Origin of the sequence: Streptomyces sp. MA5143a, from assembly GCF_900290235.1 — a bacterium.
GTDB lineage: Bacteria > Actinomycetota > Actinomycetes > Streptomycetales > Streptomycetaceae > Streptomyces.
In genome coordinates this window covers 55,633-113,303 of record NZ_OLMK01000028.1, presented here as the reverse complement: position 1 = coordinate 113,303, position 57,671 = coordinate 55,633, and the positions used below count along the sequence as shown (strand labels likewise).

At 71.9% G+C, this 57,671-nt stretch carries 47 protein-coding genes (1 of these 47 running past the window's edge); 31 read left to right on the top strand and 16 right to left on the bottom strand.

What is annotated here, in order from left to right:
• Positions 1 to 208 precede the first annotated feature (208 nt).
• From SMA5143A_RS14120 to SMA5143A_RS14110, 3 genes are all read left to right on the top strand, one after another.
• Positions 209 to 850, top strand: coding sequence for a DUF6758 family protein (locus tag SMA5143A_RS14120; RefSeq protein ID WP_107463259.1), 642 nt, complete (start codon positions 209 to 211; stop codon positions 848 to 850).
• 269 nt (positions 851 to 1,119) lie between these two features.
• Positions 1,120 to 1,995 (top strand): PHP domain-containing protein, encoded by an 876-nt coding sequence (locus SMA5143A_RS14115; protein ID WP_107463258.1) that lies wholly within the window; start codon positions 1,120 to 1,122, stop codon positions 1,993 to 1,995.
• A 427-nt stretch (positions 1,996 to 2,422) separates the two neighbouring features.
• Positions 2,423 to 3,028 carry a MarC family protein gene (locus SMA5143A_RS14110; RefSeq protein WP_107463257.1) on the top strand — a complete coding sequence of 202 codons (606 nt, stop codon included), beginning with the start codon at positions 2,423 to 2,425 and terminating at the stop codon, positions 3,026 to 3,028.
• 136 nt (positions 3,029 to 3,164) lie between these two features.
• On the opposite strand, the gene SMA5143A_RS14105 is transcribed toward SMA5143A_RS14110, so the two are convergent.
• Positions 3,165 to 3,317: a hypothetical protein gene (locus SMA5143A_RS14105; RefSeq protein ID WP_099967352.1), complete on the bottom strand. Its 153-nt coding sequence runs from the start codon at positions 3,315 to 3,317 to the stop codon at positions 3,165 to 3,167.
• A 240-nt stretch (positions 3,318 to 3,557) separates the two neighbouring features.
• Between SMA5143A_RS14105 and SMA5143A_RS14100 the strand changes: the two genes are divergently transcribed.
• A complete protein-coding gene (locus SMA5143A_RS14100; protein WP_107424150.1) occupies positions 3,558 to 4,463 on the top strand; it encodes an NYN domain-containing protein in 906 nt (301 codons plus the stop codon).
• Positions 4,464 to 4,483: 20 nt separating this feature from the next.
• On the opposite strand, the gene SMA5143A_RS14095 is transcribed toward SMA5143A_RS14100, so the two are convergent.
• Both SMA5143A_RS14095 and SMA5143A_RS14090 read right to left on the bottom strand, forming a co-directional pair.
• Positions 4,484 to 5,353: an alpha/beta fold hydrolase gene (locus tag SMA5143A_RS14095; RefSeq protein WP_107463256.1), complete on the bottom strand. Its 870-nt coding sequence runs from the start codon at positions 5,351 to 5,353 to the stop codon at positions 4,484 to 4,486.
• A 491-nt stretch (positions 5,354 to 5,844) separates the two neighbouring features.
• On the bottom strand, positions 5,845 to 8,394 hold the full coding sequence (locus SMA5143A_RS14090) for a DEAD/DEAH box helicase (protein ID WP_258193520.1): 2,550 nt from the start codon (positions 8,392 to 8,394) through the stop codon (positions 5,845 to 5,847).
• 497 nt (positions 8,395 to 8,891) lie between these two features.
• On the opposite strand from SMA5143A_RS14090, the gene SMA5143A_RS14085 reads away from it, so the two are divergent.
• A complete protein-coding gene (locus tag SMA5143A_RS14085; RefSeq protein WP_107463254.1) occupies positions 8,892 to 9,662 on the top strand; it encodes a ferritin-like fold-containing protein in 771 nt (256 codons plus the stop codon).
• 205 nt (positions 9,663 to 9,867) lie between these two features.
• Here the strand turns inward: SMA5143A_RS14085 and SMA5143A_RS14080 are convergent, their stop codons facing one another.
• From SMA5143A_RS14080 to SMA5143A_RS14065, 4 genes are all read right to left on the bottom strand, one after another.
• Positions 9,868 to 10,137 (bottom strand): hypothetical protein, encoded by a 270-nt coding sequence (locus tag SMA5143A_RS14080; RefSeq protein WP_107463253.1) that lies wholly within the window; start codon positions 10,135 to 10,137, stop codon positions 9,868 to 9,870.
• 202 nt (positions 10,138 to 10,339) lie between these two features.
• Positions 10,340 to 10,567: a DUF3107 domain-containing protein gene (locus SMA5143A_RS14075; protein ID WP_055514448.1), complete on the bottom strand. Its 228-nt coding sequence runs from the start codon at positions 10,565 to 10,567 to the stop codon at positions 10,340 to 10,342.
• A 179-nt stretch (positions 10,568 to 10,746) separates the two neighbouring features.
• Positions 10,747 to 11,388: a TetR/AcrR family transcriptional regulator gene (locus SMA5143A_RS14070; RefSeq protein WP_107463252.1), complete on the bottom strand. Its 642-nt coding sequence runs from the start codon at positions 11,386 to 11,388 to the stop codon at positions 10,747 to 10,749.
• 277 nt (positions 11,389 to 11,665) lie between these two features.
• Positions 11,666 to 11,890, bottom strand: a complete 225-nt coding sequence (locus tag SMA5143A_RS14065) for a hypothetical protein (protein WP_107463251.1) — start codon at positions 11,888 to 11,890, stop codon at positions 11,666 to 11,668.
• 374 nt (positions 11,891 to 12,264) lie between these two features.
• Between SMA5143A_RS14065 and SMA5143A_RS14060 the strand changes: the two genes are divergently transcribed.
• The 7 genes from SMA5143A_RS14060 to moeZ all read left to right on the top strand — a co-directional run bounded on the left by SMA5143A_RS14060 (position 12,265) and on the right by moeZ (position 21,475).
• Positions 12,265 to 13,425, top strand: a complete 1,161-nt coding sequence (locus SMA5143A_RS14060; RefSeq protein ID WP_258193518.1) for an alpha/beta fold hydrolase — start codon at positions 12,265 to 12,267, stop codon at positions 13,423 to 13,425.
• A gap of 8 nt (positions 13,426 to 13,433) precedes the next feature.
• Positions 13,434 to 14,999, top strand: coding sequence for a DUF3152 domain-containing protein (locus SMA5143A_RS14055; RefSeq protein WP_107463250.1), 1,566 nt, complete (start codon positions 13,434 to 13,436; stop codon positions 14,997 to 14,999).
• Between the two features lie 198 nt (positions 15,000 to 15,197).
• On the top strand, positions 15,198 to 17,072 hold the full coding sequence (locus SMA5143A_RS14050) for a DUF3492 domain-containing protein (RefSeq protein WP_258193516.1): 1,875 nt from the start codon (positions 15,198 to 15,200) through the stop codon (positions 17,070 to 17,072).
• A complete protein-coding gene (locus tag SMA5143A_RS14045; protein ID WP_258193515.1) occupies positions 17,069 to 18,331 on the top strand; it encodes a hypothetical protein in 1,263 nt (420 codons plus the stop codon). The genes SMA5143A_RS14050 and SMA5143A_RS14045 overlap by 4 nt, the downstream gene beginning before the upstream one ends.
• 205 nt (positions 18,332 to 18,536) lie before the next feature.
• A complete protein-coding gene (locus tag SMA5143A_RS14040) occupies positions 18,537 to 19,496 on the top strand; it encodes an NAD-dependent epimerase/dehydratase family protein (RefSeq protein WP_107463248.1) in 960 nt (319 codons plus the stop codon).
• Entirely contained in the window at positions 19,484 to 20,233 is a 750-nt protein-coding gene (locus SMA5143A_RS14035) for a spherulation-specific family 4 protein (RefSeq protein WP_107463247.1), read from the top strand. The genes SMA5143A_RS14040 and SMA5143A_RS14035 overlap by 13 nt, the downstream gene beginning before the upstream one ends.
• Before the next feature lie 63 nt (positions 20,234 to 20,296).
• Positions 20,297 to 21,475: an adenylyltransferase/sulfurtransferase MoeZ gene (gene moeZ, locus SMA5143A_RS14030; RefSeq protein WP_055514434.1), complete on the top strand. Its 1,179-nt coding sequence runs from the start codon at positions 20,297 to 20,299 to the stop codon at positions 21,473 to 21,475.
• 86 nt (positions 21,476 to 21,561) lie between these two features.
• Here the strand turns inward: moeZ and SMA5143A_RS14025 are convergent, their stop codons facing one another.
• The 3 genes from SMA5143A_RS14025 to SMA5143A_RS14015 form a co-directional block, all read right to left on the bottom strand.
• The gene (locus SMA5143A_RS14025; protein WP_107463246.1) at positions 21,562 to 23,082 is read right to left on the bottom strand and encodes an alpha/beta hydrolase; all 1,521 of its coding nucleotides are present in this window, start codon (positions 23,080 to 23,082) and stop codon (positions 21,562 to 21,564) included.
• A gap of 116 nt (positions 23,083 to 23,198) precedes the next feature.
• Positions 23,199 to 24,749 (bottom strand): alpha/beta hydrolase, encoded by a 1,551-nt coding sequence (locus tag SMA5143A_RS14020; RefSeq protein WP_107463245.1) that lies wholly within the window; start codon positions 24,747 to 24,749, stop codon positions 23,199 to 23,201.
• A 105-nt stretch (positions 24,750 to 24,854) separates the two neighbouring features.
• On the bottom strand, positions 24,855 to 27,665 hold the full coding sequence (locus tag SMA5143A_RS14015; protein ID WP_181361843.1) for a lysylphosphatidylglycerol synthase transmembrane domain-containing protein: 2,811 nt from the start codon (positions 27,663 to 27,665) through the stop codon (positions 24,855 to 24,857).
• A gap of 185 nt (positions 27,666 to 27,850) precedes the next feature.
• On the opposite strand from SMA5143A_RS14015, the gene SMA5143A_RS14010 reads away from it, so the two are divergent.
• From SMA5143A_RS14010 to nudC, 5 genes are all read left to right on the top strand, one after another.
• Entirely contained in the window at positions 27,851 to 28,261 is a 411-nt protein-coding gene (locus SMA5143A_RS14010) for an MGMT family protein (protein ID WP_308812033.1), read from the top strand.
• Positions 28,262 to 28,512: 251 nt separating this feature from the next.
• The gene (locus tag SMA5143A_RS14005) at positions 28,513 to 32,058 is read left to right on the top strand and encodes an ATP-dependent DNA helicase (RefSeq protein ID WP_107463242.1); all 3,546 of its coding nucleotides are present in this window, start codon (positions 28,513 to 28,515) and stop codon (positions 32,056 to 32,058) included.
• 100 nt (positions 32,059 to 32,158) lie between these two features.
• Entirely contained in the window at positions 32,159 to 35,713 is a 3,555-nt protein-coding gene (locus SMA5143A_RS14000) for an ATP-dependent DNA helicase (protein ID WP_107463241.1), read from the top strand.
• 10 nt (positions 35,714 to 35,723) lie between these two features.
• Positions 35,724 to 37,127 carry a dipeptidase gene (locus SMA5143A_RS13995; protein ID WP_107463240.1) on the top strand — a complete coding sequence of 468 codons (1,404 nt, stop codon included), beginning with the start codon at positions 35,724 to 35,726 and terminating at the stop codon, positions 37,125 to 37,127.
• A gap of 100 nt (positions 37,128 to 37,227) precedes the next feature.
• Positions 37,228 to 38,175, top strand: coding sequence for an NAD(+) diphosphatase (gene nudC, locus SMA5143A_RS13990; RefSeq protein ID WP_181361842.1), 948 nt, complete (start codon positions 37,228 to 37,230; stop codon positions 38,173 to 38,175).
• A gap of 29 nt (positions 38,176 to 38,204) precedes the next feature.
• On the opposite strand, the gene SMA5143A_RS13985 is transcribed toward nudC, so the two are convergent.
• Positions 38,205 to 38,447, bottom strand: a complete 243-nt coding sequence (locus tag SMA5143A_RS13985) for a mycoredoxin (RefSeq protein ID WP_055519018.1) — start codon at positions 38,445 to 38,447, stop codon at positions 38,205 to 38,207.
• A gap of 245 nt (positions 38,448 to 38,692) precedes the next feature.
• Between SMA5143A_RS13985 and SMA5143A_RS13980 the strand changes: the two genes are divergently transcribed.
• The 5 genes from SMA5143A_RS13980 to SMA5143A_RS13960 all read left to right on the top strand — a co-directional run bounded on the left by SMA5143A_RS13980 (position 38,693) and on the right by SMA5143A_RS13960 (position 42,635).
• Complete coding sequence (locus SMA5143A_RS13980; RefSeq protein WP_107463239.1) at positions 38,693 to 40,918, top strand: ATP-dependent DNA helicase UvrD2; 2,226 nt, start codon at positions 38,693 to 38,695, stop codon at positions 40,916 to 40,918.
• 163 nt (positions 40,919 to 41,081) lie between these two features.
• Positions 41,082 to 41,405: a hypothetical protein gene (locus SMA5143A_RS13975; protein ID WP_079049870.1), complete on the top strand. Its 324-nt coding sequence runs from the start codon at positions 41,082 to 41,084 to the stop codon at positions 41,403 to 41,405.
• Positions 41,406 to 41,580: 175 nt separating this feature from the next.
• Entirely contained in the window at positions 41,581 to 41,949 is a 369-nt protein-coding gene (locus SMA5143A_RS13970) for a WhiB family transcriptional regulator (RefSeq protein WP_055538974.1), read from the top strand.
• Positions 41,946 to 42,269 (top strand): hypothetical protein, encoded by a 324-nt coding sequence (locus SMA5143A_RS13965; protein ID WP_099967375.1) that lies wholly within the window; start codon positions 41,946 to 41,948, stop codon positions 42,267 to 42,269. The genes SMA5143A_RS13970 and SMA5143A_RS13965 overlap by 4 nt, the downstream gene beginning before the upstream one ends.
• Positions 42,270 to 42,425: 156 nt before the next feature.
• Positions 42,426 to 42,635, top strand: a complete 210-nt coding sequence (locus tag SMA5143A_RS13960; protein ID WP_099967376.1) for a hypothetical protein — start codon at positions 42,426 to 42,428, stop codon at positions 42,633 to 42,635.
• Between the two features lie 88 nt (positions 42,636 to 42,723).
• Here SMA5143A_RS13960 and SMA5143A_RS13955 read toward each other — a convergent pair whose 3' ends face one another.
• Together SMA5143A_RS13955 and SMA5143A_RS13950 are read right to left on the bottom strand one after the other, a co-directional pair.
• Entirely contained in the window at positions 42,724 to 44,076 is a 1,353-nt protein-coding gene (locus SMA5143A_RS13955; protein WP_107463238.1) for an ABC1 kinase family protein, read from the bottom strand.
• Positions 44,069 to 45,334, bottom strand: a complete 1,266-nt coding sequence (locus SMA5143A_RS13950; protein WP_107463364.1) for a TOMM precursor leader peptide-binding protein — start codon at positions 45,332 to 45,334, stop codon at positions 44,069 to 44,071. Before SMA5143A_RS13950 ends, SMA5143A_RS13955 begins: the two co-directional genes overlap by 8 nt.
• 218 nt (positions 45,335 to 45,552) lie before the next feature.
• Between SMA5143A_RS13950 and SMA5143A_RS13945 the strand changes: the two genes are divergently transcribed.
• From SMA5143A_RS13945 to SMA5143A_RS13930, 4 genes are all read left to right on the top strand, one after another.
• A complete protein-coding gene (locus tag SMA5143A_RS13945; RefSeq protein ID WP_107463237.1) occupies positions 45,553 to 46,149 on the top strand; it encodes a M48 metallopeptidase family protein in 597 nt (198 codons plus the stop codon).
• Between the two features lie 221 nt (positions 46,150 to 46,370).
• Positions 46,371 to 47,975, top strand: coding sequence for a TerD family protein (locus SMA5143A_RS13940; protein WP_107463236.1), 1,605 nt, complete (start codon positions 46,371 to 46,373; stop codon positions 47,973 to 47,975).
• Positions 47,976 to 47,983: 8 nt separating this feature from the next.
• Positions 47,984 to 48,661, top strand: a complete 678-nt coding sequence (locus SMA5143A_RS13935) for an AIM24 family protein (RefSeq protein ID WP_055539782.1) — start codon at positions 47,984 to 47,986, stop codon at positions 48,659 to 48,661.
• 27 nt (positions 48,662 to 48,688) lie between these two features.
• A complete protein-coding gene (locus SMA5143A_RS13930) occupies positions 48,689 to 49,441 on the top strand; it encodes an AIM24 family protein (RefSeq protein WP_107463235.1) in 753 nt (250 codons plus the stop codon).
• A gap of 94 nt (positions 49,442 to 49,535) precedes the next feature.
• On the opposite strand, the gene SMA5143A_RS13925 is transcribed toward SMA5143A_RS13930, so the two are convergent.
• Entirely contained in the window at positions 49,536 to 50,057 is a 522-nt protein-coding gene (locus tag SMA5143A_RS13925; RefSeq protein WP_107463234.1) for an NUDIX hydrolase, read from the bottom strand.
• Positions 50,054 to 51,508: a zinc-dependent metalloprotease gene (locus tag SMA5143A_RS13920; protein ID WP_107463233.1), complete on the bottom strand. Its 1,455-nt coding sequence runs from the start codon at positions 51,506 to 51,508 to the stop codon at positions 50,054 to 50,056. The genes SMA5143A_RS13925 and SMA5143A_RS13920 overlap by 4 nt, the downstream gene beginning before the upstream one ends.
• 189 nt (positions 51,509 to 51,697) lie before the next feature.
• On the opposite strand from SMA5143A_RS13920, the gene SMA5143A_RS13915 reads away from it, so the two are divergent.
• From SMA5143A_RS13915 to SMA5143A_RS13905, 4 genes are all read left to right on the top strand, one after another.
• A complete protein-coding gene (locus tag SMA5143A_RS13915; RefSeq protein WP_107463232.1) occupies positions 51,698 to 52,810 on the top strand; it encodes an SDR family oxidoreductase in 1,113 nt (370 codons plus the stop codon).
• Between the two features lie 141 nt (positions 52,811 to 52,951).
• Positions 52,952 to 53,413: a molybdenum cofactor biosynthesis protein MoaE gene (locus tag SMA5143A_RS13910; protein ID WP_055539787.1), complete on the top strand. Its 462-nt coding sequence runs from the start codon at positions 52,952 to 52,954 to the stop codon at positions 53,411 to 53,413.
• A 217-nt stretch (positions 53,414 to 53,630) separates the two neighbouring features.
• Positions 53,631 to 53,762, top strand: coding sequence for a hypothetical protein (locus SMA5143A_RS43840; protein ID WP_257234466.1), 132 nt, complete (start codon positions 53,631 to 53,633; stop codon positions 53,760 to 53,762).
• 117 nt (positions 53,763 to 53,879) lie between these two features.
• The gene (locus SMA5143A_RS13905; protein ID WP_107463231.1) at positions 53,880 to 54,977 is read left to right on the top strand and encodes a YlbL family protein; all 1,098 of its coding nucleotides are present in this window, start codon (positions 53,880 to 53,882) and stop codon (positions 54,975 to 54,977) included.
• A gap of 90 nt (positions 54,978 to 55,067) precedes the next feature.
• On the opposite strand, the gene SMA5143A_RS13900 is transcribed toward SMA5143A_RS13905, so the two are convergent.
• Positions 55,068 to 55,610: a PPA1309 family protein gene (locus SMA5143A_RS13900; RefSeq protein WP_055515606.1), complete on the bottom strand. Its 543-nt coding sequence runs from the start codon at positions 55,608 to 55,610 to the stop codon at positions 55,068 to 55,070.
• 164 nt (positions 55,611 to 55,774) lie between these two features.
• Here SMA5143A_RS13900 and SMA5143A_RS13895 point away from each other — a divergent pair, with 164 nt between their 5' ends.
• Positions 55,775 to 57,671: the 5' portion of a UPF0182 family membrane protein gene (locus SMA5143A_RS13895; RefSeq protein WP_107463230.1), read on the top strand. 1,067 nt of this gene lie beyond the right edge of the window; only the first 1,897 of its 2,964 coding nucleotides appear in the window; its start codon is at positions 55,775 to 55,777; its stop codon lies beyond the right edge, outside the window.

The following is a 57,671-nucleotide window of genomic DNA, read 5'->3' as shown; positions in this document are numbered from 1 at the left end:
CAGGTGACCGGCGGGCGCCCGACAGGTGGCCGAAAATCGGCGCTTCCGTCTGTGGCCCGGGTAGTTGATTCCGATGGCGGGTCGTCCGGTCCCCCGGAGGGCCAGCCGCCGTCCGGCGTCCGGCAGCCGTGCGCGGAATGTGACGCGCACACGCCGGACGGGTGATCGTCCTTGACGCGAGGAAGCACGGGGAGGACCGTTGGGCCCTATGAGGGGCGAACCCAGTTGCCCGAAGTGTGGTGGCCGGGTCAGGGCTCCCGGCCTCTTTGCCGACTCCTGGCAGTGCGCTGTACACGGGACGGTGCACCCGCTGCAGCCCGTGATCCCGCCCAGCGTCGAGGCCCTCAGCGTCGTGGTGCACCGCGCCCAGGTGCCGGTGTGGATGCCGTGGCCGCTCCCGGTGGGCTGGCTGTTCACCGGCGCGGCGTTCGCCGGCGACGACCGCAGCGGAGGGCGCGCCACCGCCGTGGCCTGCTCCGGTCCGGGGCCGCTCGGCGGTATGGGCGAGATGGTGCTCATCGCCGAGGAACTCGGCGTGGGCCTCGGCGCCCGGTACGCCGGCATCGACGGACCCGATCCCGGGCCGTACCTCAGCGTCGAGAAACCGCCCCAGGCGAAGGTGCTCGCCGCGGGACGCCCCACGCCCCTCTGGCATGTGTCCGGCACCCCCGACGACCGTGCGGTCTTCGCCGGCGAGGCCCTCGGCCTCTGGCTCTGGGCGGTCGTCTGGCCCGAACAGACGGGCCTGCTCATGTACGACGAACTGGTTCTCACCGACCTGCGGGACGCGGGCGCCGAGGTGGAACTGCTGCCGTGCGGCGCGCTGTCGCCGCGCATCCTGGAGCCGTAGGGCGGCCCTGCCGCAGCGCTTGCCTCACGGGCGGGGGCCTGTTCGCAGCGGCCGGGGACTCGTCTGCATCGGCCGAGGGCTCGTCCGCCACGGCTGGGAGCTCGTGGACTGGGAGCTCGTCCGCAACGGCCGGAGGCTCGTCCGCAACGGCTGGGTGCCCCTCCCGCATGTAGGGGGCGCTACCCGGTTTCGGGTGTGACCGTAGTGCTTCGAAAGGGCGCTATTCTTGAGCGTCCGCTTCCGTTTCGTCTGTGCCTGGAGTCCGCGTCGTGCGCATCGATCTGCACTGCCACTCCACGGCCTCCGACGGTACGGACACCCCCGCCGAGCTGGTCCGCAAGGCCGGCGCCGTGGGCCTGGACGTGGTCGCGCTGACCGACCACGACACCACCCGCGGGTACGCCGAGGCGATCGCCGCGTTGCCGGAGGGGCTCACGCTCGTCACCGGCGCCGAGCTGTCGTGCCGCCTGGACGGCATCAGCATGCACATGCTGGCCTACCTGTTCGACCCGGAGGAGCCCCTGCTGCTCGCCGAGCGCGAACTGGTCCGGGACGACCGGGTGCCGCGGGCCCGCGGCATGGTCGCCAAGCTCAACGAACTGGGTGTGCCGGTCACCTGGGAGCAGGTCGCGCGGATCGCCGGGGACGGCTCCGTGGGCCGGCCGCACGTGGCCACCGCCCTCGTCGAACTCGGCGTCGTACCGAGCGTGAACGAGGCGTTCACCCCGCAGTGGCTCGCCGACGGCGGCCGCGCCCATGTCGCGAAGCACGAGACCGACCCGTTCGAGGCGATCCGGCTGATCAAGGGCGCCGGCGGAGTCGCGGTCTTCGCGCACCCCGCCGCCGTCAAACGCGGCCGCACCGTCCCCGAGTCCGCGATCGCCGACCTCGCCGCCGCCGGGCTCGACGGCATCGAGGTCGACCACATGGACCACGACCCGGCGACCCGGGCGCGACTGCGCGGCCTCGCGAAGGAACTGGGGCTGCTCGCCACCGGATCCTCGGACTACCACGGCAGCCGCAAGACCTGTGAGCTCGGCGAGTACACGACCGACCCCGAGGTGTACGGGGAGATCACACGCCGAGCCACCGGAGCGTTCCCCGTCCCGGGCACCGGCGGGAAGCGGTCGGCTCCCCGGCCGTAGGGCATCCGGCGGTTCGGGGGAGTCGGGGCGGCGGGTCGGCCGGGGGTTGCCTGGCAGGTCGGTCGGCGGCTCTCGGCGGCCGGGTCGGTCCACGGCTTGGTGGTGGATCGGTCGGCGGATCACCGTGTGGGGTCGCACCAGGGATCGCGGGCGGCCCTCGCAGGGGTGACTGGGGTGACCTGTCGGGTCGATCGTTGCCCCGCTGCCCGGCCCGAGTCCCGTCCTCCGTCTCCGTCCTCCGTCTCCGTCCTCTGTCCGCCTCCGCCCTCTGCCCCCTTTTCACTTGCTCGCTCCTCGGCTCTGTCCCCCGTTCGTCCCCACCGGGGTACCGCTCCCGCCCCACCTCGCCCGCACCGCCCTGCTCGGCGATACGGGCCGGCCTCCGCCCCTCTCACTCCCCTTCCGCACACTCTCGCAAGGCACACCCGTGTTTGATCTCGCCGTCTTCGGTTCCCTCTTCCTCACCCTGTTCGTGATCATGGATCCCCCCGGGATCACCCCGATCTTCCTCGGCCTGACTGCCGGGCGGCCCGCCCGGACGCAGAAGCGGATGGCGCTGCAGGCCGTCTGTGTGGCCGGTGGTGTGATCGCCGTCTTCGGTCTGCTGGGGCACCAGATACTCGACTACCTGCATGTCTCCGTACCCGCGCTGATGATCGCGGGCGGACTGCTGCTCCTGCTGATCGCGCTCGATCTGCTCACCGGGAAGACGGACGAGCCCAAGCAGACGAAGGACGTGAACGTCGCCCTGGTGCCGCTGGGTATGCCGCTGCTCGCCGGGCCCGGGGCGATCGTGTCGGTGATCCTCGCGGTGCAGAAGGCGGACGGGGTGGCCGCCCAGGTGTCGGTGTGGGTGGCGATCCTGGCGATCCACGTCGTGCTGTGGTTGACGATGCGGTACTCGCTGCTGATCATCCGACTCATCAAGGACGGCGGTGTGGTGCTGGTGACCCGGCTCGCGGGCATGATGCTGTCCGCCATCGCGGTGCAGCAGATCATCAACGGCGTCACACAGGTGGTCCAGGGCAGCTGACGCCCACCCGCCACGTTCCTCCCGTGCAGGGGCCGGAGGTGAACAGAGCCCCGTACGGCGCACCTCGGTGCGGCCCGTACGGGGCTCTGAAGTCCGCACGCATCCGCCTCCCGTGAGGCGGTCGCGTAGGCCGGTCCTACGAAGCGGTCACGTCGGCGGGGCGGATCCAGAGGCGCTGCCCGATGGCGGCGGCCTGCTGCACGATCCTGTTGACGGAGGCGGCGTCCACGACGGTGCTGTCGACGGGCGTGCCGTTGACGTCGTCGAGTCGCAGAATTTCGAAGCGCATGGCTTCTCCCTTCGTCTGGTCGTCCTCCCCCTGGGGAGAACTACTGGTGGTGCGCGGGTCGTCGGTGCCCGTGTTCCATGAGGATTCAACGGTATGCGTGTTACAAACATTCCCTACGCTAAGGAAATTTTTCGAGAAGCTAATTACTGGCTGGTAAGTGACGTTGTGGGTGTGTCTACCAGGAAGCTGCAAGACTGATTGGGACCGGTTGTGTTCGCAGCGTGACCGCCAGGACAATGGATGCATATGAACGACGACGACCTGGCGGCGCTCGGCGCCCGCATCGACCGTACGAACGAGCTGCTCCAGCGCATGCTCGCCGAGGTGGCGAAGACGCCCTCGACCCATGCGATCTTCGTCGACGCCGGGTATCTGTACGCGGCCGTGGGGCGGCTCGTCGCCGGAACGGAGGACCGGCGGTCCTTCGACCTCGATGCGGAAGGTCTCATCGACGCCCTGATCGACCGGGCCCGCACGATCTTCGCGGACAGCCGACTGCTCCGGGTCTACTGGTACGACGGGGCGCGGCGCCGTATCCACACGGCGGAGCAGCAGTCCATCGCCGAGCTCCCTGACGTCAAGGTGCGCCTCGGCAACCTCAACGCGAACAACCAGCAGAAGGGCGTCGACTCCCTCATCCGCACGGACCTGGAGTCCCTGGCCCGGCACCGCGCCATCAGCGACGCGGCGCTGATCGGCGGCGACGAGGACCTGGTCTCGGCGGTCGAGGCCGCGCAGGGGTACGGTGCGCGCGTCCACCTGTGGGGTATCGAGGCGCCGGAGGGCCGCAACCAGGCCGAGCCGCTGCTCTGGGAGGTCGACAGCCAGCGCACCTTCGACCTCGACTTCTTCAAGCCGTACGTGTCCCGGCGGGCCGCCGTCCCGTACGAGGCCACCGCCGGGGCCCGGCCCACGCGTGAGGACGTCCGCTTCGTCGGCGCCCAGATCGCCGCGAAATGGCTGGCGTCCCGGGGCCGCGAGCCGCTCAAGGAACTCCTGCACGGCCACCCGTACCTGCCCGGCTCGGTCGACCAGGACCTCCTCGTCGAGGCGGAGGGGCTGCTCCAGTACTCGCTACGGGGCCAGGCGGACCTGAGAAGGGCGCTGCGGGACGGGTTCTGGGAGCACCTGAGGGCGCAGTACTGACCAGCGCCGACAGAGGGTGATCAACCGGTCAGCTGATCCCAGAAGCCGATCAGGGCGGAGGCCGTGGCCTTCGGCTGGTCCGTGTTGGGGGAGTGCTCGGCGGCGGCGATGACCGTGCGGTGCGCCTGGAGGCGCGCGGCCATGTCGTCGAGGAGAGGGATCGGCCAGGTGTCGTCACGCTCGCCCGACAGGACGTGCGTGGGCAGGCCCAGGGCGGCCAGTTCCGCGACGCGGTCGGGCTCCGCGCAGAGCTGCCGGCCGGTGGCGATGAGCTGCGCAGGGCTGTGGGCGAGCCAGCGGCGGCGCAGGTCGGCGCTGTCGTCCAGCCCTTCGTCGAGGCCGCCGGTGTCGGTCTCCTCGGGCGGTTCCATCGCCTGGATGGCGTCCCACACCTGCTCCATGCCCATTACGGCCAGGGCGTCCCGCAAGAGCTTCACGCGCTGCTGCTGGCTCTGCGAGATCTGGGCCGGGCCCGAGGCCATCAGGGTGAGGGAGGCGAAGGGGGAGGGGTCCAGGAGGGCGGCGGCGCGGGAGATCTGACCGCCGAGGGAGTGGCCGAGGAGATGCAGGGGGGCGCCGTCGCCGACGACCTGTGCCTGGGCGAGCAGGTCCCTCGCCAGCTCGTCCTGCGCGTAGGGCGACTCGTCGTCCTTGGGGCCCTCGCTCTCGTACTGGCCCCGCCCGTCCACGGCGACGGAGCGGTAGCCGGCCTCCGCCAGCGGTTCGTGCAGCGCGATGAAGTCCTCCTTGCTGCCCGTGAACCCCGGCACGAGGAGCACGGTGCCCTTCACCGGGGTGCCCGCCTCGATGACGGCGAACTCACCGCGCGAGGTGCGCAGCCGGTGGGCGCGGGCACCGGGAAAAGGGGTGAACGTGGGAGGACGGCTCATGGGGCGAGGGTAACCGGAGACCGTGAAGAGCAATCACCCTGGCGGGTGGTCGGGAGGCTGCCGGGAGACGAGGGGCGCACGTGGCCGGCCCTTCACCCGGCGGCTGAGTGGGGTGCGACCGCGCGGTTTCCCGCGCCCCGGAACTCAGGCGCCCTTGAACCGCGGCCCATCGGACCCCTGAAGGGCCGCAGGCCCGTTCAAGGGCGCGGGGAACTGCGCGCCAAGCCCCCACGGACCCGCACATGCCCCTCAATTCCCACGGACGCGGGCCGTCCCTGAAACCTCAGGCACCCACACCCCCCCGGAGACGCCCCTCCCCGAGGGTTGGGCCAGGCGGGGTCGAAGGGGCGGCAGCCCCTGGGGATGGGACGGGTCGGGGCGGCGGGGCGAGGAAACCCCTTCCGGCCCCGGCGGACGCGTCCCCGCCGGAACGCCAAAGGCCCGGCCCCCGAGAAGGGGAACCGGGCCTCCGCGCAGTCGGCTACCTGACCTCAGCCATCCGTCGGCTCAACAGCGACCGCGGTCTTCCGCACCCGCCGACGCGGCGCCGGCGTCTCAGCCGCACCCGCCCCGGCGTCCTCGACGGCAGCCACAGCCGGAGCGGCGGCCTTGCGCGTACGACGCGGCTTGGTGGCCTGCTCCTCCGTCGGCTGCGCCGGAACCGACGCCTCGATCGGAGCCTCCGCGACCTTCCGCGTACGCCGACGCGTCTTGGGCGCGGCCTCCTCGGTCACGGCCACGGCCATGGTCTCGGACGCGTCGACCGGTGCCTCCGCGACCTTGCGGGTGGTCCGGCGGCGGGTCTTGGGCGCGCTCTCCTCGGCGGTGGCCGTGGCGTCGCCCGTGACCTCGGCCGTCGCCGCGGTCTTGCGGGTGGTCCGGCGGCGGGTCTTGGGCGCGGCCTCCTCGGCGGCGGGCGTGCCCTCGGCCGTGTCGAGCGCGGCTTCGGCGGCGGGCGCCTCGGCAGCGGCGGGGGCCTCCGCGGCCTTCCGCGTACGCCGACGCGTCTTCGGTGCGGCCTCCTCGGCGACCGTGCCCTCAACCGCGTCAACCGCGTCAACCGGCGCCTCGGCGACCTTCCGAGTCCGGCGGCGCGTCTTGGGCGCCGCCTCTTCGGCCACGGCCACGGTCTCGGATGCGTCGACCGGTGCCTCCGCGGTCTTGCGGGTGGTCCGGCGGCGGGTCTTGGGCGCCGCCTCCTCAGTGGCGGACGTGCCCTCGGCCGTGTCGAGCGCGGCTTCGGCGGCGGGCGCCTCGGCAGCGGCAGCGGCGGCGGGGGCCTCCGCGGCCTTCCGCGTACGCCGACGCGTCTTCGGCGCGGCCTCCTCGGCGACCGTGCCCTCGACCGTGTCGACCGTCGCCTCGGCGGCCGGAGCCTCGACCGGCTCCGCCGACGCCGTCTTGCGCGTGCGGCGGCGGCGCGGCTTCGCCTCGTCGGCGGCAGGCAGAGCGCCAGCGGTGTCCGCGGTGTCCGCGGTGTCCGGGACGGCCGCGACCGTGTTCACGGCCGAAGCCTTCACAGCGTCAGCAGCGGGGGCGTCCAGGGCCTTCTCGGACCCCTCCGCCTCCACCGCCGACGTCACCGTCTGGGCCGTCGGCGCCGCACCACTGCGGGTGCGGCGTCGGCGACGGGGCGTACGGGGGCCGGCGTCGACCTCGGTGGCCGTGCCCGGCGTCTCCGTGGGACGCGTCGGCTCGGCGACCGCCGTCGCCTCGGGGGCCGTCGCGTCCACGGTGGCGCCACCGCGCGTCCGGCGGCGACGGCGCGGTGTACGCGCCGGGCGCTCACGCTCCGCGGAGGGCGCCGGGCCGGAGGAACGGCCGCCGCGCCCGCGGGCACCACGACCACCCGGCTCACCGAGGTCTTCCAGCTCCTCGGCGTCGAGACCGGCCCGCGTGCGCTCCGAGCGCGGCAGGACACCCTTGGTGCCCGCCGGGATGCTCAGTTCCTCGAAGAGGTGCGGTGACGTGGAGTACGTCTCCGGCGGGTCGTTGAAGTTCAGCTCCAGCGCCTTGTTGATCAGCTGCCAGCGCGGGATGTCGTCCCAGTCGACGAGCGTGATCGCCGTACCCGAGGCGCCCGCGCGGCCCGTACGGCCGATGCGGTGCAGGTACGTCTTCTCGTCCTCGGGGGACTGGTAGTTGATGACGTGGGTGACGCCCTCGACGTCGATGCCGCGCGCGGCGACGTCGGTGCAGACGAGGACGTCGACCTTGCCGTTGCGGAAGGCCCGCAGCGCCTGCTCACGGGCGCCCTGGCCGAGGTCGCCATGGACCGCGCCGGAGGCGAAACCGCGCTGCTTGAGCTGGTCGGCGAGGTCGGCGGCCGTGCGCTTGGTGCGGCAGAAGACCATGGCCAGTCCCCGGCCCTCGGCCTGCAGTATGCGCGCGACCATCTCCGGCTTGTCCATGTTGTGCGCGCGGTAGACGTGCTGCGAGGTGTTGCGGACCGTCGCGCCCTCGTCGTCCGGGGCCGTGGCACGGATGTGCGTCGGCTGGGACATGTAACGGCGGGCCAGACCGATGACGGCGCCCGGCATGGTCGCCGAGAACAGCATCGTCTGGCGCCGGGGCGGAAGCATGTTGATGATCTTCTCGACGTCGGGCAGGAAGCCCAGGTCGAGCATCTCGTCGGCCTCGTCGAGGACCAGGCACTTGACGTGCTTCAGGTTCAGCTTCTTCTGGCCGGCCAAGTCGAGGAGTCGTCCGGGGGTGCCGATGACGACGTCGACGCCCTTCTTCAGGGCCTCGACCTGCGGCTCGTAGGCGCGGCCGCCGTAGATCGCGGTGACGCGGACGTTGCGCACCTTGCCGGCCGTCAGCAGGTCGTTGGTGACCTGGGTGCACAGCTCGCGGGTGGGGACGACGACGAGCGCCTGCGGGGCGTCGGTGAGGTCCTCGGGCTTGGCGCGGCCGGCCTCGACGTCGGCGGGGACGGTGACGCGCTCCAGGAGCGGCAGGCCGAAGCCGAGCGTCTTGCCGGTGCCGGTCTTGGCCTGGCCGATGACGTCGGTGCCGGAGAGGGCGACCGGGAGCGTCATCTCCTGGATGGGGAAGGGAGTGATGATGCCGACGGCTTCCAGGGCCTCGGCCGTCTCGGGAAGGATTCCGAGATCTCGAAAAGTCGTAGTCAGGGTGCTGCCTCTTCTGTGTACGCGGCGTGGCGCGAGCGCGGGGGTCGTGTCGTCTGACCGTGCCTGGAGATATCGGCCGCCCTCACGGGCTGGCCGTGTGGCACGGGACCACTGCCGACGCTCTAGCGCTCATACCGCTGAGGGGTTCCCTCCGGACGCCGTACGCAGAGTGCCGTACGAACGGGAGGGCTGTCGGGTCGGAGCCGATCGGGCCACCGACCGGGCATCCTCATGCGTGCGGCCTGTCGAGAGACGGTCGAGATACCGCGGTGGTACGTCGACGTACTCAGCAGGCGCATTACCACCATACCCCGGAAACGCGCACATGCGATGGCCGATTTGGTCACGTAGTCGTCGTCACACCGATCGACCGGGCCCTTCCGCCCTGCGCGAAGCGGGCTATTGTGCGCTTCATGACCACGTCTGACAAGCCTGAGAACGCCGCCGGTAGCGCTGAGACGACCGAGACCGCCGAGGTCACCGGCATCGCCGCCCAGGACTGGGCCCAAGCCTCGGCCGACCCGCAGTACCGCGCCGCCGTCGTGGACCTGCTCGGAGCGCTGGCGTACGGGGAACTCGCGGCGTTCGAACGGCTCGCGGAGGACGCGAAGCTGGCGCCGACGCTCGTCGACAAGGCGGAGCTGGCGAAGATGGCCGCCGCCGAGTTCCACCACTTCGAGAGGCTGCGGGACCGGCTCACGGAGATCGGCGAGGAGCCGACGCACGCCATGGAGCCGTTCGTGGACGCGCTCGACGGCTTCCACAAGCAGACGGCGCCGTCGGACTGGCTGGAGGGTCTGGTCAAGGCGTATGTCGGCGACTCGATCGCCAGTGACTTCTACCGGGAGGTCGCGGCGCACCTCGACGCGGACACGCGCGGGCTGGTGCTCGCCGTCCTCGACGACACCGGGCACGCCGAGTTCGCGGTGGAGAAGGTACGGGCCGCGATCGACGAGGACCCTCGGGTCGGCGGGCGGCTCGCGCTGTGGGCGCGGCGGCTGATGGGCGAGGCGCTGTCGCAGTCGCAGCGGGTCGTGGCCGACCGGGACGCCCTGTCCACGATGCTCGTGGGCGGCGTCGCCGACGGGTTCGACCTGGCCGAGGTGGGGCGGATGTTCTCCCGGATCACCGAGGCGCACACCAAGCGGATGGCGGCGCTCGGCCTGGCCGCGTGAGCCGCTGGTCGCCTTGCGCCCCCGGCCGCAGTGAGCCGCTGACTCCGTGACCGGCTAGTCGCCGTGGGGCGCGGTGCCCGGCGTGTCCGTGGGCGGCCGCGGGGCATGCGCGGTCGGTCGCGCCCGCTCGGTGGTGCCGCGGATCTCACTTCGGTCGCTGCGGCTCCGTGTCTCTTCGGGGGGCTCGCCGTGACGCGGGCTCGGGCTACGCGGTGGCCGAGCTGCGTCGAAAACGCTCCGTCGGCCGCAGCAGGAGCGACAGCGACGCCGCGGCGACGATCGCCCCGCCGGTCAGCAGCACCAGGAAGTTGGTGGAGCCCAGGGCGGTGTGGGTGAGGAACGCGCCGAAGAGGGCGCCCGCCACACCGGTCGGCACGACGAGCGTGCGGGGCGGCAGACGGTGCGACAGCCGGGCGACGGCGGCCCAGGCGAGGGCGAGTCCGACGAGTGCGGATCCGAGCGCTTCCAAGAACATGATCGGGTTCCCTCCCACACGGCCTGGCCTGGGCAAATCGGTCGTAGCCGGTACTACCCGCGAGTCACGGAACGCAATCCTCCTCTGTGGACGAGTTGTGGCTTCGATGTGCGCTTCGGGGGAGGAGGAGCCGGGACGCATACGGAGGGGCCCGGTGGTTTCGCACCACCGGGCCCCTCCGTATGCCTTGTGCGCCTCTCGGCTACAGCGCGCTGAAACCGACCTTGCGGACGGTCGGCTCGCCGATGTCGATGTAGGCGAGACGGTCGGCAGGGATCAGCACCTTGCGACCGTGCTCGTCCGTGAGGCTCAGCAGCGCCGACTTGCCGGCCAGCGCCTCGGACACGGCACGCTCGACCTCCTCGGCACTCTGACCGCTCTCCAGAACGATCTCGCGGGGCGCGTGCTGCACGCCGATCTTGACCTCCACGGCTATGTCCCTCCGACGGTCAGTGAAGTGCGCGGGCGTCCGCGCCGTACCCAGCACACATTAGCCCGGTGAGGGGACGTCCACCCTCCGCTCGGCAACGCCAGGAGCGAACAGGGTGCGGGAACAAAACCCCGGACCAGGGATGTGCCCGGCACCGGTCCGGGGCCGCGGGGCGACGGTCAGTGGTGCTCGATGCCGTGCAGCGGGAAGCCGGCGATGCCGCGCCACGCCAACGACGCCAGCAGCTGGACCGCCTGCTCGCGCGGGACGCTGCGGTCGCTGTGCAGCCAGGACCGCGCCACGACCTGGGCGAGCCCGCCGAGGCCCGAGGCGAGGAGCATCGACTCCGCGCGCGACAGGCCGGTGTCCTCGGCGATGACTTCGCAGATGGCCTCCGCGCACTCGTTCGTGACCTTGTCGACGCGCTCGCGCACGGCGGGCTCGTTCGTCAGGTCCGACTCGAAGACCAGTCGGAAGGCGCCGCCCTCGTCCTCGACGTACGCGAAGTACGCGTCCATCGTGGCCCGTACGCGCTGCTTGTTGTCGGTCGTCGACGCGAGCGCGCCGCGCACGGCCTGGATCAGGGACTCGCAGTGCTGGTCCAGCAGGGCCAGGTAGAGGTCGAGCTTGCCCGGGAAGTGCTGGTAGAGGACCGGCTTGCTGACACCGGCGCGCTCGGCGATGTCGTCCATCGCGGCCGCGTGATAGCCCTGGGCCACGAAGACTTCCTGGGCGGCGCCCAACAGCTGGTTCCGTCGGGCTCGGCGCGGAAGGCGTGTGCCCCGCGGGCGTGCCGCCTCTGTCTGCTCGATGGCTGTCACGCCGCCTCCCAAATCGTCCATGTGCGGTGTGCGCCGCGCCGCCATCGTACTTTTCGGTAACCCTGGTGCGCGCGGTGCGAGCGCAGAATTTCACGGACCGGACGCCGGGAAAAGTGCCGCGGACCACGTCAAACGCGGGCAGGGCGGACAGGAGGAAGCCCTTTCCCGTTACCGATCGTCGTCTTTCGCGTCACCGGCGGTCGTCCTCGGGGGCGGGGCGCCTGCGGGCACGCGGGCGTGGTCGGACCGTCGGCGGTTCCCCGGCGAGGGGTCCGCTCTAGCGGTAGTCGTCCTCGTCGAGGTCGACCACCCGGGCCTGTTCGGCGAGGTCGGCCGGGTTGGCGACGCCCGGATCGACGTCGGTCAACGGGTCGTCCCGGTCCGGGGTGACGTACGTGTGCTGCTCGGCGGCATCGGCCTCGGGGGCCTCTACGTCGTCGATCTCCACGGAATCGGCCTCCGTCTCCGCGAACGTCTCGGGATCGGTGGGGTCAACGGCCATCGTGGTTTCCCCTTCCTGCTCCTGCCTCGGTGCTGCCGGAACCCTGTGAAGCGGCAGGGGCCACGTACGGGTGTGCCTTGTTGTCTACGAGCCTAGGAGACGGCTGAACGTGGCGCTATGCGGTCCGGTGGTGACGGGATGGTTTGTTCTACAACCTGCTCTACGGACTGTTCTGACGGGCGGCCGGTGGCGGTGGCCGAGGCCGGGTGGCGGTGGCCGAGATCGGTGAGGTGGCCGTTCGCCGTCGTGGGATTCGCTTCGGGTTCCGTCGTGGTCGCGGTGACCACGTCGTGGTCCGGTACCCCGCCCTGCGTGGCTCGATCTGTGACGGCGAACACATGAACCACTGCGTGATCGTCTCGTAACATTGCCGCATGTCTTCGCCCGAGCTGCCGTCCCTGATGACCGCCACCGCGTCGCCGAAGGCGAGTTCCGTGCGCGTGGCGCCGGGGGAGCAGCTCAGGTCGGTGCGCCTGCCGGGGATCACTCTGGCGGTCCGGTCGAGAACCCCGGCCCGTGACGATCTGCCGCCCGCCCTGTACGTACACGGCCTGGGCGGCTCCTCGCAGAACTGGTCGGCGCTGATGCCGTTGCTCGACGAGTCGGTGGCCAGCGAGGCCGTCGACCTGCCCGGTTTCGGCGACTCGCCGCCGCCGGACGACGGCAACTACTCGGTGACGGCACACGCGCGTGCCGTCATCCGCTATCTGGACGCGTCCGGGCGCGGCCCGGTGCACCTCTTCGGCAACTCCCTCGGCGGCGCGGTCACCACCCGCGTCGCGGCCCTGCGCCCCGACCTCGTCCGGACCCTGACGCTGGTGTCGCCCGCGCTGCCCGAACTGCGGGTGCAGCGCACCGCGGTGCCGACCGGGATGCTCGCCGTCCCGGGTGTCGCGGCGCTGTTCACCCGCTTCACCAAGGGCTGGACCGCCGAGCAGCGCGTCCGGGGTGTCATGGCGCTCTGCTACGGCGACCCCGGTCGCGTCACGGAGGAGGGCTTCCGCAACGCGGTGGAGGAGATGGAGCGGCGTCTGAGGCTTCCTTATATGTGGGACGCGATGACGAGGTCCGCCCGTGGCATCGTCGACGCGTACACCCTGGGCGGGCAGCACTCGCTGTGGCGCCAGGCCGAGCGGGTCCTCGCCCCGACACTCCTCGTCTACGGCCGCCGTGACCAGCTCGTCGGATACCGCATGGCCCAGCGCGCCGCCCGCGCCTTCCGCGACTCGCGCCTCGTCTCCCTGCCGGACGCCGGGCATGTCGCGATGATGGAGTACCCGGAGGCGGTCGCCGCGGCGTTCCGCGACCTGCTGGCCGATACGGACCGGAGGGCGTCGGACGGTGTGGGAGGCTCTGAGGGACATGCCTCCGGGACGCGGCGATCGGGCGTACGGGGCTCGGCGACGTCGGCCCGGGACAGGGCGGACGCGGAGCGGGTGAACGGGGAGTCCGTGAACGGCAAGCCGGTGAAGGGCGAGGCCGACGATTCCGCCGGGGACGGGGCCGTCCCCGGTGCCCCCGTTGTGGGGAGCTGAGCCGCGGCGTGGGACGACACAGCCGCAAGGGGCGGGCGCCGAAAGGCGACACGAGCGAGACATCAGCGGCGGCTCCAGCGGGCCCGCCGGTAGCGCCGGACCGCGGGGCGGTACTCGGCGGACCACGTCCGGGATACGAGGGTGCCTCGAGGCCGGGCGTGCGGCGCCTTCCCGACGGCGCGCCCGCGCACGGCTTCTCCCGCCATCCCGAGGGCCCGCCCGGGCGCGGTGTCCCGCGGTTCACCGACGGTACGCCGGCGCACGGGTTCCCGCGTCTGCCGGACGGGACGCCCGCCCACGGGTTTCCGCGTCTGCCGGACGGCGGTTCGGGGCAGGGAGTACCTCGTTACCCGGACGGCACACCCGCGCACGGTTTCCCCCGTCTCCCCGACGGCACCCCCGGCCGAGGCCTCCCGCAGAGTCGTGGCGGGCATCCCGAGCAGCGTGAAGCGGGTGGCGGCTGGGGCCGGTTGGGCGGCGAGACGCGACCACGCCCAGGCGGCGGACAGGCCGCGAACGGGGCTCCTTCGGGGGTCCCGTACGCCGCGCCAGGCGGCCCTTCCCACGGCGCGCGGCAGGGCGAGTCCGGCGGCCCCTCCTCCGGCGCGCCCGGGCAGGGGCAGGGTCGTCGCATCCCCATCCCGCGGCAGCGGCAGGAAGCCGTGCCACCGCCGCCCGGTGGGCCGCGGCAGGCATACCTGGACGCCTTCGACGAAGAGCGGCCGCCGACCGGTGAGCCCGGCGAGGGCAAGGACTCCGGAAAGAGCGGCAAGGGGCGGGCGTTCGCCGGGATCGCGGCCGCCGCCGTCACCACCGTGCTCGCGGTCATCGTCGGCGGGCAGGTCACCAGCGGCCAGGAGGACACCACCGCCCAGGCGCGGGCCGCCGACGCCGCCGACCGCGAGGTACGGGGCGCCTCACGCAGCGACGACCGGCCCACGCCGTCCAGCCCGCCGAGGGTGAGCGCGACCCCGCTCTCGTACGACGAGAAGATGGGCCAGAAGTACCCACTCGCCGCGGACCTGGAGGGCAACGGCACGTTCCAGACCGTCAGGGGCTTCGACAAGGCGCCGGGGACGGGACGGAAGTACCGCTACCGGGTCGATGTCGAGGAAGGGCTCGGCCTCGACGGGGAACTGTTCGCCCAGGCCGTCCAGAAGACCCTGAACGACGACCGGAGTTGGGCGCACAACGGCGGCCGTACCTTCGAACGGATCTCCTCCGGGAAGCCCGATTTCGTGATCACGCTCGCCAGTCCGGGCACCACCGCCGTGTGGTGTGCCAAGTCGGGGCTCGACACGACGGTGGACAACGTGTCGTGCGACTCCGCCGCCACCGAGCGCGTGATGATCAACGCCTATCGCTGGGCCCAGGGTTCGAAGACCTACGGTGACCGCATCCACGCGTACCGGCAGATGCTGATCAACCATGAGATCGGCCACCGTCTCGGCTACAGCCATGTGACCTGCGACAAGGACGGCGACCTCGCGCCCGTCATGCAGCAGCAGAGCAAGTTCCTCTCCTATGACGGGATCACCTGCAAGGCCAACCCGTGGGCCTTCCCCGGGGGTTGAGTATCTGACGTGGCGTAGTCGACTGATCCCTTAGCGCGACAAAACGCGTCCCGCTAGGGAAAGTTACGACCGTTCACCCCTTTTGGTGGCGCGACGGACAACCGTCCGTCGCGCCACCGCCTTGTCCGCATACGTTCTTCCCGCTGCGAGCCGCCGGGTGAACGGCGGCTCCCCAAACGGGAGATCGGGGGTGCACACGTGCGCATCGGACTGCTTACGGAGGGTGGCTATCCGTATGTCGGCGGTGACGCCAGGCTCTGGTGCGACCGACTCGTGCGTGGGCTGGAGCGACACGAGTTCGACGTCTACGCGCTCAGCCGTAGCGAGCAACAGGAGGACGAGGGCTGGGTCCCGCTTCCGCCGCAGGTCAGCCGCGTCCGCACGGCGCCGCTGTGGACGGCCGAGGATGACGGTGTGGTCCACGGCCGCCGGGCGCGACGGCGCTTCGCGGAGGCGTACGGCGAACTGGCGTCCGTGCTCTGCTCCGCTGGGACGCCCGAGACGCGAGAAGGCGTGGGAAGGGGAGAAGCGCTCGGAGGGGGAGAGGCCCTCTGGACGGGCCAAGCCCGTGAGAGCGGCGCCGGTCCCGAGGCGGACCGTTTCGGCAACGCGCTGTACGGGCTTGCCGAGCTGGCCCGCGACGAGGGCGGACTGGTGGGCGCCCTGCGCTCGGAAGTCGCCGTCCACACACTCGAACGCGCCTGTCGTGCGCCGGGCGCATTCGGAGCGGCGCGCGAGGCCCGCGTACCGGATCTGCTGACCGTCGCCGCCCACCTCGAACGCGCCCTGCGCCCCCTCTCGCTCGACTGGTACGAGGACGACGGGCTCGGCTCGGTCGACCTGTGCCACGCCGCGGCCGGTGGCTCGGCCGCGCTGCCCGGTCTGCTGGCCGCCCACTTCCACGAGGTGCCGCTCCTGGTCACCGAGTACGGCGTGCCGTTGCGCGCGCACTACCTCGGGGCCTCCGGTGACGCGCCGGTGCGCGCCCTGCTCGCGGCCTTCCACCGGCAACTGACCGCCGAGGTCTACCGGCGCGCCGCCTGCCTCACCCCCGGAAACACCCATGCCCGACGCTGGCAGGAACGCTGCGGCGCCGACCGGGCGAGGATCCGCACGGTGTATCCCGGCATGGAGGCGTCCCGCTTCGCCGAGGTGGGGGAGGCGCCGGAGAGCGCGGACCCCCACACGCTGGTGTGGGTCGGCCGTGTCGAGCCGGCCAAGGACCTGATCTCCCTGCTGCACGCCTTCGCCGAGATCCGCAGAGCGGAGCCGAAGGCCCGGCTCAGAATCGTCGGAGCGGCCGCGGGCGACGAGGGGGCCGCCTATCTCGGCCACTGCAGGGCCCAGGCCGCCCAGCTCTTCCCCGCAGGCACCGACGGCGGAGTGCACGCCGTCGGTGACAACCCCGTCTCCTTCGAGGAGATCGGCGACCCCGCCGTCGCCGACCTGGCGGAGGCCTACGCGTCCGGCGCCGTCGTCGTCCTGTCGAGTGTCGTCGAGGGGTTCCCCATCAGCCTCGTCGAGGCCATGTTCTGCGGACGGCCCACAGTGTCCACGGATGCCGGCGCGGTCGTCGAGGTCATCGGTGGGACGGGGCTCGTCGTCCCGCCCCGCAATCCGAAGGCGCTCGCGGAGGCGTGCGTGGCGCTGCTGCGCGCACCCGAGCGCCGTGCGCGCCTCGGCGCGGCCGCCCGCGCACGCGCCCTCGAACTCTTCACGGTCGAGCAGAACGTCGCCGCGTTCCGCGCCATCTACCTGGAGGTCGTCTCCCACGCCCCGGTACGGAAGGTCGTCCTCGACGAGAGCGGCGCGCCCCTGCCGTTCGGCGCCCCCGCCGAGGCGCACGTCCCCGGCCGCTGGACCGAGCCCCGGCTGGGGACGGGCGGTCTCGGTGTCGCGGGTGTCGCCGGCGTGGCGGGCGTCGTGGGTGTGGCCGGCGCCGCGGGGGGCTCGGGCCTCGGCGGCGTTCTGTCCGGCCGACCCGGCTGGGTCGTCGACACCCCCGTCCGGGCCACGGGAACGCCTCCGGCCGCTCCCGGTGAACCCGTGCCCGCGGGGGAGGGAACGCGATGAGCGAGCTGCGGTTGGACGGCCTGGAGAGCCGGGATCGCCTGGAGAGCGGGGACGGAGCCGAGGAACTGGTCGGGCCACGTCCGTCGGAGCTCGACGGGGTCCCCCCCGAGGCCGTGGCCGCGGGCGGGGTGGGGATCGGCGCTGATGACGGAGGCCGGACCTCCCCCGAATCCGCGCCCCCCTCCGGACGCGGGGCCGTGGACCCCGTGAAAGCCCTGATGCACCGGCACCGGGAGCTGTGCGAACGGGCCGTGGACCCGCTGGAGATCGCCGCCGGGCTGGAGGCCCATGGGGTCACCGACCGTACGGCCGCCCGCTTCCGGCACCGGGACGTCTTCTCGCTCGCCGAGGAGATGTACGCGCGCGTACCCCGCGACGCGGAGACACCCCCGGAGCGTCGGCCGATGCCCGCCGCGTCCGGGCCGGGCGGCGGCTGGGCGGTCCTCGCGCTCCTCCCGGGCGCCCTCTGCGCGGCGGCCGTGGCCGGTGTACGGCTCACCCACGGCCAACCCCGCCTCGTCGTCGCCGCGGCCGGCGCCCTCGCTGTCGCCCTCGGGCTGCGCGTCGCCCTCCGCCGCGGCCCGCTCAGGTCACCGCTCGGCACGACCGGCCGCAGGGGTACCTGGACCTGCTGGCTGCTCGCATACGCCCTGCTCGGCGACGGACTGCTCGCCGCCGGTCTCGCCGACGGCCCCGACGGCCCCGACGGTCCCTGGCCCCTGGCCACCGCACCCGTCCTGGCACTCGCCCTGAGCTGCGCTCCCGCCCTCTGGTGTGCCCACCTCCTCTCCGTGCGCGCCCGCCGCAAACTCGTCGCGAGCCGCGGCCTCGCCGACTTCGCCGACTCCGTGAAGCCCCTGCTCCTCGGCGTGTTCGCCCTCTATCTGTGCGCCCTGGTCTCCCTGCTCGCGCTGTGCGGCACGGTCCTGGACGAACCGGCCGTCTCCGCGGGGGCGGTCGCCCTCGGCGCACTGCTTCTGCTGGCCCGCCTCCTCACCGTCCACGGCTTCCCGCACGTCCCCGCCGCCGTCCTGTGCGCGGCGGCGCTGACCGAGAGCTGCGCCCTGGCCACCGTCTTCGCGAGCCGCCTGCCCGGCTGCTCCTTCCTGGCCGTCCCCGTCCGGACGGCCACCGACGCCTGGGGGCCGGGCGCCGTCCCCGCCCTGGTCTGCGGCGTCGCCGCTCTCCTCCTCCTCGCGCACGCCATCCGCACCCTCACCCGGGCCTCGGCCTACGCCCGCCCGCCGGGGGCGACCTGACCCCACCTCGGACGGTCCACGGCGCGGTCACCACAGGCCGCACCCGCAACCGAGCCCCACCGGCGCGCGGGACTGCCGTCGCGCGCACCACCTCCCGCGGGGCCGACACCGCGGGACCGCACCTCATCACCCACGGCACCACCTCATAAGGAGAACGCCAGATGATCACCTCCCGAACCGGAGAGTCCGCCCCGGGAGCCGCCCGATGAGGGTCCTGCTGATCGGAGCCAACGGATACCTCGGCCGTTTCGTCGCCGAACGCCTCCTCGCCGACCCGGCCGTCCAGCTCACCGCGCTCGGTCGCGGCGACGACGCCGACGTACGGTTCGACCTCGCCACCGGCAGCCCCGGCGCGCTCACCCGCTTCCTGGACGCGGTGCACCCGGGCGTCGTCATCAACTGCGCCGGAGCCACCCGCGGCGGCGCCCGCGAACTCACCCGGCACAACACCGTCGCCGTCGCCACCGTCTGCGAGGCCCTCCGCCGCAGCGGCTGCGGGGCCCGCCTGGTGCAGATCGGCTGCGGCGCCGAGTACGGCCCCAGCCAGCCCGGCTCCTCCACCGCAGAGGACGCCGTGCCCCGGCCCGGCGGCCCGTACGGTGTCAGCAAACTCGCCGCCACCGAACTCGTCCTCGGCTCCGGCCTGGACGCCGTCGTCCTGCGGGTCTTCTCACCTGCCGGGCCGGGCACCCCCGCCGGCTCGCCGCTCGGCCGCCTCGCCGAAGCCATGCGGCGCGCCATGCAGTCCGGCGACGGCGAACTCAAACTCGGCGGCCTCGGCGTCCAACGCGACTTCGTCGACGTCCGGGACGTCGCCCGCGCCGTCCACGCCGCCTCGCTCTCCGCAGCCCAGGGCGTGATCAACATCGGGTCCGGCCGGGCCGTGCGCCTCCGCGACGCGGCCGCCGTCCTCGCCCGTGTCGCCGGCTACGGCGGTGCCCTCCACGAACTCGACACCCCGCCCGGCCCCCTCAGGCCCACCATCGGCCACCCCCGGCCCGAACCGGACCACACTCCTCCGGTCGCCTATCTCTACCCGGACGGCTGCGGCAGCTGGCAGCAGGCCGATGTCCGCACCGCACGCGACCGGCTCGGCTGGCGGCCCCGCATCAATCTGGAGGAGTCCCTGGCCGACATCTGGATGGAGGCCGCATGCCGTATCTGACCTCCACCCCGTCCGGCACCGCCAGCACCGGCCTGAGCGCCGGCCTCGGCATCCCCGGCTATGCCCACCCCCTGGTAGCCCCGCTGGAATGGGGCGAACTCACCCGCCCCAAGATCCCTCTGCACTGGGTCGTCCTGAACATCTCCGACGGCCCCGGTACCCGCCCCGACCCGATCTGCCTGGAAGCCGCGGGACGGCTCCGCAACGCCGGCGTCCGGGTCCTCGGCCACCTCGACGTGATCCACGGCGCGCGTCCCTTCGGTGAGATCGTCGCCGACGCCCACCGCCACCTCGACTGGTACCAGGTCGACGGCTACCTCCTCGACCGCTGCCCCACCGAGCGCGGCGCACTCCCCGGAATCACCCGCACCGTCCTCACCCTCCGGGCGCTCCTCGGCGACGGCCACATAGTCCTCGGCCACGGCACCCATCCACATCCCGGATATGCCGAGAGCGCCGACCAACTCGTGACCTTCTCCGGGCCCTGGAGCGACTACCGCTGGTCCCAGGTCGCCGAATGGACCGCCGACCACCCTCCCGAGCGCTTCTGCCACTTCGTCCACGGTGTGCCCCGCGTCCACCTCGACGAGGCGCTGCGCGTCGCCCGCTGGCAGGGCGCCGCCACGATCTACTTCACCGACCGCACGGACAGGGGCGGCCGAGTCGACCCCTGGGCGGCCCTGCCCGGCTACTGGGACGACATTGTCTCGCTGGTTGGAACGGGTGTCTCGGAATGAAAAAGGGCGTGGCAGTGTTACCGAGAGAACAACTGTAGTGATTGACCGATCAACGGAGTCCCCGTGTCGCTGCCACCCCTGGTCGAGCCCGCTTCCGAGCTCACCGTAGATGAGGTCCGCAGGTACTCCCGCCACCTGATCATCCCCGACGTCGGGATGGACGGGCAGAAGCGGCTGAAGAACGCCAAGGTGCTCTGTGTGGGCGCCGGCGGCCTGGGCTCGCCGGCGCTGATGTACCTGGCCGCGGCGGGCGTCGGGACGCTCGGCATCGTGGAGTTCGACGAGGTCGACGAGTCGAACCTGCAGCGTCAGATCATCCACAGCCAGGCCGACATCGGCCGCTCCAAGGCGGAGTCCGCCCGCGACTCCGTCCTCGGCATCAACCCGTACGTGAACGTGATCCTTCACGAGGAGCGGCTCGAGGCCGACAACGTGATGGACATCTTCAGCCAGTACGACCTGATCGTCGACGGCACGGACAACTTCGCGACCCGCTACCTGGTCAACGACGCCTGCGTGCTGCTGAACAAGCCGTACGTGTGGGGTTCCATCTACCGCTTCGACGGCCAGGCGTCCGTCTTCTGGTCCGAGCACGGCCCCTGCTACCGCTGCCTGTACCCGGAGCCCCCGCCGCCGGGCATGGTCCCCTCCTGCGCCGAGGGCGGCGTCCTCGGTGTGCTGTGCGCGTCCATCGGCTCCATCCAGGTCACCGAGGCCATCAAGGTCCTCACCGGCACCGGTGAGCCCCTCGTCGGCCGGCTGATGATCTACGACGCCCTCGAGATGCAGTACCGCCAGGTCAAGGTCCGCAAGGACCCGAACTGCGCGGTCTGCGGCGAGAACCCCACCGTCACCGAGCTCATCGACTACGAGGCCTTCTGCGGCGTCGTCTCCGAGGAGGCCCAGGAGGCGGCCGCGGGCTCGACGATCACTCCCAAGCAGCTCAAGGAGTGGATCGACGACGGCGAGAACATCGACATCATCGACGTCCGCGAGATCAACGAGTACGAGATCGTCTCGATCCCCGGTGCCCGGCTGATCCCGAAGAACGAGTTCCTCATGGGCTCCGCCCTGGAGAGCCTCCCGCAGGACAAGAAGATCGTCCTGCACTGCAAGACGGGTGTCCGCAGTGCGGAAGTCCTCGCGGTCCTCAAGTCGGCCGGCTTCTCCGACGCCGTCCACGTGGGCGGCGGCGTGATCGGCTGGGTCAACCAGATCGAGCCCGACAAGCCGGTCTACTAGTCCTGCCCCCGCCGTCCGCGGGCGGACGCTTTCCCCGGAGGGGCTCGGCACCGTGCGTGCCGAGCCCCTTTTCGCGGTGGCCACGACTACGTGCAGACCTTTCCGTCCTTCGGCACTCTCCCGGCCAGCAGATACGCGTTCACCGTCGAGTCGACACAGCTGCTGCCGCTGCCGTACGCCCCATGACCCTCGCCCTTCCAGGTGAGCATCACTCCGACGTCCGCGCCCAGCTGCCGCGCCATCTTCTCGGCGCCCTCGTACGGCGTCGCCGGGTCCCCGGTGTTGCCCACCACGAGAACAGGGTCGGCCCCCGGCGCGCTCACCTCCGGTGAGTCCGTCAGGCCGGGCACCGGCCAGTCGTGGCACCAGCCCGCGGTGTCCCAGCCCAGGAACTCGCCGAACACGGGCGAGAGCTTCCGGAACTCGGGCAGCAGCGTCTTCGTCTCCGGCGGTGTCGGCCGCTGCTTCTGGTCCAGGCACGATATGACCCGTTGCGAGTGGGTCGTCGTGCCGTAGCGGCCCGAGGAGTCCCGCTCGTTGTACCCGTCGGCGAGTGCCAGCAGCTCCGTGCCGTCGCCGTCCTCCGCCGCGTCGAGAGCGCTCGTCAGGCCGGGCCAGCTCTGCCGGCTGTAGAGCGGCAGGACGATACCGGTGATCGCCAGGGTCTGGGTGAGCTCCCGTCCGGACGTCGTCGGCAGGGGATCGGCGTCGATCCGCTCCAGCAGGTCCGCGACTTTCCGGGTTCCCTTCTTCGGGTCCTGGCCCGTCGACGCGAGGTAGTTGTCGAGGGCGCGCTGGAAGCCCAGGGTCTGGTTCTTCGCGTGGCCCACCGTGTCGGCGGTCGGGTCGACGACCGCGTCCAGCACGAGTCGCCCGACGTTCCCGGGGAAGAGATGGGCGTAGACGCCGCCCAGCTCCGTGCCGTACGAGATGCCGAAGTAGTGCATCTTCTGGTCGCCGACCGCTCGGCGGATGAGGTCCATGTCGCGGGCGGTGTCGGCGGTCGACACATGGGACAGGAGCTTGCCCGCCGCCCGTTCGCAGCCGGCGCCGAAGGAGGCCGCGTCGTCGAAGAAGGCCGTCTCCTCGGCGGCGTCGTCCGGAGTGGCGTCCACCGCCTCGGCCGCCTGGATCTCCTTGTCGCTGCGGCAGCGCACCCCCTCACTCCCGCCGACACCCCGCGGGTCCCAGCTCACCAGGTCGTACCGCTTGTGCAGCTCGCTCGTGAGACCGGCGTACGAGGGCATCGTGGAAACGCCCGAGCCGCCCGGTCCGCCGAAGTTGAACAAGAGCGAGCCGAGCCGTTCGCGCCGGTCGCCGGTCGCCTCGCTGCGGATCAGCGCCAGCCCGATCTTCTCGCCGTCCGGCCTCGACCAGTCCAGCGGGACCTTGAGCGTCGCGCACCGCCAGTCGCCGCCCGGCGCCGGACCCTCCGACGTCGCCTCGCAGCGCCCCCAGTCGAGCTTCTGCGCGGGGACCGGGGAAGGTGAGGGGACCGCGGACGCGGACGTGGCGCTCTCGCCCTTCCCGCTGTCGGTGGCTCCGCTGCAACCGGCGACCAGCACCGCAGCCGCGGCCAGAGCCGCTCCTCGTAGCCATCGAGTCATGAGCAAATCCCCCCTTACGGCACCACCCGCCGGATGTCGTGCATGGCGGTCATGCCATGGTATGCGGACTGCCGCGCTTGCATCGGGGCCTGTGGATAACGTTCTGACCTGCGGTTTCAGGTGCAGACCGTGCCGGACTTCGGGACCTTGCCCGTGAGGAGGTAGCCGTCCACGGCCGCCTTCACACAGCCGTTCCCACTGCCGTACGCCCCGTGCCCCTGCCCCTTGTACGTCAGCTCGACACCCACTCCCGCCCCGAGCGCCCCCACCATCTTCCGCGCGCCCTCGTACGGCGTGGCGGGATCGCCCGTGTTGCCGATCACCAGGATCGGCGGCGACCCGGCCGCGCTGACCTCGGGATGGTCGGCCGCACCGGCGACGGCCCAGTCGATGCAGGTGAGCATGGACCAGGCGAGCCAGTCGCCGAAAATGGGGGAGGCGGCCCGGAACTCGCCCTGCTTCGCCTCCACGTCCTTCGTCGTGTACCGCTGTCTGTCGTCGGCGCAGCTGATGGCGACGTTCGCCGCAGCCAGGTTGCTGTACTCGCCGTTCTCGTTGCGCCCGTTCATCGAGTCGGCCAGCAGCATCAGCAGTCGGCCGTCCCCGTCGTATGCCTGTTGGAGTCCTTCGGTGAGGAGGGGCCAGAGGTCCTGGGAGTACAGGGCCTGTGCGATCCCGGTGGTGGCGCCGGACTCCGTCAGGTCGCGGGGGAAGACACCGGGGATCGGCTTGCGGTCGAGGTCGTCGAGGAGCGTCGTGATGCGGTTCTTGACGTCCTGCGCGGTGTCGCCGACCGGGCACTCCTCCGCTTTCGACACACAGTCCTCGGCGAAGTTGTCGAGCGCGAGCTGGAAGCCCTTGGCCTGTCCGAGGCTGCTCTGTTCCGGTGTCTGTGTCGGGTCGACGACGGCGTCGAACACCGCCCGGCCCACGTTCTTGGGGAACAGGTGGGCGTAGACGCCGCCGAGCTCGGTGCCGTAGGAGATGCCGAAGTAGTGCAGCTTGTCGTCGCCGAGGACCTCGCGCATCAGGTCCAGGTCGCGTGCGGCGTCCGGGGTGCCGACGTGCGGGAGGGTCTTGCCGGAGTTGTCCTCGCAGGCCGCGTTGAACGCCTTCGTGCTGTCCCGGAGTTCCTTCCGCTCGGACGCGTCGTCCGGTGTCTGGTCCTGCTGGAAGTACTCGTCCAGTTCCTCGTCGTCCTCGCACTCGACGCCCGCGCTGCGACCGACTCCCCGCGGATCGAAGCTGACCAGGTCGTAGCGGGTGCGCAGCGTGGTGAAGTCGTCGGCGAAGGCGGGCAGCCCCTTGACGCCCGAGCCCCCGGGGCCGCCGAAGTTGAAGACGAGCGAGCCGATCCGCCGGTCCCGGGCGCCGCTCGACCGCGCCCGGATCAGCGCGATGTCGATCGTGTCGCCCTTGGGGTCGCCCCAGTCGAGAGGAGCCTTCATGGTCGCGCACTGCCAGGCGGTGCCGTTCGGCAGGGGCGAGGGGGCGGGGCCGCCGCCCTCGGACGCGGAGGGCGGCGGGCAGTCCTTCCAGTCCAGTTTCTGCGTCGTCAGATCCTCGTCCCTGCCCTTGGCCTCGTCGCCGCAGCCCGCCGCCGACCAGGACAGCACGACGGCCATGGCGGTCAGGATGACGGCGCGCAGCCGGAGCGAGGCGGGCATGCCCTCATCCTGAAGCGGCCCCGAGCGGTGCGCTCGGGGCGCGGGCCGAGCGGGTGAGAGGCCCGATCCGCCTCCACGCGCGCGTGGAGGCGGCGCTCCGCCCCTTTAGAGGGCACCCTTGCGTGTCAGCTGGTTGAAGGCCAGCCACCCCGGCAGCACGGGCAGCCACAGTGTCAGCAGGCGGAACAGCAGGACCGCGGGTGCCGCGACCTCCTTGGGCAGACCGACGGCGATGAGACCGACCGTCAGTGTGGCCTCGACCGCGCCCACACCGCCGGGCGTCGGCGCCGCCGAGCCCAGCGCGTTGCCCGCGAGGAAGACGACCGCGACGCTGGCGATGCTGATCGAGGCGTTCTCGTCACCGAAGGCGCGGATCGAGGCGTCCAGGCACATCACGAAGCAGCCGGTGAGCAGCAGCATGCCGCCGATGCCGGTGACCAGCTTCTGCGGCCGCTGCAGCACGTCGAGCATGCGCGGCACGACGCCGGCGAAGAGAGACCGCACGCGCGTGACGACGAACTTCCGCAGGAACGGGATCGACGTCACCACCAGGACGAGCACCGCGACCGTCAACAGGCCCGCGATGACCGTGCGGGAAGGCGACAGCGACGGCGTCTTCTCGGTTCCGGTGAGATAGCCGAAGGCGAGCAGCATCAGGATGTGGCAGCCCAGCCCGAACAGCTGCGAGGCGCCCACACTCGCCACCGCGAGACCCGGCCGTACCCCCGCCCGCTGAAGGAAGCGCGTGTTGAGCGCCACACCGCCCACCGCCGCCGGGGCGACGATCTTCACGAAAGACCCGGCGACCTGCGCGGCCACCGTGCGGGGGAACGGCACGCGCTCCGGTACGAAGCCCAGCAGGGCCATCGCGGCAGCGACGTAGCTCAGCGCGGAGAAGAACACCGCCGCGGCGACCCAGCCCCACTCCGCGTTCTTGATGAGCGGCCCGAACTCGATGTGGGTCAGCTGCGTCAACAGGAAGTACGCGCCGATGGCTCCGGCGATGAAACTGATGAGGGTGCGCGGCCGGACCCGTTCCAGGCGGGCCGGTTCGACGGGCGCCTGCGGCCTGATGAGCAGCACCTGGTGGCGGATCTGGGTGAGCAGGTCCTCCTCGCGGGCCTCCTCCAGGGCCTCGTCGATGGCCCGCTTCTCCGCCCGCTGCTCGGCTCGTACGGCCTTCTTGGCGGTCTTGCCCGCTTCGGCCTCCTTGTGCTCGTCCGCGCGGGCCTGCTTGGCCAGCTGGGAGGCCTCCAGGACCGCCTCGCGCTCGCGCTCCGCCCGCTCCCGGGCCAGTCTGCGCAGCGTCGCGCGCGTGGAGCGTGACAACGCGATGGGCTGAAGCATCGGCAGGCAGTCGGCCACCGCGTCGGGGCCGAGGACGCTCACCGCCGACGCCACCGCCCGCTCGGCGCCCACCCGGAGCCCGAGCGTGGTCAGCAGCTGGGAGACGTCCATGCGGAGCACCAGGTCGCCGGCCGCGATCTCACCGACGCGCAGATCGGTCAGGATCACCGTGCCGGAACGATCCACCAGAATCGCGTCGCCCACCAGCCTGCGGTGCGCGATACGGCGTGACTGCAGGGCCTTCACCTGGGCCCAGGTGTCGTGCAGCAGTTCGTCGGTGACCTCGTCGTCCGAGAGCGAGTCCAGGGTGCGTCCGCCGGTGTGCTCGTAGACGAGCATCACCGCGTCCGGTCCGAGCTCCGAGGTCGCGATCAGCTTGGGGGCGTTGGCGCCGGCCGCGATGGCCGCGTACGCGAGGAGTGCCTCCTGCTCCAGGGCCTGGCGCAGGGACTGCAGGCTGCGGCGCGTCGTGATGCCGCGCAGGGTCAGCCGCCGCCAGACGCGGTAGAAGAAGCCCTGGGCCTGCTGCTCCCGGTCGACGACGGTGACGTCGAGGGGTGGGCCGTCCTCCAGCGTCACGAAGTACCGGCGGCCCCGGTCGCCGCCTTCCGTGGTGTCCGACGCCTCCTCGCGGGCGGCGCTGACCGGCTTGAAGCCGACCCGCCTGAGGCCCGCCATCAGGGTCCGGCCGGTGGGGCGTACGTTCGGTGAGCCGACGGCGTAGAGCGTCCCGTAGGCGACCGTCCAGCCGATCAGCACCGTCAGGATGATCGAGAACGGCGTCGTGTAGCCGGCGACCAACATGGAGAACGTGTCCAGCAGCAGCACGATCCACAGCACCGCGCGCCAGCGGGGTCTGCGGGACATGCCCACGGCCGTCATATAGGCGATGACCGGCGCGAGATAGCCGTGGACGGGGTCCGTGAGGGCGTGGATGTCGCCGGGGGAGGGCTGGGTCAGCGCCTCCTGGATCGAGTCCGGGGCGGTACGGGCGACCCACAGGTCCGTCGCCAGTGTCACCCCGTGCGCCAGGACCGCCGCGAGCACACCGTCCGCGATGCGCAGCCCGTCCCGCTTGATCAGGCGCTCGATCGCGAAGGCGACCGGGACCAGCAGGATCGCGATGCTCGACCCCAGGCCCGCGAGCTTGATCATCAGGTCGGGTGCCTGGCCCGTGCCCTTGTTGATGTCCTGTTCGAGGCCGGCCGTGGTGCCGTGCGCGAACGCGGCGATCGCCAGCAGGACGATGATCCCGAGGATGCCGACCGACAGCCGCATGAGGTCCGAGGGACGGTGCACGCGCGCGGGGAGCAGTGGTTCGTCGCCCTCGACCGCTTCGGTGTGCCCCTCGTCCGGGAGGTCGGCATCCGGCTCGACCTGCGACGACGTGCCGTCGTTCCGGTCGTCGTGCGTCCTGGGGGAGAGCGATGTCTCCGCGGGCGCCGTGTTCGCCGGGTCCTTCGGGTCGGCCGTCTCGGCTCCCCTGTCGTCCCCGTCGGCGGCGTCCGGGCGCGACGAGGCGTCAGAGGTGCCCGCCCCGTCATCGGGGTGCACGCTCTGCTGCTTCATCGTCTCTTCTTGGTCTCGTATCACCAGTCACCGCCCGCACGATGGTGGCATGCCGGGTGGGCACACAGGGGCATCAGGGTGCAATGCGGGGGCGCACAGTCTGCCCGAAGACCGTCCTCGGAGCGAGGGACGCACGCGTCGGCCACCGCCTCCCATTGTCGGTGGGGTGGGGCAGGATGGGCCGGATGAGCGAGGAGAGCCTTCCGGTGGACGCCCTGCCGGAGTACGCGGAGCGGGTCCTCGAGGTCGCCGAGCTGATCCCGCCCGGGCGGGTCATGACGTACGGGGACGTCGCCGAGTGGCTGGGGGAGGGCGGCCCGCGCCAGGTGGGCCGCGTGATGGCCCTCTACGGGGGTGCCGTGCCGTGGTGGCGGGTGGTCCGCGCGGACGGCCATCTGCTCCCCGGTCACGAGCTGAGAGCGCTGGGCCACTACCGGACGGAGGGCACGCCCCTGCGGGAGGCGAGCCGCGCCGCCGAGGGGCATGTGCCGCGCCTCGACATGAAACGGGCACGCTGGGACGGCGGCGCACGCGCGGGGGAGGACGGCGGACGTGCCGGCTGGGACGGCGGCGGACGCGCGGACGATCACACCTGACGGCACTCCGCGTCCGGCGGCCGCCGAGGCGCCCCCGTACGGGGGACGCGGGGCACGTCGGTGGCATGCCGTACGTTCGTGGGGCGAGGGACGCACGGGCCGCGTGAGTCGGGAGGGAACAAGAGGAAGCTGAGCTTCCGCACCACCCGTCGGCGTAGCGTCGGCTGCACGTGTCCCCCTCACCCCGCGGCCACCGCTCTCCACGAGCAGGGGCAGGGCAACCAGCACACCCACCAGGACCGGCGAACCACGTGAGCTCCTCTTCCTCCACCAGGCGCCTGTCGCACACCCAGGTGCGACAGGGGAGCCGCGGCGCTTACCGACTGGTGCGTACCCCACCGGTCCGATCGAGTCCCCCTCGTCTGGACGCCGAGCAGGCCGCCGTGGTTGACCACGAGACGGGCCCCATGCTCGTTCTCGCAGGTCCGGGCACCGGAAAGACGACCACCCTCGTCGAGTCCGTGGCGGCTCGCATCGCCCGTGGAACCGACCCCGAGCGCGTCCTCGTCCTGACCTTCAGCCGCAAGGCGGCCGTCGAGCTGCGCGATCGCATGGCCTTGCGCATGGGAGCCGCGCGCGCCCCCCGGGCCACCACGTTCCACTCCTTCTGCTACGCCCTGGTCCGCGCCCACCAGGACAGCGACCTGTTCGTCGAACCGCTGCGCCTGCTGTCCGGTCCCGAGCAGGACGTCGCCGTCCGTGAGCTGCTCGGGGGCCAGCCCGACCTCGAACGCCTCGGCCTCGCGCACGTGCGCTGGCCGGACGAGCTGCGCGCCTGCCTCACCACGCGCGGGTTCGCCGACGAGGTCCGCGCGGTCCTCGCCCGCAGCCGTGAGCTGGGCCTCGCCCCCGCCGACCTGAGGGCCTTCGCCGACCGCATCGGCCGCCCCGACTGGCGCGCGGCCTCCACCTTCCTCGCCGAGTACCTCGACGTCCTCGACCTGCAAGGGGTCCTCGACTACGCGGAACTCGTCCACCGCGCGGTGCTCCTCGCCGGCCGACCCGGTGTCGCCGAGCAGCTGGCCGGGCGGTACGACGCGGTCTACGTCGACGAGTACCAGGACACCGATCCGGCGCAGGTACGGCTGCTGAGGGCCCTCGCGGGCGCCGGCCGCACCCTGGTGGCCCTCGGCGACCCCGACCAGTCGATCTACACGTTCCGGGGCGCCGATGTGAACGGCATCCTGGACTTTCCGGCCGCCTTCCCCCGCGCGGACGGCCGCCCCGCGCCGGTCGCCGTGCTGAGGACCTCCCGCCGCTCGGGGGCCGACCTGCTCGCGGCCACCCGACTGCTCACGCAGCGCATGCCGCTCACCCGCCTCCCGGCGGAGAAGGTACGGGCCCACCGCGAACTCCGACCGGAACGGGACGGCGGCCGCGTCGAGGTCTACACGTACCCCACGCCCGGCACCGAACTGGACAACATCGCGGACGTCCTGCGCCGAGCCCATCTGGAGGACGGTGTCCCCTGGGGCGAGATGGCCGTCCTGGTACGCGCGGGTGCCCGCACGATCCCGTCGATGCGACGTGCCCTCACGGCAGCGGGCGTACCCCTGGAGATCGACGGCGACGACCTGCCGCTCCGCCACGAGCCGGCCGTGCAGCCCCTCCTGACGGCCCTACGAGCGGTCGCCCGGGCGGAGCTGGGGGGCACCGGCTCGACGGCCGCACAGGGGCCGGTGGAGCCCGAGGAGGACGCCAGGGCCGAGGAGGACGCGAGGGCAGAGGAGGACGCGAGGGCGGAGGACCCCGGAACAGGCGCGCCGGAGGCGGACGACGAGCCCGATGCCGGTCCCGCTGCGGAGGCGGACGACGAGCCCGATGCCGGTCCCGCTGCGGAGGCGGACCGCGACCCCGACGGCGGTCCGGCGGCGGAGCCCGGCGAGTCGTCCGGCGACCCCGAGCCGGACTCGTGCTGGCTGGACACCGAGACCGCGCTCACCCTCCTCGCCTCCCCCCTCGCCGGTATGGACGCCGCCGACCTGCGGCGGCTGGGCCGTGCCCTGCGCGAGGAGGAGCGGGCCGGCGGCAACCCCGTGCCCCCGCCCTCGGACGAACTGCTGGCCCGCGCCCTGGCCGAACCGGAGCGGCTGGTCGCCCACGGCCCCGTGTACGCGCGGGGTGCGCAACGCCTCGGCGCGCTGCTGCGCAAGGCGCGGGAGCGCCTCGCCGGCGGCGGCACGGCCGAGGAGGCCCTGTGGGACCTGTGGGACGGCACACCGTGGCCCAGGCGCCTGGAGCGGGCCGCCCGGCGCGGCGGCGCGGCCGGACGCAACGCGGACCGGGACCTCGACGCCGTGTGCGCGCTGTTCGCCACCGCGGCCCGCGCGGAGGAGCGCACCGGAGGTCTCGGCGCGCTCAACTTCCTCGCGGAGATCGAGGCGGAGGACATCGCCGCCGACACACTCACCGGCAGGGCGGTGCGCCCCGACGCCGTGCGCCTGATGACCGCGCACCGCTCCAAGGGCCTCCAGTGGCGCCTGGTCGTCGTCGCGGGCGTCCAGGAGGGACTCTGGCCGGACCTGCGCCGCCGAGGCTCTCTCCTGGAGGCCGACCGCATCGGCCGCGACGGCCTCGCCGAACCGCTCACCCCCGGAGCGCTGCTCGCCGAGGAGCGGCGTCTGTTCTACGTGGCCACCACGCGCGCGCGTGAACGCCTCGTCGTCACCGCGGTGAAGGCCCCCGCCGACGACGGCGACCAGCCGTCCCGCTTCCTCGCCGAACTCGGCGTGGAACCCAAGGACGTCACCGGCCGCCCCCGCCGCCCGCTCTCCGTGGCCGCCCTCGTGGCCGAGCTGCGCGCCACGACGGTCGACCCGCGGGTGTCGGACGCGCTGCGTGAGGCGGCCGCCCGGCGACTGGCCAGGCTCGCCGCCCTGAGCGACGAGGACGGCCGTCCCCTGGTGCCGTCGGCGCATCCGTACCGCTGGTGGGGCATGTTCGAACCCACCGAGAGCAAGGTCCCGCTCAGGAACCGCGACCAGCCCGTCGTGCTGTCCGGCAGCGCCCTCGACCAGCTCGCCAACACCTGCGCCCTGCAGTGGTTCCTGGGGCGCGAGGTGAAGGCCGACGCGCCCGCGACCGCCGCCCAGGGCTTCGGCAACGTCGTGCACGTCCTCGCGGACGAGGTCGCCTCCGGACGCACCCCCGCCGACCTCGACGTCCTCATGGAGCGCCTCGACTCCGTGTGGAACGCGCTCGCCTTCGACGCGCCCTGGAAGTCCGACCAGGAGAAGCAGCACGCGCGCGTGGCGCTCGAACGTTTCCTGACCTGGCACGTCGACTCGAACGGGCGGCGCGCCGGACGCACGCCGGTGGCCAGCGAGCAGGACTTCGACGTGACCCTGGAAGCGGGTGACTACGAGGTGCGCATCCGCGGGTCCATGGACCGCGTCGAGACCGACGCCGAAGGCCGCGCCTACGTGGTCGACTTCAAGACCGGCAAACAGGCGCCGACCGCCGCCGAGGTCGAACGGCACCCGCAGCTCGCCGTGTACCAGCTCGCGGTCCGCGAGGGGGCCGTCGACGAGCCCTTCGGCGGCGCACGGCCCGAACCGGGCGGCGCCGAACTCGTCCAGCTGCGGCAGGGCGCCGCCAAGAAGAACGGCGGCGAGACGCTTCCCAAGGTGCAGGCCCAGGGGCCCCTGGAGGGCGACTGGGTCGGCGGTCTCCTCGCCAACGCCGCCGGCAAGGTCCTCGACGAGCGCTTCTCCCCGACCGCCGGACAACACTGTGCACACTGCGCTTTCCGGGCGTCCTGCAGCGCCCGCCCGGAGGGCCGCCACGTGGTCGAGTGACCGACGTGATCCACAGCACCACCCCCGCTGACCAGTGCTTGTCCGCACCCGGACGGTGATCCGGCGTCCGCTGTCAGTGGCCGCCGCTAGCCTTCCTGGGGTGTCCGCCCGTATCACTGACCCCGAGCAGCTCAAGGAGCTCCTGGGCATCCCGTTCACCCCGGAGCAGACGGCCTGCATCATCGCGCCGCCCGCCCCGCAGGTGATCGTGGCCGGAGCCGGCTCGGGCAAGACCACGGTGATGGCCGCGCGCGTGGTGTGGCTGGTCGGCACCGGACAGGTCGCCCCCGAACAGGTGCTCGGTCTGACCTTCACCAACAAGGCGGCCGGCGAACTCGCCGAGCGGGTGCGCAAGGCCCTGGTGAAGGCGGGCATCACCGACCCCGACGTGATCGACCCCGACAACCCCCCGGGCGAGCCCGTCATCTCCACGTACCACGCCTTCGCGGGCCGGCTCCTCACCGATCACGGGCTGCGCATCGGACTGGAGCCCACCTCCCGCCTCCTCGCCGACGCCACCCGCTACCAGCTCGCCGCGCGCGTGCTCCGCGAGTCCCCGGGCCCCTACCCGGCGCTCACCCGCTCCTTCCCCGACCTCGTCAGCGACCTCCTCGCGCTCGACTCCGAACTCGCCGAGCACCTCGTACGCCCCGAGGACCTCCGCGCGTACGACGCCGAGCTGCTGCGCGACCTGGAGAGCGCCAAGCTCTCCAACGCGGACCTCCGCAAGGTCCCCGAGGCGGCCGCCGCCCGCCGGGAACTCGCGGAGCTGGTCGGCCGCTACCGAGCCGCCAAGCGCCAACGGGACCTCCTCGACTTCGGCGACCAGATCGCCCTGTCGGCCGGTCTCGGCCGGCTGCCCGAGGTCGGCCGCCTGCTGCGGGACGAGTTCCGGGTGGTCCTCCTCGACGAGTACCAGGACACCTCCGTCGCGCAACGCGTCCTGCTCGCGGGCCTGTTCGGCGGCGGCACCGGTCACCCGGTGACCGCCGTGGGCGACCCCTGCCAGGCCATCTACGGCTGGCGGGGTGCCTCCGTCGCCAACCTCGACGACTTCCCCGAGCACTTCGCCCACTCCGACGGCCGCCCCGCGACCCGCCAGGCGCTCAGCGAGAACCGTCGCAGCGGCGGACGCCTCCTCGACCTCGCCAACGGCCTCGCCGAGCCCCTGCGCGCCATGCACGCGGGCGTGGAGGCCCTCAGGCCCGCCCCGGGAGCCGAGCGCGACGGCCTGGTCCGCTGTGCGCTGCTGCCGACCCACGCCGAGGAACTCGACTGGATCGCCGACTCGATCGCCCACCTCGTACGCACCGGCAAGGAACCGGGCGAGATCGCGGTCCTGTGCCGTACGGCCACCGACTTCGCCGACATCCAGGGCGCGCTCGTCGCCCGTGACATCCCGGTCGAGGTCGTCGGTCTCTCCGGGCTGCTCCACCTCCCCGAGGTGGCCGACCTCGTCGCCGTCTGCGAGGTCCTCCAGGACCCCGGCGCCAACGCCTCCCTGGTCCGCCTGCTCACCGGCCCGCGCTGGCGCATCGGCCCCCGCGACCTCGCCCTCCTGGGACGCCGGGCCAGGCTTCTCGTGTCGCACGCGCGCGTGGGCGCCGACGACGATCCGGACCGCCGGCTCGCCGCGGCCGTCGAGGGCGTCGACCCGGCCGAGGTGATCTCGCTGGCCGACGCGCTCGACACGTTTCTCGAACTGCCCCTCGAAGCCGAGAGCGAGGACGACGGGCTGCCCTTCTCGCCGGACGCGCGCGTGCGGTTCGCCCGCCTCGCCGCCGAACTGCGCGATCTGCGCCGCTCGCTCGCCGACCCGCTCATGGACGTCCTCCACCGGGTGCTCGCCGTCACGGGCCTCGAAGTCGAGCTCTCCGCCTCGCCGCACGCCCTCGCCGCCCGTCGCCGCGAGACCCTCTCCAACTTCCTCGACATCGCCGCCTCCTTCGCCGCCAACAGCGAGGGCGAGGCCACCCTGCTGGCCTTCCTCGGCTTCCTGCGTACGGCCGCCCAGTACGAGAAGGGCCTCGACAACGCCCTCCCGGGCGGCGAGAACACCGTCAAGGTGCTCACCGCCCACAAGTCCAAGGGGCTGGAGTGGGACGTCGTCGCCGTTCCCGGCCTCGTCACCGGGACCTTCCCCAGCACCCAGGGCCGCGAGAAGTGGACCGCGCAGGGCAGGGTCCTGCCGCACGAGCTGCGCGGCGACGCCGACACCCTCCCCGACGTGGAGGCCTGGGACTCACGCGGCCTGAAGGCCTTCCACGAGGCCATGAAGGACCACCAGCACACCGAGGAACTCCGCCTCGGCTATGTGACGTTCACCCGGCCCCGCTCCCTGCTCCTCGGCTCCGGCCACTGGTGGGGCCCCTCCCAGAAGCGCCCGCGCGGCCCGTCGGACTTCCTGACGGCCCTTCACGACCACTGCGCCGCCGGGTTCGGCGAGATCGAGGTCTGGGCCGACGCACCCGAGGAGGGCGCGGAGAACCCCGCCCTGCGTGAGGCGTCCGCCGACCACGCCTGGCCGCTCCCGCTGGACGGCACGGCCCTGGCCCGCCGCCGCGCGGCCGCCGAGACCGTCCTGACGCACCTGGAGCGTGCCTCGGCACCCGAGGACTCCCACCCGGACGGTGCGGACGACCCGTACGCCTACGAGGACCCGGACTGGCCGCCTCCACCGGACGACGAGCACCTGGACGACGACCACCCGAACCACCTCCCCGAGGACCGTCCGGGGGACGGGTTTCCCGAGGCGGACGCCGACGACTGGGACTCCTGGACCACCAACCGCCCCGCCGGGACCCCGTCCTCACCTCCTGGCCACGGCACGCGCATGCCCTCGGTGCCGCACGCCCGCAGACATCCCGCCGAGGACCACCTGACGCCCGAGGAGGCCCGCACCATCGCCTCCTGGGACCGCGATCTCGACGCCCTCACCGGAGAGCTCCTGCGCGCCCGCGCGAAGGTCACCGATGTGCCCCTCCCGGCCTCGCTGACCGCGTCGCAGCTGGTGCGCCTGGCCGCCGATCCCGACGGCTTCGCCCAGGGACTCGCGCGCCCCATGCCACGCCCCCCGCAGCCCGCCGCGCGCCGCGGCACCCGCTTCCACGCCTGGGTGGAGGCCCGCTTCGAAGAACTGCGGCTGCCCATGCTGGAGCCGGAGGACCTGCCCGGCAGCGAGGCCGAGATCGCCGACGAACGGGATCTGGAAGCACTGAAGGAAGCCTTCGAACGCACCCCCTACGCCCACCGCACGCCGTACCGCGTGGAGGCGCCCTTCCAGCTGGGGATCGCCGGACGCGTCGTGCGCGGCCGCATCGACGCCGTGTACCGGAACACCGACGGCGACGGGACGACGTCGTACGAGATCGTCGACTGGAAGACCAGCCGCGCCCGCACCGCCGACCCCCTCCAGCTCGCGCTGTACCGCCTCGCCTGGGCCGAGCAGCGGGGCGTGCCCCTGGAGTCCGTGGGGGCCGCGTTCCTGTACGTACGTACGGGTGACGTCGTACGACCGGAGAACCTGCCCGACCGGGCGGCGCTGGAACGGCTGCTCCTGGAGGAGCCGGGCACCGAGGCCCCCGCGTGGCCGGAGGAGGCCCCGGGGCCGTTCGGGGACGAACCGCCGGACGAGTACGCCGGTGCGGGCCGATAGTCTCGTGAGCATGAGCGAGACCCCGGACAGCGCCGTCCGTACGTACATCGAGAACCACCGTGCCGCCTTCCTCGACGACCTCGTGGAATGGCTGCGCATCCCGTCGGTGTCGGCGCAGCCCGAGCACGCGACGGACGTACGCCGCAGCGCCGACTGGCTGGCCGCCAAGCTCCGGGAGACCGGCTTCCCCGTCGCCGAGGTCTGGGAGACACCGGGCGCCCCCGCCGTCTTCGCCGAATGGCCCTCCGAGGACCCGGGCGCCCCCACCGTGCTGATCTACGGCCACCACGACGTGCAGCCCGCCGCCCGCGAGGACGGCTGGAACAGCGAGCCGTTCGAGCCCGTCATCCGGGGAAACCGCCTCCACGCGCGCGGGGCGGCCGACGACAAGGGGCAGGTGTTCTTCCACACACTCGGCGTCCGCGCCCACCTCGCCACCACCGGCCGCAGCACCCCCGCCGTTCACCTCAAGATGATCGTCGAGGGCGAGGAGGAGTCCGGCTCCCCGCACTTCCGGGCCCTCGTCGAGGAGCACGCCGAGCGACTCGCCGCCGACGCGGTAATCGTCTCCGACACCGGCATGTGGTCCGAGGACACCCCCACCGTGTGCACCGGCATGCGCGGCCTCGCCGAGTGCGAGATCCGGCTGTACGGCCCCGACCAGGACATCCACTCCGGTTCCTTCGGCGGCGCCGTCCCGAACCCGGCCACCGAGGTCGCCCGCCTCGTCGCCGCCCTGCACGACGAGCACGCGCGCGTGGCGATCCCCGGCTTCTACGACGGCATCGTCGAACTCACCGACCGGGAACGCGAGCTCTTCGCCGAACTGCCCTTCGACGAGGAGCGGTGGCTGCGCACGGCCAGGTCGACGGCGGCACACGGAGAAGCCGGACACACCACCCTGGAGCGCGTCTGGGCCCGTCCGACTGCCGAGGTCAACGGCATCGGCGGCGGCTACCAGGGCGCCGGCAGCAAGACGATCATCCCCTCCTCGGCGATGGTGAAGCTGTCCTTCCGGTTGGTCGCCGGCCAGGACCCGGACCACATCGCCAAGGCCGTCACCGCCTGGGCCGCCGAACGCGTCCCCGCCGGCATCCGCCACGAGATCACCTTCAGCGGGGCCACCCGCCCCTGCCTGACGCCGCTGGACCACCCGGCCCTGCGATCCCTGGTGCGCGCCATGGGCCGCGCCTTCCAGCAGCCGATCCGCTACACCCGCGAGGGCGGCTCGGGCCCCGCCGCCGACCTCCAGGAAGTCCTCGACGCACCCGTGCTCTTCCTGGGCATCTCCGTCCCCTCCGACGGCTGGCACGCCCCCGACGAGAAGGTCGAACTGGACCTGCTCCTCAAAGGTGTCGAGGTCGGCGCTCACCTCTGGAGCGAGCTGGCCGCCAGCTCCCGCGAGGCACCCTGAACAAGCCCCCACACCGCCCCCAGCGCACCCGCCCGCCGTACGCCCCGCCCGAACCGCCCGCCCGAACCCGACCGTTCCACCGGGGGAGTTGGAAGCACCCGTGACTGCCTGGACCGACCACACCGCCGATCGACCCATCGCGCTCACCGCCCCGAGCGGCATCGACCGGGCGGCCCACCACCGCCTCGACGAGGCCTGGCTCGCGGCGGCCTGGAGCCACCCCACCACCCGCTGCTTCGTGGTCTCCGGCGGTCAGGTCCTCATCGACGAGACGCCCGACGGCACCACCGAACTCGTCATGACCCCGTCCTTCGAGGCACCGCTCACCGAGGCGCACCGCTACTTCCTCGGCACCGACGCCGACGGTGTGAGCTACTTCGCACTACAGAAGGACTCGCTCCCCGGACGCATGGACCAGTCGGCCCGCCCGGCGGGCCTGCGTGAGGCGGGCATGCTGCTGTCGCCGCGCGACACCGGACTCATGGTGCACGCGGTCGGTCTGGAGAACTGGCAGCGCACCCACCGCTTCTGCTCCCGCTGCGGCGAACGCACGGTCATCGCGGCCGCCGGTCACATCCGTCGCTGCGCGGCCTGCGGCGCCGAGCACTACCCGCGGACCGACCCTGCGGTGATCATGGGCGTCACGGACGACGACGACCGCCTCCTCCTCGGCCGCCAGCTGCACTGGCCCGAGGGCCGCTTCTCGACCCTCGCGGGCTTCGTGGAGCCCGGTGAGTCCATCGAGCAGGCCGTGCGGCGGGAGGTCCACGAGGAGGTCGGCATCACCGTCGGCCAAGTCGAGTACATCGCCAGCCAGCCGTGGCCCTTCCCCTCCAGCCTCATGCTCGGCTTCATGGCCCGTGCCACCTCCACCGACATAGACGTGGACGGCGACGAGATCCACGAGGCGCGCTGGTTCTCCCGGGAAGAGCTGCGGGCCGCGTTCGAGTCCGGGGAGGTGCTGGCTCCCTACGGCATCTCGATCGCGGCCCGGCTGATCGAACTCTGGTACGGCAAGCCCCTGCCGACCCGGGGGCACACCGGCTAGGGGGTGCGACCGGGCGGGGGCTCGCGCGGCTACGCGCCTATCTTCTGCTTGACCTGCGCCAGCGAGGGGTTGGTGAGGGTCGAACCGTCCGGGAAGAGGACGGTGGGAACGGTCTGGTTCCCGCCGTTCGCCTTCTCCACGAACGCCGCGGACTCCGGGTCCTGCTCGATGTTGATCTCGGTGTACGTGATGCCCTCGCGGTCCATCTGGCTCTTCAGCCGACGGCAGTAGCCGCACCACGTGGTGCTGTACATCGTCACAGTGCCCGCCATGTCCCTGGCGCTCCTTCACGGTATGAGGGGTGCTCGTAGCAGTGAGTGGAACGTACGCGACGGGCCCGCCATTCCCCGCAGGAGGGTGGCGTCCACCACCACGCCCCACACCGGGCGCCTCACGTCGGTCGCCCCACACCGGGTGCCCGAGGCGCACGGGAGCGCCTGCCGCATTAGTACGACTGCGGGGGCCTGCCTGTGGACAACCTGCTCAGCCGTCTCCGGCGACCTGGCAGCATGGCCATGTGACAGCAGCAACGCACTCCACCCTCTTCCCGCGGGTCCCCGACTCGGCCGACGCGGTGCTCGAAGGGCTCGACCCCGAGCAGCGCGCGGTGGCCACCGCCCTGCACGGGCCGGTGTGCGTCCTGGCGGGAGCCGGCACGGGCAAGACCCGCGCCATCACCCACCGCATCGCCTACGGCGTGCGGGCGGGGATGCTCCAGCCCGCCAGCGTGCTCGCCGTCACCTTCACCGCCCGCGCCGCCGGAGAGATGCGCGGCCGCCTCCGCCAGCTCGGCGCCGCCGGTGTCCAGGCCCGCACCTTCCACTCCGCGGCCCTGCGCCAGCTCCAGTACTTCTGGCCGAAGGCCGTGGGCGGTGGGATGCCCAGGATCGTCGACCGCAAGATCCCCCTCGTCGCGGACGCGGCGGCCGCCTGCCGCATCCGTCTCGATCGCAACGAACTACGGGACGCCGCCGCCGAGATCGAGTGGTCCAAGGTCACCCAGACCGTCCCCGCCGACTACGCCGCCGCAACGGCCAAGCACGGCCGGGAGACCCCCCGCGACCCGGCCGAGATCGCCCAGATCTACTCCACCTACGAGGACCTCAAGCGCGAGCGCTCCGTCATCGACTTCGAGGACGTCCTCCTGCTCACCGTCGGCATCCTCCAGGACCGGCACGACATCGCCGAACAGGTCCGCTCCCAGTACCAGCACTTCGTGGTCGACGAGTACCAGGACGTCAGCCCCCTCCAGCAGCGCCTCCTGGAACTGTGGCTCGGCGACCGGGACGACCTGTGCGTCGTCGGCGACGCCAGCCAGACCATCTATTCGTTCACGGGCGCAACACCCGACCATCTGCTCGACTTCCGCCTCCGCCACCCCGGCGCCACCGTCGTCAAGCTCGTCCGCGACTACCGCTCCACCCCCCAGGTCGTCCACCTCGCCAACGGCCTCCTCGCCCAGGCCCGTGGCCGCGCCGCCGACCACCGCCTGGAGCTGATCTCGCAACGGCCCCCGGGCCCCGAACCCCGCTACACCGAGTACACGGACGAGCCCGCCGAGGCGGAGGGCGCCGCCCGCCGCATCCGCGACCTCATCGGCTCCGGGGTCCCGGCGAGCGAGATCGCCGTCCTGTTCCGCACGAACTCCCAGTCCGAGACCTACGAGCAGGCCCTCGCGGACGCGGGGGTGCCCTACCAGCTGCGCGGCGCCGAGCGCTTCTTCGACCGCCCCGAGGTGCGCAAGGCGGGATCCGCGCTGAGAGCCGCGGCCCGCTTCGGCGGCAACGACAGCCTCCTGGAAGACACCGTCGACCTCCCCTCACAGGTACGGGCCGTGCTGTCCGGCGAGGGCTGGACGGGAGAACCACCGGCCGGCTCCGGGGCGGTCCGGGAGCGCTGGGAGTCACTGGCCGCCCTGGTGAACCTGGCGCAGGACTTCGCCGCGGCCAGGCCGGACGCCACCCTCGGCGACCTCGTCGCGGAACTGGACGAGCGGGCCAACGCCCAGCACGCCCCGACCGTCCAGGGCGTCACCCTCGCCTCCCTGCACTCCGCGAAGGGCCTGGAGTGGGACGTCGTCTTCCTGGTCGGCGTCGCCGAGGGCATGATGCCGATCACCTACGCCCGAACGGACGAGCAGATCGAGGAGGAGAGACGACTCCTCTATGTGGGCGTCACCCGCGCCCGGCAGCAGCTCTCCGTCTCCTGGGCCCTGTCCCGCTCGCCCGGCAGCCGCCCTAACCGGCGCCCCAGCCGGTTCCTCGACGGTCTGCGCCCCGGCTCCACCGCCCCCGGGGGCCGCTCCGGCGCGACCGCCTCCGGCGGGGTGGAACAGGGCTCGGCGGGCCACCGCACGGCCGCCCTCGCGGTCGGCGGCGGCAGCGGACCGGTCGCGCGCCGTGCCGGTCGGACCCCGGCCCGCTGCCGGGTCTGCGGCCGCAGCCTGCGCGAGGCGGGCGAGATGAAGCTGATGCGCTGCGAGGACTGCCCCTCCGACATGGACGAGGGTCTCTACGAGCGGCTCCGGGAGTGGCGGGCCGTCCAGGCCCGGCGCAGCGGACAGCCCGACTTCTGCGTCTTCACCGACCGGACCCTGATGGCGATCGCGGAAGCGGGGCCGAGCACTCCGGTGGAACTGGGTCGCATCCCCGGCGTCATCGCCCGTAAGCTCCAGCGGTACGGCGCCGATGTTCTCGACATCTGCGCAGGTCGGGAGCCCCTGGCCGAGGACGAGCGCGACTGATACGAACTCGTCGAAAAAATAGTTTGCGCATGCCCCAGCAATCCCCATAGGTTCTTAGGCACGGGAACAGCGGCCTTCTCCAAGGCCCTGGTTTCGTGGTGTACTTCATATCCGTCGGATTGGCTCACGCCGATCCCGTAGACGCCGAGAGGAGGCGAGTCCAGTGATCAGCATCAACACCAGCTTCATCAGCCCGGTCAAAATGACCGATCGCTCGGCCGTCTCCACGTGCATGCTCGGCGTCTCGAACCTGGGCACCGGTCTGTCCGCCCTCCGTGGCGGCCGTCCGGCGTCCTCCGTGTCTCCTGCGGGCCTTCCCGTCCGTGAGCGCAATGAGCGACCGACCAAGGCACTGGAAGCAGCAGTAGAGGCACAGGCCCAGGCCTATGCCTTTGCGGCGGCCGGTGCCGGAATCCGGAAGCAGACGACGCAGCACCACCTGATGTGGGCCTTCCGTGGGCCTGAACCCTGGAGCGATCCAGCCTGATCGACGATCAGGCCGGCGCCTTCAGGGCCGCGGAACCCCATCCGGGATCCGCGGCCCTTCTGTTTGTCCCCGACCCGGGACTACAGAGCGAAGGGGCCTCGGGACAAGAAAAGAACCCGGTACCAGCCGCCACCCGGCCCACCAGGCCGGAACGACCAGACGAGGAAGACGAACCGTGCAACTCGAAGCGCACGCCCCGTCCGTACCGCCTTCCGAAACGATCCCCCCGCCCCGCCTCACGGAGGACTCCACCTTGACCCCGCTCACCGCGCTCACCGCGCTCGACGACGCCATCGAGAACCTGGGTGTACCCGTCCCCTGCCGCTCCTACGACCCGGAGGTCTTCTTCGCCGAGTCGCCGGCCGACGTCGAGTACGCCAAGTCCCTCTGCCGCACCTGCCCGCTGATGGAGGCATGCCTCGCCGGCGCCAAGGAGCGGCGTGAGCCCTGGGGCGTCTGGGGTGGCGAGCTCTTCGTCCAGGGTGTCGTCGTTGCCCGCAAGCGGCCTCGTGGTCGCCCGCGCAAGAACCCGGTCACGGCATGAACATCACCGGAACGATCGACCGCCCCCTCACGCACGACCCCAAGAAGCAGGCCCCGATGAAGCCGTCCACGAGCGAGCCCGCAGGCTCCGCGACCCCAGACTTCACCACCACCGGCGCGAACGCCTCGCGTCAGAACAGGACCCGAGAAATGCATCTCATGCCAGAAGCCCTGGCTCGTGCGCATATGCACGAGCGCCTGCACCAGGCCGAGCAGGAGCGCCGGGCCATGCGCCTGGCGGTCGCCCGCCGGATGCAGCGCCGGGCCGAGCGCGCCTCGATGCGCGCCCGCCGGGCGCTCGCCATGGCGGTCATGCAGTAGCCGCCACGCGGCCATCGGCATGAGCCGGCCGGAAACGGCACAGGCACCTCATCACCACCTCTGACGGTGGTTCCTCGCGGGGGCGGGTCCGAAGGGACCGGCCCCCGCGCTGCGTTGCGAACGCGGATCCGCCGGACACGGAGTTATCGTCGCCCCGTGACGAGTCTTTCCGGGGGCAACGACGACAGCGGCGCCGCCGCGACACCGCAGACCCTCGTGTGCGCCCGCTGCGGGGCCACCACCGAGGCTCCCCAACCTCTGTGGACGTGTTCCGTGGAGAACGGCCGACGGCACTACTTCTGCGAGACCTGCGCCCGGGAGAACCTTCGAGCGATCGAGGGCCGCCTGGACTCGGCCTGGTGGTGAGCCGGGAGCGGCGGGGTGGCGCGAGGCGGGCCGAGCCCGGCCGGGCGATATGGCCCCGCCGAGCCCGTGGGGTCGGCCGGCGGCCGGCTCACGCTCCCGTGGCCGACTCCGGCTCCTCGTCCGTCATGAAGCCCGGCAGCCACTCCTCCAGCTCGTCGCGCATACGGACGGTCGCTCCCAGCTGACACAACACACCGATGGTGCTCAGGGTGACCCGGTGGATGAGCAGATAGGACGGGGGCAGATTCAGCTGCTTGCCCAGCTGGTGGGCGGGGGAGCGCGGGTCGGCTATACGGGCGGCCTGGCTGCGCATCCAGCCTCGGGCGAAGGCGAACTCATCGGCCCGGGCCGGCTCGATGATGGGCAGCAGATAGTCGAGGACCGCGTCCGGGTCCAGGTCGATCGACTCCTTGACGAAGCCCTCCGCGCACAACATCTCGTAGACGGCCTCGGCCTCACCCTCGATGGTCAGACGCAGGGCGTCGCCGATCGGGGTGGGCAGGCCACCCGGCAGCCGGTCCACCGTGCCGAAGTCGAGGACACCGAGGCGCCAGCCGACCTTCTCGTCCGGCAGCAGACGGAAGTTCCCGGGGTGCGGGTCGGCGTGCAGGAGACCGGTGCGGGCCGGGCCCGAGAAGAGGAAGCGCGTCAGGAGCTGGCCCGCCCGGTCACGCTGCTCCTGGGAACCGTCGGTGATCACTTCCGAGAGGGGCGTGCCGTCCATCCACTCGGTCACGAGGACCTGGTCGCACTGGTGCACCACGGCCGGGACCACGACATCCGGGTCGTCGGCGAACTCCTCCGCGTGCGTCTGCTGGGCCTGCGCCTCCAGACCGTAGTCGAGCTCCTCGGAGACCCGGTCCCGTAGCTCCGCGATGAGGGGCTTGATGTCCATCCCCGGAATCAGCGGGCCCAGAAGGCGGGCGAACCGGCTGAGCTGCCCGAGGTCGGAGAGGAGGGCCTCGCCCGCGCCCGGATACTGCACCTTGACCGCGACCGCACGGCCGTCGTGCCACACCGCGCGGTGGACCTGCCCGATCGAGGCCGCCGCGGCCGGCTTGTCCTCGAACTCGAGGAACAGCTCCTGCCAGTCCTCACCGATCCGCTCCCGCAGCACGGAGTGCACCGTGCGGGTCGGCATCGGCGGAGCCGCGTCCTGGAGCTTCGTGAGCGCGGCGCGGTAGGGGCCCGCGACCTCCTCGGGGAGCGCCGACTCGAAGACGGACAGGGCCTGCCCGAACTTCATGGCGCCGCCCTTCAGCTCGCCCAGGACCTTGAACAGCTGCTCCGCGGTGCGCTGTTGCAGCTCACGGCCCACGAGCTCCGCCGACTCGCCGACGATCCGCTTGCCGAGGCCCCAGGTGGCCCGACCCGCGATGCCGAGCGGGAGCGCGGCGAGCTTGGCGGTCCGGGTGACCGCCTTCCGGGGAAGATCAGACATGCGCCCTCCAAGTCCCAGCCGGCCGTGCCGCGTACGCCTTGCGGGACAACCTCGTTGACCGCTGATGCCTCGCCATTGTCTCGCGCCGTTCCCCGTCTTTTGGGGTGTGTTCCCCGTTACCTTTCTCGCTCGATCCATTCTGCGCCGCCCCACAGGGGCAATCGGGATGCGACCAGACCGGGCGCGAGTGCCAGTCGAGCCCTGGTAGAGAGGCCTCCCAACGGGCACCCGCGCTCGACGGTGTCTGCCCGTCGAGGAAGGACAGCGCGTGCCCCGCCGCCAGCGCCGCGACCGTGGTGGCGAGCGTCAGGTCGCAGGCCTCGACCGGGCGAGGGCGGCCGGAGCGCCACTGCGCGACCAACCGCGGCCAGCTCTCGTCGCGGTCCGCGCGCCCCTGTTCCAGGCAGCCCGCGCAGCCCGTCTCACCGGGCAGGACCAGAGGGCCCACGACAGCGGTGCCCTCCACGACGCCGGCGTACAGATGGGGTGTCCCGGAGGCGATGAGCGGCTCGGCTGCGGTGGGGCCGGGGGCCTGGACGTCGACAGGGTCGCGTGGCGCGAGGATCACCAGGGAGAAGCCGGGCTCGTCGCGGAGACGGTTCGGCGGCAGGTCCTCGGCCGGGTCCGCGGGAGGCCGGGTTCCGCCGCGGCGCCGAGGCGGTCGGCCGGGGGCGGCGTGGCGAGCGGCCCGGCGCGCCGCGACGTCCCTGCGCTCACCGATCGACTCGACCGGCAGACCGCCCGGCGCCACATCCCACGGCTCGACCCGCCCGACGTCCCGCACATCGACCTCGCCGACCCCCGCTCCCGACAGCAGGGAGGCGAGCACCGCACCCACCCGGCCCGCGCCCCGTACCTGCACTCTCTGTGAGCGACGGGCGGCCAGGTGCCGCATGGCGTCGCCCGGGGCTGGGGTGATCAGGGAGAGCGTGGCGGCGTCGGGCCGCAGCCGGTCCAAGACCTCGGGCTTGCTCCGCAGGGCATCCGCCGCCGGGCCGCCTCCGGTGGCGTCGTCCAGCAGGCCGGAAGCGGCCAGCCGCTCCACCATCCCGTCCACATGACCGTCGGGCAGGCCCAGGGAACGTCCCTCCTCGCGCAGCAGCGGCAGCCCGCGCGTCCCGTCGAGGAGGTCGAGGAAGCCGCCCGTCGTCGTGTCCATCGGGCCCAGGACCAGGGCGTGCGCCGGTGCGAGACCGAACTGCACGGTGTTGAGATCCCGCCAACCGCGCCGGAGCGCGGGCTTCACCATCGGATGCATGATCGGCCCCCGTAGCCAGAAGAAGATCCCCATGAGTCGACGGGGCGAGTGCCCGGTCCGCCGACGAGTGCCAGCATGCACGGACCGCGACGATGCGTGTCGAGAGTTGTCCACAGACGACGCCGTTCGTCGTACAAATCAGGCGCTCGGAGTGCGGATCGATATCGAACCGTCCCGGAGGCGGGACTTCCCCCGTGTGCAGCGGGTAACGTCGGGGCGTGCCCGCCGACCCACTGCACCGCGCCGGAAAACCACAGCGCAGCACGACGAGCCAGCCGCCAAGCGGCTCGGGGGCGAGCGCGATCGAGGTCCGCAGGAGCGCGCGACGGCGCAGAACGGTCTCCGCGTACCGAGAGGGCGATCGCACCGTCGTACTGATCCCCGCCCGGATGTCCGAGGCGGAGGAGCAACGCTGGGTGACCGTCATGCTCGACAAACTGGCCGCGCAGGAGAGCAAGCGGCTCCTCGGCGACACCGAGCTGGCCGAGCGTGCCGCCCGCCTGTCGGACCAGTACTTCGACGGGCGCGCCCGGCCCGCCTCCGTCCGCTGGGTCACCAACCAGAACACCCGCTGGGGCTCGTGCACACCCGCCGAGGGCAGCATCCGGCTGTCGCACCGTCTGCAGGGCATGCCCGAGTACGTCGTCGACTACGTCCTCCTCCATGAGCTCGCCCACCTTCTCGTGCCCGGTCACGGGCCACGTTTCTGGCGGCTTCTGGAGGCGTACCCGCGCACGGAGCGCGCTCGCGGATACCTCGAAGGGGTGGTCGCCGCCGACCGGCTGCCGCATCTCTCCGCCTCCGACGACGAGTGACGCCGCGCGCACGGGGCGCCCGCGCATGACGTGACGCGTGACGTGAAGCGTGACGTGAAGCGCACTCCACCCGCGCGTGGGCGATTCCCGGCAGGGTGGCTCGAACACGCGCTTTTGTACCGGGTCTGTACCAGCCTCGTACGGTCTCGGACTTTGCGGTTAGCCTGGCGCGACGCACTCGCAGGCGCACTCACTTTCGGGATGGGGGACGGTCGTTACGCATGGCCAGGGAATTCCAACGCGGCCACAAGGCCAAGATCAGTGACCTCACCGCGGGTACGGATCTGTACGTAGGTGTACAGATCTCCGCCCCCGGACTGACCTTCGACATCAGCTGCTTCGGGCTGGACGCCGACGAACGTCTCTCGGACGACCGCTATTTCGTCTTCTTCAACCAGCCGAAGACCCCCGAGGAAGCCATCCAGCTCCTGGGCTCCCAGGCGGGCGACACGGAGTCCTTCCGGGTCACGCTCGACAAGATCCCGCCACAGATCCAGAAGCTGTCGTTCACGGCGACGATCGACGGCAATGGCCAGATGTCGCAGATCTCCCCCGGCTATCTGCGCATCGTCGCGGGCGGCGAGGAGGTGGCCCGGTACCCGTTCGACGGCTCGGAGTTCTCCACCGAGCGCGCCGTGATGCTGGGCGACTTCTATCTGAAGGACGTCTGGCGGTTCGCGGCCGTCGGCCAGGGCTTCGACGGAGGCCTGGACGCGCTGCTGAAGAACTTCGGCGGCGAGGTCGCCGAGGAGGAGCCGGCCGCCCCGCCCCAGCAGCCGCAGGCGGACGCCGCCCCCGGCTTCGCCCCGCCCGCGTTCGGCGCCCCCGCCGCCCCGGCACCGGCCCCCTCCCAGGGCTACGCGCCCCCGGCGCCCTCCCCGTCCGTGCACGCCGCTCCGACCATCGCCGCGCCGCTGCACACGCCCCCCGGCGGCACCGTCCCGCCCCCGGCCGCACCGCCGGCCGGACCGTTCACACCGCCCGGCGCACCGCCCCAGGGCGGGCCCTTCACCCCTCCGGGCGCCCCGCCGCAGGGCGGGCCCTTCACACCGCCGCCCGGCGCGGCGCCGCAGGGCGGCCCGTTCACGCCTCCGGGCGCCCCCGCGGCCTTCCCGGGACAGGGACAGCCGTTCGGCGGCGGGACGCAGCTCGCCCCCGTGCCGCCGGAGGCCGGACTCCGCGCCGTGCTGACGAAGTACTCCGAGGCACCCGTCGGCGACCGCTGGACCGAGCAGAACCCGCAGATGGTGCGGGCCACCCTCACCAAGGGCGCCAACATCCTCGCCAAGCAGGGCAGCATGGTCGCCTACCAGGGCGACATCGACTTCGCCCACAAGGGTTCCGGCCTGCTCGGCAAGTTGACGGGCCAGCTCACCGGGCAGGGCATGGCCCTCATGCGGTGTTCCGGCGACGGCGAGGTGTTCCTCGCCGACGAGGGCAGCAAGCTCTTCGTCATCCGCCTCCAGAACGAGCAGCTCTACACCAGTGCGCGCGGCGTCCTCGCCTTCGACGAGGCGCTGGACACCGAGATCCGCCGTATCGAGGGCGCCGGCCTGCCCGGCGGCGGCCTGTTCAGCATGCTCTTCTCCGGCACCGGAGCGGTCGTCGTCAAGACACGCGGCGTCCCCGTCGTCCTGCCCGTCGGCCCGGCCACCTATGTCGACGGCAACGCCGTCATCGCCTGGTCCGCAGGTGCGCAGGCCGTCACCACGACCTCGCTGAGGCTGCGCCGCTCCGGGTACGCCCGGCAGACCCAGGAGGCGATCAACCTCCAGTTCCGCGGTGCCCCCGGCAACTTCGTCGTCGTCCAGCCCTTCGAGGTGTGAGGCAGAGCATGGACCTCCAGACACTCCACGCACACCGCTCCGCGGCCACCGGCGTCCGGATGAGCGTGCACAGCTCCAAGACGCTCAAGGTCACCATGGTCACCGGCCAGGACCTCCTGGCCAAGGCCGGCTCGATGATCGCCTACGACGGGTTCGTGCAGTTCGACGCCGCGCCCGCCTCGCTGCGCCGCAGCGCCGAGGAGATGGTCACCGGAGAGGGCGGCAAGCTGATGCTCTGCCGCGGCGACGGCGACCTCTACCTCGCCGACTACGGCGGTGACGTCCTCATCGTCCACCTGAACAACGAGGCGCTGTCCGTCAACGGCCCCACCCTGCTGGCCTGCGACGCCTCCCTCCAGCTGACCATCGAACCGGTCAAGGGCCTCGCCAAGCTCTCCGGCTCCGGCCTGACCAACCTGGTCGTCCGGGGCACCGGGTGGGTCGCCCTGGTCAGCCGGGGCGTGCCGATCTCCCTCGACTGCGCCGAACGGGAGACCTATGTCGACCCGGACGCGCTGATCGCCTGGACGGACGGCCTCGACATGAAGGCCCGCCGCACCATCAAGGCCAGTGCGCTCATCGGCCGGGGCAGCGGGGAGGCCTTCCAGATCGGGTTCAAGGGGCAGGGCTTCGTGGTCGTCCAGCCCAGCGAGGACACCGGTGACCGTTTCAAGGTCCGTGGCTGACCGGGGCCGAGAGGAGAACAGCACACCATGCACAGCACACTCTTCGCGCACATCCCGGTGGAGCACACCGAGCGCTACACGCTGCAGAACCCGCAGCTGCTGAAGACGGACGTCACCATCGGCAGCAGCCCCGTCCTGGCTCGCCAGGGCGCCATGGTCGCCTTCGAGGGTCAGGTCGAGTTCGACAGCCAGTACCGCAACCGCAGCTGGCGCAACGCCGAGCGGATGACCGGTGAGCGCCTGGAACTGATGCGCTGCAAGGGCAACGGGATCGTGTATCTCGCCAACTTCGCACAGTACCTGCACATCATGGACGTCGGCCGCGGCATCACCGTGGACTCCTCCTCCGTCCTGGCGTTCGACGGCTCCCTGAACGTCGGCATCGTCGCCGTGGACAGCGCAGTCGAGGTCGCCTCGGCGGGTGCGTACAACCTGGAGCTGTCCGGCGACGGCAAGGTCGTCCTGATGACCTCCGGCGAGCCGCTGGCGCTCGAAGTGACGCCCGAGAAGAACATCTGTGTCGACTCCGACGCCGTCATCGCCTGGTCCACCTCGCTGCGTACCCAGCTGCAGGCGCCGACCTCGACGTCCGCCGTGTGGCGCCGCCGGGGCTCCACCGGTGAGGGCTGGGAGATGCACTTCTCCGGCAGCGGGCACGTCCTGGTGCAGCCGAGCGAGCTGCTGCCGCCGCAGCACGTCCGCACGTCCGGGGTGCTCGGCCAGTTCGGCATGGGCGCGGGCGGTCTGAGCGGGAACAACCTCGGGGGCAGCCGCGCCTGATCCCGACGCGGACAGGACAGGCATGCGTAAGGGGCGTCCGCCATGGCGGACGCCCCTTACGGCGTTCTTCTCCCGGTGAGGGACCCGCGCCCGGTCACAGCCGCGCCCGTGTCGCCTCCAGCAGTCGTACGACCGACTCGTCCGCCACATCCGCCACCTCGGCGTACGGGAACCAGCGCACGTCGAGGGACTCGTCGCTGACCAGGTGCTCGGCGTCCGACGGAGCCAGCACCGCGTACTGGACGTCGTAGTGCCAGTGGCAGGGCGCCGGGATCGGGTGGCGGTCCAGGCGCACCGGCCCGCCCGGGAGCAGGGCCAGCCCGGTGACGCCGGACTCCTCCGTCGCCTCCCGCAGCGCGGCGGCCGCGAGGGTGGTGTCCTCGGGCTCGCAGTGGCCCCCCATCTGGAGCCACATGCGCAGCTTCCTGTGGAGCGTCAGCAGGACCCGCTCGCGCTCGGGGTCGATCACCAGCCCGCTCGCCGTGATGTGCCCGGCGCCGCAGGCCTTCCAGATGCCGTCCGGGTGCTCTGCCAGATGGTCGAGGTAGGCCTGGCGCAGCTCCGGCTGGTCCTCGTAGCCCTTCAGTACGAGGACCGCGTCGTCGTACAGGCTCACTCGGTGTCGTCGTCCTTCTTCTTCGGGTCGGGCTGCTCATCGGACTTCTTCAGGTCCGGCTTCTCGGCGGAACCGGAACCGGAACCGGACGCGGCCTCCCCGAGCATCTTGTCCAACTCCGAGAAGTCCAGCTGCTCGCGGTGGACGAAGCCGTCGGGGTCGTCCAGATCGGAGGCGTTGGGCAGCATGTCCGGGTGGGCCCACAGGGCGTCCCGGCCGTCGACGCCGCGCGCGTCGGTGAGGGAGGCCCACAGCCGGGACGCGTCGCGCAGCCGGCGGGGACGCAGCTCCAGCCCGATCAGCGTGGCGAACGTCTGCTCGGCCGGGCCACCGGTGGCCCGGCGGCGGCGCAGGGTCTCGCGCAGCGCGTCGGCGGAGGACAGGCGCGGCTTCGCGGCCGCGTGCACCACGGCGTCGACCCAGCCCTCCACCAGCGCCAGCGCCGTCTCCAGCCGGGCCAGGGCGGCCTTCTGCTCCGGGGTGTCCTCCGGCTGGAACATGCCCTGCTGGAGCGCCTGCTGCAACTCCTCGGGGTTCTGCGGGTCGAACTGGCCGACCACGTCCTCCAGCTTGGCCGTGTCGACCTTGATCCCGCGCGCGTAGCCCTCGACCGCGCCGAACAGATGCGAGCGCAGCCACGGGACATGGGCGAAGAGCCGCTGGTGGGCGGCCTCGCGCAGCGCCAGGTAGAGCCGCACCTCGTCCTGGCCGATGCCCAGGTCCTTGCCGAACGCCTCCACGTTGACCGGGAGCAGCGCGGCCTTGCCGGCCGGGCCGAGGGGCAGGCCGACGTCCGTCGAGCCGACGACCTCGCCCGCGAGGACGCCCACGGCCTGGCCGATCTGCTGGCCGAACATGGCGCCGCCCATCGACTTCATCATGCCGATCAGCGGGCCCGCCATGGCCTGCATCTCCTCCGGCAGGATGTCGCCCATGGCGCCGCCGACCCGCTCGGCCACCGGGTCGACGAGCTCCTTCCAGGCGGGCAGGGTCGCCTCCACCCACTCCGCGCGGCTCCACGCCACGGCGGATCCGGCACCGGACGGCAGGGACGTGGCGTCGTCGAGCCACAGGTCGGCCAGGCGGACTGCCTCCTGGACGGCGGTGCGCTCGGCGGGGCCGACGCTGGAGTCCTTGGTGCCGTCGGCGGTGCCCTGGGCGACCGTCTGGCGGGCGATCTGCTTGGCCATGTCCCAGTTCACCGGGCCGCCCTCGTACGAGAGCATCTGGCCCAGCTGCTGGAAGGCGGCGCCCAGGTCGGTGGGGTTCATGGAACCGAACATCGCGGCGAACGGATTGTCGGCGCCGGGGCCCCCGGCCCCGGGGAACCCGAAACCGAACGGGTTGGCCGGGCCCTGACCACCACCGCTCTGCTGGTCCTTCTTCTTGCCCTCGTCGCCGTCGTCCGGCTCCTCCGGCGGAAGGCCGAATCCGAATGGGGTGTCACTCACGGGATTCCTCGGCTGATAGGGCCGTCGGCTCCACCGACGGCACGGCTGCCCGAACACCACCCAGCCTAGACACCGTGGCGGGTTCGGGCCTCGGTGCTCCGCCGACCGATGGCCTGCGGCAGGATGGATGCCACCTGGTACGTACGCGTCACCCGCGTTCGTACTGAAGACAACCGCTGGAGACGCCCGGTGAGTTCCCCAGATCCGCAGGTTCGCGCAGCGCGAAACCACTCAACCAGCTCCGCCCTGCGCGGACCCGTCGTCGCGGTCACCGGCGCCGCGTCCGGGGTGGGCGCGCTGCTCACCGAGCGGCTCGCCGCGTCCGACGAGGTCCGGCAGGTCATCGCGATCGACGAGCGGCGGGGGGAGTGCGTGGCCGCCCAGTGGCACATCCTGGACGTGCGGGACCCGGCGATCGCCGACAAGCTGCGCGGCGCGGACGTGGTGGTGCACCTCGCGGTCGACCTCGACCTGGGCACCGACCCGGCGGCACGCAGCGCGTACAACGTGCGGGGCACGCAGACCGTCCTCACGGCGGCCGCCGCGGCCGGGGTGCACCGGGTCGTGCTGTGCACGTCGGCCATGGTCTACGGGGCGCTGCCCGACAACGAGCTGCCGCTCTCCGAGGACGCGGAGCTGCGGGCGACCGCGGAGGCCACCGGGGTCGGCGACCTGCTGGAGATCGAGCGCCTCGCACGCCGGGCGCCACGCGCCCACCCGGGCCTCAATGTCACCGTCGTCCGGCCCGCCGTCCTCGTCGGCGGTACGGACACCGCGCTGACCAGGTACTTCGAGTCGCCTCGGCTGCTGGTGGTGGCCGGATCGCGGCCCGTCTGGCAGTTCTGCCATGTCGAGGACCTGTGCGGGGCGCTGGAGTACGCCGTCCTGGAGAAGGTCGAAGGGGAGTTGGCCGTCGGGTGCGAGGGCTGGCTGGAGCAGGAGGAGGTCGAGGAGCTCAGCGGGATCCGGCGCATGGAACTGCCGTCCGCGGTGGCTCTGGGGGCCGCGGCCCGGCTGCACCGCATCGGGCTCACCCCGTCGCCGGCCGGGGACCTGGCCTACACGATGTACCCCTGGGTCGTCAGCGGGAGCCGGCTCCACGAGGCCGGGTGGCGGCCGCAGTGGACGAACGAGGAAGTGCTCGCCGAACTGCTGGAAGAGGTGTCCGGGCGGCACACCGTGGCCGGACGCCGGCTCGGGCGGAAGGACGCGACGGCGGCGGGCGCCGCGGGCGCGACGGTCGCGCTGTTGGGTACGGCGGCGCTGGTGCGACGGGCCCGGAAGGCTCGACGCCGGCTGTGACGGGGTGCCCCGCGGGACGGTGGGACGAGGGCGGGACCCGATACGAAAGTGCGCGCCCTGTAGGACGTGACGAGCACGCACACGCGTGTGCCTGCTGATCCGACCATGTCGGGCCGGGTGCGGGTGGGGCACGATGGAGGGATGGCAGCGATGAACGATCACCCCGGTGAGCAGCGGGCCGAGGAGCCCATCAAGCTGATCGGTGTCCGGGAGACCGCGCTCTCCGTGGACGAGGTCTTCCGGGCCGTCGGGGACGACGCGGCCGGCGGGACCGCGCTGTTCGTGGGGACGGTGCGGAACCACGACGGCGGAGCCGATGTCGACGAGCTCGGCTATTCGTGCCATCCGACCGCCGAGGCGGAGATGCGGCGGATCGCGGAGAAGGTGGTCGCCGACTATCCGGTGCGGGCGCTCGCGGCCGTGCACCGGGTGGGAAGTCTGAAGGTAGGGGATCTCGCGGTGGTCGTCGCCGTGTCGTGCCCGCACCGCGGTGAGGCGTTCGAGGCGTGCCGCAAGCTCATCGACGACCTGAAGCACGAGGTGCCCATCTGGAAGCACCAGAAGTTCTCCGACGGCACGGAGGAGTGGGTCGGGGCCTGCTGAGCCCCGCCCGAGGGCCTCGAGAGGCCCGGGTCGGGGGCCCGAGAACACCCGGGTGGCGTGACCGGGACGGGGCCATTCGCGTTCCGGTTGCGTAACCCGCCCCCCAGCGTGAGCGTTGACGGAGCGGACGGATAATCTGCTGATCAGTCAGTTGCGGTCAGGTGAATGGGGTTGGGAGGTCGGCATGGCGGCGCTCGCCTGGTTGCTGATTCCACTTGTGGCTGCGATCGGCGCCGGACTGTGGGGCGGCTGGGCCAGCCGGAACCGCAAGAGCATCGAGGACGGCACCGAGCTCGCCGGCTACTCACGGTTCCGTGAGGCCATGGAGAGGTCCCACACCGGCGGTTGACCCCCGCCCGCGCCCCGCGGACCCCCGCCTGTCCCGCGCACCGCCGGCCGCGCTCGCCCCCACCCCGGACGGCAGCCCCGACAGTGCACTTACAGGCCTGTCCCGTACTGTCGTTCCATGCCACGCCGCACCGCGACGCTGCTCGCCTCCACCCTGATGCTGATCGCGATCCTGTGCGCGGGAGTCCTGATTCCCGTGCCCTACTCGGAGATGTCGCCGGGGCCGACGGTGAACACGCTGGGCAAGCACGACGGCGCGCCGGTGCTGCAGATCTCGGGGCGCAAGACCTATCCGACGACCGGGCACCTGAACATGACCACGGTCCGGGTCACGAGCGCCGACTACAAGATGAACCTCGTCGAGGCCGTCTACGGCTGGCTGGCACACGACAACAAGGTCGTCCCGCACGACACGCTGTACCCGGACGGCAAGACCGAGGAGCAGTCCACCCAGGAGAACGCCGAGGAGTTCAGCCAGTCCCAGGAGAGCGCCAAGGTCGCCGCCCTGAAGCAGCTGGACATCCCGGTGAAGTCCTGGGTGATCGTCTCCACCGTCGTCAAGGGCTCCCCGGCCGAGGGCAAACTGCACGCCGGTGACGTGATCAAGTCCGTCGACGGCACGGCGATCAAGGCCCCCGAGGATGTGGCGAAACAGGTCACCAAGCACAAACCGGGCGAGAACGTCGACTTCGTCATCGTGCCCGCCAAGGCACAGGCCGCCGCCGAGAAGAAGAACACCACGGCGACCGAGACCCAGAAGATCACGATCACGACCGCCAAGTCCGACGACTCGGGCGAGGAGCGGGCGATCGTCGGGATCTCCGCCGGGACCGACCACACCTTCCCGTTCACCATCGACATCAAGCTCGCCGACGTCGGCGGTCCGAGCGCCGGTCTGATGTTCGCCCTCGGTATCTACGACAAGCTGACGCCGGGCAATCTGACCGGCGGCACGTTCGTCGCCGGCACCGGCACGATCGACGACAACGGCAAGGTCGGCCCCATCGGCGGCATCGAGATGAAGACGGTCGGCGCGCGCGGCAAGGGCGCCCAGTACTTCCTGACGCCCAAGGACAACTGCGCCGCGGCCGCCAAGGACACCCCCGACGGACTCACCCTCGTCAAGGTCGACACCATCGAGGACGCCCTCGGCGCCCTGAAGGACATCCGCTCCGGAAACACTTCCGACCTGCCGAAGTGCACCACCAAGGGCTGAGGCCCACGCGCGCGTGGGGGGCGCTCCGTCACCAGGGGGCGCCCCCGCAGCCGTAGGGCAGAGGTCCGCCGCGCGACGGCCTCCGAGTGATCAGTCCGCGAACGTGGCCGTCAGCGCCTCGGCCAGTCCCGGCACCAGCTCGGGGCCGGTGAGGACTTCGGTCGGGGAGTCCTTCTCGCGCAGGCGCAGCGCGGAGTCGCGGGAGCCGTCCCGCAGGACCGCGACCGTCATGCGGACCTCCTGGCGCTCCGGGTGGGAGGCGACCCACTCGGTGAGCCGGGCCCCGTCGAGGTGGTCCGGGACGGACGCCTCGACGGACGGCGGCAGCATCAGCCGCTCCACGGTCAGCGCGCAGCCGACCACCGCGTCGGGCCAGGCGATCGTGCCGAGGAACTCGTCCAGCGCCTTGCCGGTGGGGATCTCCTCCTGCTCGATCGGGGTGAGGCCGCTGGTCTCGGACTCGTCCTCCAGACCGAGCTGTGCCGCGAGCGCGGGCTCCTGGGCCTTCAGGCGCGCGGTGTCTACGAGGGCGAAGAGGCGAGCGGGCTGGTCCCAGCCGAGGCCCGAGGCGTACTCGTCGATCTCGAGTACGGCCCGGGTGAGCGGGTTCGCTGCCATGGGAGTGTTGGACATGGTCACAATCCTGCCTCGTTCGTTACCCGAAGCGGGAACCGAGTAAAGCGTGAGTAAGTTGCAATAGGTGAGGCTCCCAGGACCAGGGGGCCCGCTGAAGGGTCCGTAGACGCGGCCCCGACATGTCGACAGCGATTTTCGAGGTGCACACCTTGGCTTTCCAGATGCCGGACCGCGGCGGAGGCCCGACGGGGCCGCGGATCAGAGTCGGCCGACCGTCCCGGCGTGTCCGGACCCTGCTCATGACGCTGGGCGTCCTTGCCGCGCTCGGCATGGCGTTCGTCATGTTCGCGGGGTTCTGGACGGACTGGCTCTGGTACCGGTCGGTGAACTACTCGTCCGTCTTCACGACCACGCTGTGGACGAAGATCGGGCTCTTCTTCGTCTTCGGTCTGCTGATGGCGGCCTCGGTCGGCTTCAACATCTGGCTGGCGCACCGGCTGCGCCCGCCGCTCAGTGCCATGTCGATGGAGCAGCAGAGCCTCGACCGGTACCGCATGGGCATCGCGCCGTACAAGAAGTGGCTGCTCCTCGGGATCACGGCCCTGGTCGGCCTCATCGCCGGCGCCTCCGCCTCCGGGCAGTGGCGTACCTGGCTGATGTGGGTCAACGGCGTGTCCTTCGGTCAGAAGGACCCCCAGTTCGACCTGGACGTCTCCTTCTACGCCTTCGACCTGCCCTGGTACCGCTTCCTGCTCGGCTTCGGCTTCGCCGCCGCCGTGCTCTCGGTGATCGCCGCCGCGCTCACCCACTACCTGTACGGCGGCCTCAGGGTCACCTCCCCGGGAGCGCGTGCCACGGCCGCGGCCACCGGGCACCTGTCGGTGCTGCTCGGTATCTTCGTCGCCCTGAAGGCGGTCGCGTACTGGCTCGACCGGTACGGCCTCGCGGTGAAGTCCAGCGACTTCAAGGCGACGGGCAACTGGACGGGCCTGAGGTACGTCGACGCGAACGCGTATCTCCCGGCCAAGACCATCCTGTTCTGCATCGCCGTGATCTGCGCGCTGCTGTTCTTCGCCACGATCTGGCGGCGCACCTGGCAGTTGCCCGTCATCGGCTTCGGCCTGATGGTGCTCTCCGCGATCCTCATCGGCGGGCTGTACCCGGCGATCGTGCAGAAGTTCCAGGTCCAGCCGAACGAGCAGGCCAAGGAAGCGCCGTACGTCGAGAAGAACCTGGAGGCGACCCGTCGGGCCTACGGCATCGACGGAACCGACGTCCAGGAGTACGCGGGCACGGGCACCACTTCGGACAAGAACAAGCTGCGTGAGGACGCCGAGAGCACGGCCAGCATCCGCCTGCTCGACCCGAACATCGTCTCGCCGACGTTCCAGCAGCTCCAGCAGATGAGGAACTACTACGCGTTCCCCGCGAACCTGGACGTCGACCGGTACAGCGGCAAGGACGGCTCGGAGCAGGACACGGTCATCGGTCTGCGTGAGCTCAACCTCGCGGGTATCCCCAAGAACAACTGGATCAACGACCACTTCCGCTACACCCATGGCTTCGGCGTGGTCGCGGCCAAGGGCACCGAGGCCACCTCCGGCGGCCGCCCGGTCTTCACGGAGTCCGACCTGCCGTCCAAGGGCGATCTCGGTGATTATCAGCAGCGGATCTACTACGGCGAGAAGACCACCCAGTACTCCATCGTCGGCGGTCCCCAGGCGGAGATCGACTACTCCGACGACAACGGTGAGAAGACCACCAGGTACAAGGGCGACAGCGGGGTCAACCTCTCCAACCCGATCAACCGGGCGGCGTACGCGGCGGCGTTCAGCGAGCCGCAGATCCTCTACTCCGGTGCCATCGGCGAGGGGTCGCGGATCCTGTACAACCGCACTCCCAAGGAGCGCGTCGAGGCGGTCGCCCCGTGGCTGACCATCGACGGTGACGCCTACCCGGCCGTCATCGACGGGAAGATCCAGTGGATCGTCGACGCGTACACGACGACGAACGGCTATCCGTACGCCTCCCGCACCACGCTGGGAGACACGACGGCCGACTCGCTGACCGCCGACAACAGCCAGCGCGCGGTGGTGGCCCAGCAGAACCAGGTCAACT

Excerpts from the sequence above, each read along its gene's own strand:
- SMA5143A_RS14015 (WP_181361843.1), bottom strand. The coding sequence starts at position 27,665 with ATGAAGCAGCAGAGCGTGCACCCCGATGACGGGGCGGGCACCTCTGAC.
- SMA5143A_RS13995 (WP_107463240.1), top strand. The coding sequence starts at position 35,724 with ATGAGCGAGACCCCGGACAGCGCCGTCCGTACGTACATCGAGAACCAC.
- SMA5143A_RS13900 (WP_055515606.1), bottom strand. The coding sequence starts at position 55,610 with ATGTCCAACACTCCCATGGCAGCGAACCCGCTCACCCGGGCCGTACTC.
- SMA5143A_RS14010 (WP_308812033.1), top strand. The coding sequence starts at position 27,851 with ATGAGCGAGGAGAGCCTTCCGGTGGACGCCCTGCCGGAGTACGCGGAG.
- SMA5143A_RS14040 (WP_107463248.1), top strand. The coding sequence starts at position 18,537 with ATGAGGGTCCTGCTGATCGGAGCCAACGGATACCTCGGCCGTTTCGTC.
- SMA5143A_RS13930 (WP_107463235.1), top strand. The coding sequence starts at position 48,689 with ATGCACAGCACACTCTTCGCGCACATCCCGGTGGAGCACACCGAGCGC.
- SMA5143A_RS14020 (WP_107463245.1), bottom strand. The coding sequence starts at position 24,749 with ATGCCCGCCTCGCTCCGGCTGCGCGCCGTCATCCTGACCGCCATGGCC.
- SMA5143A_RS14035 (WP_107463247.1), top strand. The coding sequence starts at position 19,484 with ATGCCGTATCTGACCTCCACCCCGTCCGGCACCGCCAGCACCGGCCTG.
- SMA5143A_RS14065 (WP_107463251.1), bottom strand. The coding sequence starts at position 11,890 with ATGGCCGTTGACCCCACCGATCCCGAGACGTTCGCGGAGACGGAGGCC.
- SMA5143A_RS14090 (WP_258193520.1), bottom strand. The coding sequence starts at position 8,394 with ATGACGCTCCCGGTCGCCCTCTCCGGCACCGACGTCATCGGCCAGGCC.
- SMA5143A_RS14100 (WP_107424150.1), top strand. The coding sequence starts at position 3,558 with ATGCATATGAACGACGACGACCTGGCGGCGCTCGGCGCCCGCATCGAC.
- SMA5143A_RS13950 (WP_107463364.1), bottom strand. The coding sequence starts at position 45,334 with ATGCATCCGATGGTGAAGCCCGCGCTCCGGCGCGGTTGGCGGGATCTC.
- SMA5143A_RS14045 (WP_258193515.1), top strand. The coding sequence starts at position 17,069 with ATGAGCGAGCTGCGGTTGGACGGCCTGGAGAGCCGGGATCGCCTGGAG.
- SMA5143A_RS13905 (WP_107463231.1), top strand. The coding sequence starts at position 53,880 with ATGCCACGCCGCACCGCGACGCTGCTCGCCTCCACCCTGATGCTGATC.
- SMA5143A_RS14095 (WP_107463256.1), bottom strand. The coding sequence starts at position 5,353 with ATGAGCCGTCCTCCCACGTTCACCCCTTTTCCCGGTGCCCGCGCCCAC.
- SMA5143A_RS13940 (WP_107463236.1), top strand. The coding sequence starts at position 46,371 with ATGGCCAGGGAATTCCAACGCGGCCACAAGGCCAAGATCAGTGACCTC.
- SMA5143A_RS13935 (WP_055539782.1), top strand. The coding sequence starts at position 47,984 with ATGGACCTCCAGACACTCCACGCACACCGCTCCGCGGCCACCGGCGTC.
- SMA5143A_RS14105 (WP_099967352.1), bottom strand. The coding sequence starts at position 3,317 with ATGCGCTTCGAAATTCTGCGACTCGACGACGTCAACGGCACGCCCGTC.
- SMA5143A_RS13965 (WP_099967375.1), top strand. The coding sequence starts at position 41,946 with ATGAACATCACCGGAACGATCGACCGCCCCCTCACGCACGACCCCAAG.
- SMA5143A_RS14060 (WP_258193518.1), top strand. The coding sequence starts at position 12,265 with ATGTCTTCGCCCGAGCTGCCGTCCCTGATGACCGCCACCGCGTCGCCG.
- SMA5143A_RS13955 (WP_107463238.1), bottom strand. The coding sequence starts at position 44,076 with ATGTCTGATCTTCCCCGGAAGGCGGTCACCCGGACCGCCAAGCTCGCC.
- SMA5143A_RS14025 (WP_107463246.1), bottom strand. The coding sequence starts at position 23,082 with ATGACTCGATGGCTACGAGGAGCGGCTCTGGCCGCGGCTGCGGTGCTG.
- SMA5143A_RS14120 (WP_107463259.1), top strand. The coding sequence starts at position 209 with ATGAGGGGCGAACCCAGTTGCCCGAAGTGTGGTGGCCGGGTCAGGGCT.
- SMA5143A_RS14080 (WP_107463253.1), bottom strand. The coding sequence starts at position 10,137 with ATGTTCTTGGAAGCGCTCGGATCCGCACTCGTCGGACTCGCCCTCGCC.
- SMA5143A_RS13910 (WP_055539787.1), top strand. The coding sequence starts at position 52,952 with ATGGCAGCGATGAACGATCACCCCGGTGAGCAGCGGGCCGAGGAGCCC.
- SMA5143A_RS13985 (WP_055519018.1), bottom strand. The coding sequence starts at position 38,447 with ATGGCGGGCACTGTGACGATGTACAGCACCACGTGGTGCGGCTACTGC.